Source organism: Desulfitispora alkaliphila (assembly GCF_050433185.1).
GTDB lineage: Bacteria > Bacillota > Desulfitisporia > Desulfitisporales > Desulfitisporaceae > Desulfitispora > Desulfitispora alkaliphila.
The window spans coordinates 1-57,514 of record NZ_JBNPXS010000006.1; the positions used below are offsets into that span (position 1 = coordinate 1).

Here is a 57,514-nt window from a genome sequence, read left to right on the forward strand (position 1 = left end):
CCACTGCTTAGCAACACAGTTAAAATCATTAGGGATTATATCGTCAGTCATGGTCTAGACAAAGAACAATGTTTAAATGATTGGCTATTTAAGAATCATATGAAAGAACCATTCAAACGCCAGGGTATCAACTACATCATAAAAAAATATGCTGATTTGGCCAGGAGCAAGAATCCTGATTTGATACCAGCAGATTTCAGTCCGCACAATCTTAGGCATACTGCTGCCATGGAGCTTGTTGATTCCAATGTGGATCTGATCTACATCAGAGATCTTCTAGGGCATGTAAGCATTAAGACCACTGAGGTTTATGCCCGAACTGGCTCAGCCAAAAAAAGAGAGGCAATCGAAGATGCAAGTAAAGAAATCGTCCCAAAAGAGGATGCGCAATGGGAAAACAATACCCAGTTGAAAGACTGGTTGAAAAATTTTAACCGCAGATGATTATGTAAAGAAATCTTGCCCTCGCTTCCGTTGTGTACTGAAAGAGGCAGCTTTTCTTTACATAACGGAAGTATTAACATAACCTTTGTTTGCTGGATCATAAGGCTTCGTATGAGCTAGAGTAATACCTAAAGAAGCGCATGCTAAATGCAACTGATCTGAACGATAAACCTTTCCGTTGTCAAGGTATAACAACTTAGGGATGCCTCTTCTTAAAAGAGCTTCACTAAAAACAGTGCGTATAGAGCTGAATTTTTCCCATCTTTGCGATAAGCCCTTACCCGCATTTCTAACAGTTTTATGGCCTTTTTGTATATTCCCATCAAAGACAATAGGACCAGATAAATAACGAAAGTATGATACATGTCGTGGAATATTCCTAAAAAACCGTCTGGCATAGAACTCTATTAGCTGTCGGTAAAAAGGGGATCTACCCTTTTTCTTCTGAAAAAATTACTCTAAGCACCGTAGAATTACTTCAAGGGAATACTGATAGTAGGGCAATAGAAGAGATGGTATCGGAAAACTCTGGGTAATCATTACTCTGACCATTTCGGTAATATTCTTTAACAGGACCAATTAAATTGATGATTGACAGACTATCCGAATTAAAGCCTGTGGAGAATGCGATGTAGTAAAGTCGATCTGAGAAGCAGGAAACTCTAGTAGCAATACTAGAAGCCCGTTACTTTAGTGATGGGAGGTTCACAGCATTGTCATGCTTGCTCTAGCATATGAGAAGTTTGCGTCATATTGTAATTCTCAAGTGCTTGATCATATATCAGAAAAGATACAGTAGCTCTAATAGAGGCAGGCAAAGGGGCAGGGAGTTGTCTGAAAAGTAAATCTTTGGTACAATCCTTCTGAGGTGAAGATAAATGCCAAGACGAGAGTGGGGAGAACCGCTAAAAGCTTGGTATAACGTATGTGTTTTAGAAAAAAGACGCCTATAATTAAAGTTAGCCCATGGGAAGATAAAAAAATAAGTGCATAATTAAAGGACATTCACCTTGAGGGATGCTCTTTTCAAATTGTGTTGCAAAAAAACCGTCTGTGTAGTACATTAAATTCGAATGAAAAAATAAAATAGGAGGTTCAAAATGAGCCGAGTGTCTAGAAAGATCGATATTTTAAATGCGGCATCAAAAGTTGTTAGTGAAAAAGGAATTTTTAATTTAACTTTAGAAGCGGTTGCAAAAGAAGCAGGGCTAAGCAAAGGTGGGTTACTGTATCATTATCCTTCAAAAATTGCTCTTGTGGAGGGGATGGTGGAACATCTTACCACGAGCTATGATACAAAAATTTCAGAACAAGCTAAGGCTGAAAGTGGCGATAAAGGAAGATGGCTTAGAGCATATGTAGATGTAACATTTAATAAAGCATATGAAAATAAAGATATGAATTATGGATTGATGGCCGCGAAAGCAGTGGATGAGGAGTTGTTAGATCCCATCCGCAATTTATATATAAAATGGCAAGAGCATATTGAAAATGAAGGCGTAGATCCTATTGAAGCGACAATTATTCGATTGGCAACGGACGGCATTTGGCTAGCTGAAATTTTTGATTTATATAATATAGATGATGAAACGAAGAATGAGATTTATCAGCGACTGATTGAATGGATTGAAGAAGAATAAATGATAATAAGTACACATAACAGTGAGTGTTCGTAAGGGTATCTTCCTACGGGCACTATTTTTTTGTCTAGAAAGAAACAGTACAAATAATCAAAAATATGGGAAACACTCTTGAAATTTTACCGTCCGGATGGTATAGTTTTAAATAACTTCGAAAAACATGAAAATATATGAAAACAAACATAAGCATTTTACGAAAAGAATAATCAATAAAAGGAGTGATTCAGTGCCAACGGAAACGAAAGTAATGTTGACAGCGGCAATAACAGGTGCGGGTGATACAAAACAAAAGAATCAACATGTGCCGGTTACCCCGAAAGAAATTGCTGACGCAGCTATTGAATCAGCGAAAGCAGGCGCAACGGTTGCACATATTCATGCAAGAGATCCAGAAACAGGACAAGCAAGCTTTCAACTAAAATACTATAGAGAAATCGTTGAACGAATAAGAGAGTCTGATACGGATGTGGTTATTAATATCACCTCGGGTGGTGGTGGAGATTTTATTCCAAATGCAAACAATCCTTCTTCAGGAGGAGAAGGAACTTTCATTCAGACTCCGAAGGAGCGCCATGAAGTTATTGGTGAATTATTGCCGGAAATGTGCACATTAGATTGTGGCAGTTTAAATTTTGGGAATATGATTTACATGAGCCCGACTGATTGGTTAAGAGAGCAAGCTGGACTTGTTAAAGAAAGCGGTGTGCGTCCAGAACTCGAGTGTTTTGATACGGGACACATTCATTTTGCCAATCAGTTGATTAATGAAGGACTCATTGATGGGGATCCAATGTTTCAATTATGTTTAGGGATACCCTGGGGAGCAAGCGCAGATCAAAAGACTATTGATTATATGGCAAGTCTCCTTCCTGGAAATAGTTATTGGTCCGCTTTTAGCATCGGACGAAACCAATTTGATACTTTAGAAAAAGCAGCCATAGCCGGAGGAAATGTTCGAGTGGGATTAGAAGATAACCTGTACTTAGAAAAAGGTGTACTCGCACGAAACGAGCAGCTTGTAGAAAAAGCGGTAAACATATTAGAAAAACACAATATTGGTATATTAACACCGAAAGAAGCCAGAGTAAAATACGATTTAAAGAAACGATAGGAGGAAACAATGACAAAAGATATAAAAAAAATAGCAGTAATAGGAACAGGGGTTATCGGAAATGGATGGATTTCTCGTTTCTTAGCCCATGGATATGAAGTAACGGCATTTGATCTTGACCCGAATGCTTACGAAAAAACGAAAGTAGCGGTAGATAGTGCATGGCCGTATCTCGAAAAAATGGAATTAGCACAAGGTGCGAATCCAAGAAAAATACGTTTCGAAGATTCTATTGAAAAAACTGTAAAAGAAGCAGATTATATTCAAGAAAATGTACCAGAACAAACGGAGTTAAAAAAGAAAATTTTAAGTGAAATAGATAAACATGCTAAAAAAACAGCTATCATCGGATCGAGCACCTCGGGTATTAAGCCTTCTGTTTTACAAGAAAAGTTGAAAAATCCACAGCGATTTATTGTAGCACATCCATTTAACCCTGTTTATCTTCTTCCTTTGGTTGAAATTGTCGGAGGAAGTAGCACAAGCAAAGATACAATCGATGCATCAAGCAAATTTTTTAAAGATATCTCTATGAAACCATTGATTGTAAAAAAAGAAATTGAGGGTCATATTGCAGATCGATTAATGGAAGCACTATGGCGAGAAGCCTTACATTTGGTCAACGATGGTGTAGCAACCACTGAAGAAATAGATGACGCAATTACTTATGGAGCGGGATTAAGATGGGCACAAATGGGACCGTTTCTAACCTTTCATTTAGCAGGTGGAGATCAAGGTATGAGGCACATGTTAAGACAATTTGGGCCGGCGTTAAAGCTACCTTGGACAAAACTTGAAGCCCCGGAGTTAACCGAAGAGTTAAAAGAAAAAATAATCACTGGTTGTGAAGAAAATGCAGGGGATGCTACGATTAAAGATTTAGAAAACAAACGAGATCATTTTTTAGTAAACGTACAAAATCTAATTTCTCAATATAATTAAGAAAGTGGGAAAAAAATGAAAAGTGAAGGTTTCAACAAAAAATTTAGTGTAATTGAAGATTGGATTGACTATAATGGACATATGAACGACTCTGCTTACGGTGTGGTTTTTAGCTTATTTGTAGATAACCTTATGGACAAAATTGGGCTAGACGAAAAAAACAGAGAAGTTCATCAATATACGCTTTATACGTTAGAGACGCATTTATGTTACTTAAAAGAAGCGTATCATAAAGAAGATCTGACTGTGACCTTTCGCATCCTAGATTATGACAGTAAAAGGATCCACTGTTTTTTACAAATGAAAAACAAGGAAGGTGATGTGTTGGCAACAAGTGAACAAATGTTGATGGGAATGGATCAGCAAACGGGGAAATCGGGCACATTTCCAGATCTAGTAGCTGAAAATATTGCAGAAATGTACAATGAACAAAAAGAAGAAACAATCCCTGAGCAAGTTGGAAGGGTTATCGGTATTCGAAGAAAAAATTAACTAAAGAAAAAGTCGGGAGAGAAGAATTGTGATTGTATATGAAAATGTAACGAAGCGATACGGGGATGTCACTGTCGTCGACAATTTAGACTTGACAATCGAAGAAGGAGAATTTGTCGTATTCATCGGCCCGTCGGGGTGCGGAAAAACGACGAGTTTGAAAATGATTAATCGATTGATCGAAATGAATGAAGGCAGTATTTACATCGAAGGAAATAACGTGAAAGATGTAGATGCAGTAGAATTACGTCGGAAAATCGGTTACGTTATTCAGCAAATTGGATTATTCCCGAACATGACAATCGAAGAAAACATTTCAATTGTTCCTAAGTTGCGTAAATGGAGCCAAGAAAAATGTACAAAACGAGTAAAAGAATTACTTGAAATGGTAGGTATGCCATATGAAGAGAATGCAAAAAAATATCCGAATGAGCTAAGTGGTGGTCAACAGCAACGTGTGGGAGTACTGCGAGCATTAGCAGCAGAGCCGCCAATTATTCTTATGGATGAACCTTTTGGCGCGCTAGACCCTGTAACAAGAGATAATCTTCAAGACGAATTAAAATCTCTTCAAAAGAAACTTAAGAAAACCATTGTGTTTGTTACGCATGATATGGATGAAGCAGTGAAAATGGCAGACAAAATTGTCTTTATGTATAATGGGAAAGTTCTGCAAATTGCTTCTCCGGAAGAGATGTTAAGAAACCCTGCAGATTCGGTTATTGAAAACTTTCTTGGAAGATTGTCTTATTCGTTCTCAGGTGAAGACTTAACATGTCAAGATGTAATGAGAACAAAGGTACTGAAGGTGCCGGAAACGAAAAAAACCCTTGAAAGTCTTACACTAATGAAAAATCGTCAATTAAATTCTGTTGTGGTGATCGATGAAAACGATAAATTCAAAGGAATTGTAGGAATAAAAAAAATAAGAGAAGAAGGCTACGCTGGTCAAGAAATTGGAAGCATAGCGGATGAAACCGTACCAACCGTATCAATCAATACCAGTGCTAAAGAAAGCTTTGATTTGTTAACGGAGCATAATAGAGATTTTATTGTAGTCCTAAATCGAAATAAAACAGTAGCAGGGATTGTTACGGAAAGTAGTATTGCAAACGCTTTAGCAAGCGTATACTGGGGTGAGGCTAAATGAATAATTTCTTTCAACTGGTGAGCCGGTATTCAGATCATCTGATCGACGCTGTTATAACGCACTTAAAATATGTTCTTGTATCTGTATCCATTGGATTTGTCATAGCGCTGTTTCTTGCGATTGTGTTGTCGAGAATTCCTAGAATTTCAAAATATGCTGTTCCAATTTTAGGAATTTTTCAAACCATCCCAGGGCTTGTATTTATCGGTGTGTTATTTATTTATACGGGAATGAAGCCGATCACTGTGATTATCGCACTTTCAATTTATGCAATTTTCCCAATTTTAAAAAATACCTATACCGGTATAGTGAATGTAGATTCTCAGCTCATCGAAGCAGCCAAAGGCTGTGGTATGAGTAATATGCAAATTTTGTTTAAGGTAGAGTTGCCGTTAGCAATAAATTCTATTTTTGCAGGACTTCGTATGGCAACCATCTACACGGTTAGTTGGGCAGTGTTAGCAGCAATGATCGGGTTGGGTGGCCTAGGTGAATTTGTATATCGAGGGATTGACACGAATAATCAAGATTTAATTATAATGGGTGCGATTCCATCGGCAATGTTAGCCGTATTACTTGGTTTTTTAATTGACTTTATCCAGAAGTTGACTGTACCTCGAGGAATGAAAGGGGATTAATGCAATGGATTTTAAATATGTATGGGAACATTTATACCTGGTGAGTGCAGCAATTGTGTTCACGGTGATTGTCGGATTATTCCTCGGGATTGTTGCATATATGATTAAACCACTACGAACGCCGATTTTATGGATTGCAGATTTACTTCAAACCGTACCGGTATTAGCGCTGTTGGGAATTATTATGATTTTCTTCGGAGCTTCTAGTACAACCGTTATTATAGGGATTGTTTTGTATTCTCTCTTACCGGTTGTGCGAAATACTTATGTTGGCTTAACAAATATCGACCCAGGGATTAAAGAATCAGCGAGAGGGATGGGAATGACAAGGATCCAACGACTGATTAAGGTAGAGTTCCCATTATCCTTTCCGATTATCTTCACTGGAGTTCGTATTTCACTGGTTACATCTATTGGAATTGCGGTCTTTGGAGCATTCGTCGGTGGTGGTGGATTAGGTGCAACAATCAATAGAGCCATTTTACTCCAGGATATGAACACATTAATCCAAGTCACAGTTACATTAATGGTGATGGCTGTTGGGTTTGATATATTAATGGGATATATAGAAAAAAGATTAAAGGCTCGATAAATCGGGCAAAAATAAGAAGGAAAGAGGTATTGATTATGAAAAAAATCACAGCACTTTTGGTGTTACTTCTTGCAATATTTGCAATTGCAGGTTGTGGGAGCGATGACGGAGAAGAAATTGTTTTAGCAGAAGGTCAGTTTTCCGAAGTTGATATTATGATGCACATGGCAGGGATTTTGATTGAAGAAAACACGGACTTGTCAGTAGTATATCATGATGCCATGGCAACCGTTCCAGGTTATAATGCGTTGCAAGATGGAGACATTGATATTAAACTAGGATATGATGGAACACTTTTAACGACTATTTTAGGCTATGACCCAAGTGACGTTCCTCAAGATGAAGAGCTATTCGATTTTGCAAAAAGAAAAGGCGAGGAAGATCTAGGTGTTACATTAACGGAAAAATTTGGTTTTGAAAATACGTACGCATTAGCGATTAAAGAAGATTTTGCGGAAGCAGAAGGAATTGAAACCATTAGTGACATTGTGCCTTATACTTCGGATTTGATTTTTGGTGCAGAGCATGAGTTTTTTGAAGAAGAGGGAACCATGCGTTTTAATCCGTTTAACGAATATTACGGGATCGAATGGAAAGATGCACGCTCCATTGATATCGGATTAAAATACTCAGCTATGGACAATGAAAATATTGATGTAACTATGGTATATTCAACAGATGGATTAAATCGTGTTTCAGATCTTAGAGTATTAGAAGATGATCAGAATTTCTTTCCAGAATACTTTGCATCTCATTCAATGAGAGATACGCTGTTTGAAGAGTATGCGGACTCGGCGCCAAACTTAGAAGAAGTTTTATTAATGCTAGAAGGACAAATCAGTAATGAAGACATGATTGAAATGAATTACCTAGCAGATGCTGAAGGTGAAGATCCACACGAAATTGCAATGGACTTCTTAATTGAGCGAGGTTTAATCGAGCAGTAGAACAATCAGAAATAGTTATATAATAAGTGGCGTTCTCCACGGGGAACGTTCTTATTATATCTAATTCACTTAAAGGAGAATAGAATAATGGAAAAAAACAAACTAGATTCACTTAAGCGAATGACGCCTTCCATGAGAAAAATTGTAGACTTTGAAGCGAAAGAGGCAAAACGAATTCTTGATAAATTAGGAGAAGATGCGAATGAAAAAAGGATATACGAAGAATTAAGACTTTTTTGGAATCAAGAAGCCCCAGATGTGAAAGAAGAAAAAGAAATATTTCTTTCGGGCTCAGTAGGAGAGTTTAGAGTCAAGTTGTTTTATCCTGAAAAAAAAGCACAAGGAAACTACGAATGTATTATCTTTATTCATGGTGGAGGATTTACGGTTGGGAGCATTGAAAGCCACGAGGGGATAGTAAAAAGACTAGCAAATGAAACCGGCGCAATGGTTGCTTCAGTAGATTATCACTTAGCGCCAACATATAAGTATCCTGTACAATTAAATGAATGTGTTCAAGTTCTAGAACATTTATACGAAAATGCAGAAGCTTATCAGATAGATCAAAATCAACTGTCTGTTGCGGGAGACTCTGCAGGTGCCAACCTTAGTCTTGCAGTAGCTCTAAAAATGCGGGATGAGAACCGTAAAGTACAATTAAAATCGATGTTGCTTTATTATGGCAGTTTCGGATTAAAAGATTCAAGATCAATGCACTTATATGGAGGCTATTGGGACGGATTGAAATTTGAAGATTTAGCCTATTACAAAAAAATATATGCGGAAGAAGCATTTTTAGAAGATAAGTATCGTAATTTGCTAAACTCAGATCTTACCTATGGATTGTCACCGGCTTACATTATGGCTTGTGATTTAGATCCTTTGCAAGATGACAGTATTTTGCTTAAAGAGATCTTTGACGAGCATGGAATAAAAAATACATTCGAGATGTATGAAGGTGTGATCCATGGTTTTCTTCATTACAGTAGCCAACTAGAGGAAGCATATGCATCTATAAAAAGCTCGGCCAAATTTTATAATGAATTATAGAGGCAAGGGAGACCCCGGAGGCCCCGTGCCTGACACCAACTTATCCACCCTCAAAGGCTGACTTTAACTGGACAAGCTCACCTCCTTTTGGACATGAAAAAACAGCAGCGAATCATTTCTACTGTTCACTGCTGCCTGAATCAATGTCTCAATTGCTTCTCTTCCAAAGTCGCTTTCAGATCCTTTCATCAGGGAGTGTGCTTCATCATTGTATTGCATACTCTTTACTTTTTTCATATAAAATCTCGGGATCAATATCAGCTTGATTACTCCATTCAATACTATCAAAACTTACTCTAACCGATTTAAATTTAGTCTCATCTTTTAATTCTTTAAATATACCTTTATCTAAATAAGGCTTCATATCAAAGATCCTTTTTTCGCCATTTTCAAAGGTTAAAAGTATGACCCTGTGCCTGACACCAACTTATCATGTTGTTGATAAGTCTGTGGACAAGCTGTATATACTTATGTGGACATAGTGTGGATATCTGTTAATGTAACAAAAATAACTTAGTATGTCGGATGACGAAATATCAAAGGTGACAAAACTAAATGTTTCAGTAATTAAAGATTTGAGAAATAAAAATAAATATTAATTATGCTGATATATTCCTTGCGAATAAACATAGGGGATTTTTCATAACTATCACCTCACATTAGAAATAAAATACATGGCCTTTCCTAAAATTTTAACTGCACACATATCTTCTTTACTAAAAATAAAGTCTTGATAATGGGGGTTTTCTGACCGTAATATGATTGAATCATTTAACTTATAAAACCTTTTAAATGTTGCTTCCTCTCCATTTATGATTACAGCCCCGATTTCGCCATTCTCTAAATCCAATTGTCTTCGGATGCAAACGATATCCCCATCCAATATTCGGGCCCCAATCATGCTGTCCCCCTTAATCCGCAAACAAAAATCCACATTAACATGTTCTGGTACATACTCATAGCGTTCAATGTACTCTTCAGCTAGGATAGCTTCTCCAACTGCTATAGAGCCAAGGACAGGCACTTGTTTGCAACTATAGTAAACCTCCGCTAAAGATTGGTTCTCATTAGCTCGTCGCTCAAGTTCGTCTATAGAAAGGCCTAAGCCTTTGCAAACCTTAATTACATTATCAATAGATGCTTTGCCTACCCCTCTTGTTAGCATGGATTGTAATGTAGTGGGAGGAATACCTACTTTTTCTGCAAAGGCTCTCTTGCTATAACCTGCTTTTGCAATCATTTCTGTTATTATTTCTGCCTTTTTCACTATGATCACTCCTTTTTAAACGAAGTAGATAGACCTCGTGCCTGACACCAACTTATCTAGGTGCTAAATTCATCTGGTGACATATCTATGTACTTATATATCGTGTTTCTTGAAATCCCGGTATGCCGTGCTATTTGCGAGACATTTAATCCTAAGTGCTTTAACTCCTGTATTCTTAAATACATATTCCACCTTTTCGACTTCTTCAGACTTCCCCTCTCCTTATGCTGAACTTTTTCCAGTCCAATCATATCGAAAAGGGATTCTTAGGTAAATACTGTTCATTCTTATTTGTTGAAAACTGTATTCTGTCAAGTTGTACCGTATCTTATCATGAAAATATTCAAAAGAGACTGAGTCATAAAAATTTTGAATAAAGTCTCTTAATACTTGATATTTTGACCATCTAACTGGATAATCAAAAATAAGATTTAATGGTATTATTGTACAGGAGGACTTTATCATGTATAATCACCTCAGTCCGTCAAATCATTTTATCAATTTCGGTTATATCACCATCTCCTCTGTTAAGAAGGATGGTAATCTTCTCAGAATAAAAATAACACATTGTTAACAAATGGTCAATAGGGAATGTTTTGTTCGACTACTGTTAACAATAGAGACGAAAGAATTTATAGAGGTGATAATCAAATGGAGATTTTTGGAGATAGGCTAAGACAATTACGAACTTCTAAAAAATTAACCCAAGAGAAATTTATTAACGACTTCAACAATAAATTTAACTATAATCTAACTAAGTCGGCAGTTTCCCAGTATGAAAATAAAAAAAGACTTCCTGACCTAAACATTATACTCAATATTGCCAACTATTTTGATGTTTCGACTGACTATTTGTTTGGCAGAAACGACAGCGGATTACAGGTTTTAGATAATGATGAAGTTAGAGAGAAAAAACTCAATTACCCAAATTATAATAATCAAGTATTAAATATTGACTCTTACCTGACGGAAGTACAAAGGAAAATTTGCACTACTGACGTTAAGGTTATCTCTGGTAAAACTGCCACAAAGAGACAGATTGACATAATCAATAATTGTATAGAAATAGGGTTAAAGTTGGCAAAAAAAGAAATTGGAAGAGAATAAGGGCTTAAGAAACAGGCGATGCCTGACACCAACGTATCAAAATGAGATTAGTTCTAAGATTGATATAAACTATAAGGCCTATCAGGGTCTTTTTTTTACAAATAAACATAAAACTGTTGATAAGTCTGTTGATAAGCTGTATATACTCATGTGGACAGAATATTTTTTCAACAAATTCAGAGGAATTTCCACACTTTTGTTAAATATAGTAAATAAAGATAAATATTAGAGTAAACCAATGGGGGTATAAAAATGGCTTCAGTGGTCAATAGCTTTTCCATATCGGGTATAGATGGATATATGGTTGAGGTGGAAACCGACACTATTTATGGCCAGCCCATGGTGTCAATTGTAGGGCTAGGGGATATGGCTGTGAAAGAAGCGCGTGAGCGACTGCAGGCATCTCTCAATTCTACAAGCTATGATTTCCCTGAAATGAAGATTGTCATTAATCTAGCACCTAGCGATATTAAGAAGAGCGGATCGCACTTCGATTTAGCCATGGCCATTGGGCTTTTGCTACAGACTAAGCAGTTAAAGGTTGATAATATTCACAACTATGGTTTTATCGGGGAGCTATCCTTAAACGCCAAACTGCGGCCCTGTACAGGAGTACTGCCGATGGCAATAGCCGCTAAAAAAGCAGGGGTAAAAAGGCTCATAGTTCCACAACAAAACCTAAAGGAAGCATCCCTTGTCAAGGGAATAGGGGTTTACGGTTTTAGCACACTTCAGCAGGTAGTAGCATTCTTAACTGGAGAAAAGCCTTACACACCGCTTCTTTTTGATACAGAGGCATCTGTCGAACCTGGAGACCTACTTGATTTTTCTGAAGTGCAGGGACAAGATGCCCTAATAGAGTACATTTTAATTGCAGCAGCAGGTGGCCATAATATTTTAATGATAGGAGCTCCTGGATGTGGTAAGTCCATGATTGCCAAGCGAATCCCCACTATTCTCCCCAGTATGACCGAAGAAGAAGCCCTGGAAGTAACTAAAATATACAGTGTGGCAGGAGCGCTAAAAGACAGGGGTAGTCTGATTATCAACCGCCCCTTTCGCGCACCGCATCACAATGCCTCCACAAACTCCCTCATTGGTGGAGGAAATACGGCAACCCCGGGAGAAATATCTCTAGCCCATAACGGCGTTCTGTTTTTAGATGAAATAGCTGAATTTGATAAAAAATCCTTAGATGCCCTGCGACAGCCAATGGAGGATGAGGCTGTAACTATCTCTCGGGTTAAACTGACCAATACATATCCATGCAATTTTATGTTAGTTGCAGCTATGAACCCATGTCCCTGCGGCTATTATGGTAATGATAAGTGCCGCTGTAGTGATTACGAAGTGTTAAAATATCGTCAAAAAGTATCCGGTCCAATTATAGATAGAATTGACATACAAAAATATGTGCAACCAGTGGACTTTATGGAATTATCCAGGTATGAAAAGGGAAGAAGCTCCCATGAGCTAAGGGAGCGGGTAGAAATGGCGCGAAATATTCAACAAAAAAGGTATGCCCATATAAAAAAGGTAAACTGTAATGCACAAATGACCCCACCTCTGATTAAAGAGTACTGTCTCTTAGAGCCAGAAGGAGAGCGTTTGTTGCGGTTAGCCTATGACAAATTTAAGTACAGCGCTAGAACCTTCCATAAGTTCTTAAAAGTAGCGCGCACCTTTGCCGATATGGACGGTGCTGACAGTATTCGCAAAGCAGATGTTGCTGCAGCATTGATGTCTAGGGACTTAGACAAAGAGTATATTGATCTATTAGTGATATAGGTGATTATATGGATGTGTATTGGATTTGGTTAAGTGAAATTAAAGGAATAGGCCCAGGTACTGCGAAAAGAATGTTAGATGTATTTAAGAATCCAGAGAACATATACCAGGCTAGCAAAGTCGAGCTAGAAGAAGTTCCAGGAATAGGGAGAGGCTTGTCTGAGGTAATTGCCACTAGTCGCTCGTTGGATCATGCAGAGCGCATTCTAGAGCAAACGAAAAGGTTAAACATAAAAGTATTGAAAATAACTGACCCTCTTTATCCAGAGGAGATTAAAGACATACCTGAATCCCCAACGCTCCTCTACTACCGGGGAAACCTAAGAGAATATAGTATGGGAGTAGGAATTGTGGGTTCTAGGCGCTGCAGTAACTATGGAAAAGAAGTAACCAAAGAAGCGGCTATTTTTTTAGCGAAAAACAATATTCCGGTAATTAGTGGTATGGCTAAGGGAGTTGACGGCTATGCTCATACTGCCTGCATAAAAGCTGGGGGATATACCATAACCTTTTTAGGAAATGGATTAGATATTTGTTACCCCAAGGAACATGGGGAGCTCATGGAGAAAATTATAGCTACAGGTGCAGTAATATCCCAGTATCCACCGAAAACACCTGCTAAAAGAGAGCATTTTCCCAAGAGAAACTTTTTAATAAGCCTTTGGTCAAAAAAGCTATTAGTTGCAGAAGCAGGTCAAAAAAGTGGTGCCCTTATTACAGCTAAATACTCTCAGGACCTACAGCGTCAGGTCTTTGCTGCGCCAAATAGCATTTATCAACAGGAGGGAATAGGAACAAATAGGCTAATAGCTGATGGCGCCTCTATCTACATTGACCCCTCACAATTACTAATTGAAGCGCCGTCAATCACTAATGCCTGTGCCTTACAGCAACAAGGGTCAACTTCTTATCCAACATCCCAACAAGCACCCACCTCATTAGAGCAAAAAATCCTGACTACACTGAAGCATGAAACCTGCAATATGGATCAGCTTTTTTCTATGCTACCAGAAGATAGAAAGACAATTATAGAAGCTATATCAATTATGGAGCTAGAGGGCAAAGTGAAGATTTTGCCCAGCGGAATCATTGTCCCTCTGTTTTCGGGTTAGTTTCTTTAGTTCAGAGCAATTGTGATAGTTTTGGTATATAGAAGCTAGTACACTTTCTTTATATTGAACATCATGCAATAGGTGAACATTAGCTTCTACCCCTTGTTTTGCGGATCTAGCTGCTGCTTCAGCTAGGTAAGCACTTACCCCTAAGTCTCCCAAGACTTTTATGTAACAAATGCTTACTATTTGTTCGATATGAGTCATGATAGAATTACAGTTTTCTGCAATAGATACTAGTGTATCTGTTGCATTTTTCATAGCTAGTTCAAATTCACTAGGGGAAGTATCCTTTAGTTTTTCCGATTGAATTACTTTAGCATAAGCCTTCATATCTTCTGTTGCAAGAACTAGGCAATCCTTGCGAATAGCTTTTATACTTTTCATGGATGACTTTAAGCTTTCTTTTTTTGTATCTTTCTTTAGAGTTACCTCACAGGACATTTCTAGAAGGGCAGCTGCCATAGCCCCAGTTATTGCTGCAGCACTATCAGAAGCTGGGCCAGGAAATTTGGCTTCAGCTAATTTATCAAGGAGCTCATTAACTGTTAGATTGTCAAGGGAATACAATGGAACATCTCCTTTCAAAATGAAAAATCCCTTACACACATTAACTTGCCTTATGTTATACTGAAAACGTACCCAAAATAGCAGTTTTAAGAAGGGGAGACCTGTATTGAATAAATTTTGCAACAAGTTATTTATTTTCAGTATTTCCTCGTTTATTATCCTTCACTTTGCTGCACAGATAATTCATCAAGATATTTTCCTTTACTCAATTTCTTTATTTGGAATGCTAACTTTGATGTCAGCGGTTATTTTAATAAATAAAAGAGAGCTAGCGCTTCCTATTGTTATGTGGGGTATCTCTTTAACATTATTGCTTGTTACTTCGTCTAGTCCTTTGTTGATTTGGGAAGGTTTACGCGAGATGCGATATATACTTGCGTTAACTACACTAGTTCCTCTAATATCCTGGATTGCACGGTACAAAAACTATATTCATGCTATTTTGCATATGGGAAAAAAACAGGTGCGCACTAACAATCATGCTTATTTGGTTTTATCTTTTGGTACCCATATAGTATCTTCTTTTATGCATATAGCTGGTATGGCCTTCATTTATCACTTGTTCTCCAAAGAGAAACCTTCTGTTATGAGCTTAAAAGGATGGGAGTTTACCATACATACTGCATTGGCCCGAGGATTTGCGTTAACTGTTCTTTGGAGTCCGATGCATCCAGCTTTCGCTTATGGTATTTTTGGGACCCAAGCACCTCTTTTTGCTACAATAGGAAAGGGCTTAATTTTAGCCTTTGTGGGCATGGGAGTGGGAGCCCTTGTGTATATGTGGCAATTTGGCAGGGGTGAGTCGCTTTCTAGTTGGAGTCTCCCTATCTCCTTAGCAGAGAATGGGCCTCCAGATTCTCGCTTAGTCACTGAAATTTTTGTTTGGCTGGGGATTATTTTAGCTTCTATTTTTGCTTTGTATAGTATATATGGTGAGATATTGGTAATTGTCCCTATTGTTATCCTTATAGTTACTTTTATTTATTTTTTGTGGAACCGGGATTTACAACAATATAAGAAGCTATGGGCAAGATTTATAACTGATGAACTCCCTCATAAGAAAAAGGAAACTATCTTAATTATTTCTGCTGGTGTATTAGTCAGTACTCTAAAGGGCACTGGGTTTGGCCAAGTATTTTTTGATCAGTTTCTATTAGTAACTGAGTGGTTTAAGTTAGACTTCTTGGTGGGGCTGACATTGCTAGTTATCTTTTTAGGTTTTACTGGGTTGCCCCCTATTCCCGCCATGGTTCTTTTGGCTACCATTATAAATGATGTTCCTTACGGTTATTCTCCTGAATTGGTTACTCTATCTTTGCTTCTTGGTGTAGCCATAACACTCATTATTGCTCCTGTAACTATCCCTTTATTAATGATGAGTAGTTTAAATAGGTATAGTCTTTTTGATAATGGCTTTAAAGCGAATATTATCTTTGGTATAATTTTTCTCGTAGTAGGACAGATGGTAATACAATACATTTTTTAAAACAAATATGTAGATATTTGGTAGAAATACTGGTGTAATTTTGCAAAAGAAACCCCGAAATAAAGGGATCATTTTAGATAACCCTTTTGTTGTGGGGTTTTTAAGAGTAGTTGGGATATGTGCAATTATGCACAAGTGCGTTGCTATGCTGCAACAAAACTGGTTTTTCATTTTTTTACGGAGCTGAAAAGCTCAGTAGATATGGGTTTTAAGCTCTTTTTTTGGAGATCCCCTCTCTATTAGTTGGCATGTTATTTGCAATATAAATTATGTTTACAGGTGGCTACTTTAGACGCATCAGAACAAACAAAGGAGGTCTTTATATTGCCCTTATGGACGAGAATCTTGGCAGGATATTTACTATTAATTGTACTGATAGGTGGTATTTCAGGTTATGGCTACTATAATCTAATGCAACTAGAGGAGCAATCCCAACAGATGGTGCAGGATAATATGGAACAAATGCATGTGGCCAATGAACTAAAGGAGACAATCAATGGTCAACTGACCCACTTAAGAGGCTATGTCCTCTTTAGAGATGAGGCTATGAGGGATGACTACAGAAGCTCACTTTCTAATTTGCGAATTTTAACTAGAGATCTACAAGAAAATGCCGTAGATGCACAAGAGTTTCAAGTTTTTGAAACACTAGAACATCTAACAAATGCATATGTAAACGAAAGTACTACAGTAACAGTCTTATTAGATGCTAATCAAGAGGATAGAGCTCTAGAGCACATGTAATTTCAAACTGAAGCAGCTGGTGCAAGGGTAACTGACTTTATAGACCAGCATGTGGACGATACATACATAAGAATAGCTGAAGAAACTGATGCATTTAACAGAATGAAGGAAGAAAATCGAACTATAATTTTAATTGCTTTTGTTGTGGTAGTAGCTCTAGCTCTAGCCATTGGGGTTTATCTATCTTACAGTATCACTAGACCGATTAAGAGATTATCTGAGGCTGTTAATATAATCTCCCAGGGAGACCTAACCCATAAGGTAGACATAAAGGCAATAGGTGAATTAAATGAATTAGTCAGCTCCTTTAATAAGATGGTCTCAGACCTACAAAAGCTAATAGGGGAAATTGATTCCAGTGCCAACCATATGAGTAGCTCTGCGGAACAGATGAGCCAGAGCACAGAGCAAAATGCTAAGGGAACTGAAATGTTAGCCTCTTCAAGCGAGAAATTAAGTGCGGGCGCACAAGGACAAGTGCTCAAGGTTAACGAGGTTTTAGACATTACTCATCAAATTACTGCTGCTATGGAGGAGGTCGCTGCTAGCTCAAGTCAAGCTGCCCATAACGCCAATCAGACTGACCAATTTGTAAAAAGTGGTGAAGCCAAAATAGGAGAAATGATTACTCAGATGAACAGTATCGCTAAGGCTATGGAAAACTCAGTACAAAGAGTATTAGAAATGGAAAGTAGCTCTAAAAAGATCGATAATATTATCGGTGTTATTACTGCCATTGCAGAGCAGACTAATCTACTTGCTTTGAACGCTGCAATTGAGGCAGCGCGCGCTGGCGAGCACGGAAGTGGCTTTGCAGTGGTTGCAGAAGAGGTTAGGAAGCTAGCAGAGCAATCGGGAGCTTCAGCTCAGGAGATATCAAATGTAATCCAGCAGGTTCAAAGGGAAACCCAGGCTGCAGCGGAAGTTATCAAAGAGGGAAATACTAAAGCAGTCCAAGGGTCAAAGGTAGTTCAGGAAACTGGCGAAGAATTTAAAAATATTTCTAATGCCGTTTTAGAACTTAACGACCAAATCCAAGAAATCTCAAGTGCTGGTCAGCAGGTTGCGGCAAGTGGAGATAATATTGTAAGGGCCATAGAGGAAATAGATAAGGTTGCAAAAAATGTAAGCGCCGAAGCAGAAAACATGTCCGCAATCACAGAGGAGCAAGCATCCTCCATGGAGGAGATCACAACTGCTGCAGAGCACTTAGACCAACTATCAGGTAAGCTTCAAGGAGAAATACGTAGTTTTAAAATATAACAACATTATTATATTAATAAGGATAAATCTTGACCAGCTAACAACACTGTATAACACAAGGCTTTGCGCCTTGTGTTATTTTTGCACTAGAGGTGATTTTGATGCCAAGAAGAGCCAGGTAAAAAAAGTGGTGCTCTTATTACAGCTGAGGGCACTCTATTAGAGCAAAGAATCCTGACTACACTTGACCATGAGACCTGTAATATGGACCAGTTTTTTTTAATGTTGCCTGGAGATAGAAAGAAAATTATAGAAGCGATCTCAATTATGGAGCTAGAGGGAAAAGTGAAGATTGGAAACCGTCCCTCTGTGTTTTGTGTTTTCTTGTTCTTTGCAAAGGTGTATAATTAAATGATAGAATGACTAAATTAGAAATACAAATCAAATGAAGACACTGCTGTGTAGATAGGCAATGTTGTAGGAGGTTTTACAGATGAAAAATAATGATATATTAATTAGATTAAGATATGCTCTAGATATAAAAAATAGAGATATGGTTGAGATATTTAAACTTGGGGGCATTGAAGTAACAGAACAAGAAGTGCTAAAGATACTCAAAAAATCAAAGGAAAGCGACCATAATGAAGCTGAATTTGATGGTGATATAGAACAAAACGAAGAGGATATTATTCCATGCAATAATATTATGTTAGAGTCATTTTTAAATGGACTTATTGTATTTAACAGAGGTAGAAAAGATCCAAAGCCAGGGGAACCTGAAAGACCTGTACTAACTATAAAGGATAGTGGAAGTGTTAATAATGTCCTGCTAAAGAAACTGAAAGTAGCGTTATCATTAACAAGTGAGGATATGCTCGATATATTAAAAGAAGCGGGAGTCACTATAACTAAGGGAGAGCTAAGTGCTGTTTTTAGAAAAGAAGGACATAAGAACTATAAAGAGTGTGGTGACAGATACGCGAGGAATTTCTTAAAAGGGTTAGCCATGAAATATAGGAATTAAGGAGCAGGAACAGCCTTTGTTGAGGCTGTTTTTATTTGCTTGATGTGCTAAAATAAATGGTGGGAAAAGTGAAAGTTATGTTATTACTGAGGAGAGAAGCGAATGAAACGTTTAACACCCATACTGAAATGGGCTGGAGGTAAAGAGAAAGAATTGAAATATATTCTACCCAATACTCCGCCTAAGATTAATAAATACTATGAGCCCTTTGTTGGGGGTGGGGCTGTATTTTTTGCAATGGGGGGTACTGCTAAAGAGACCTTCATAAATGATAAATCTACAGAGCTGATTAACCTATACACAATGATTAAAGAGGGTAACCAGGAATTTTATAGTAATCTGAGAAAGATAAATAAAAACTGGGTAATGCTTCAGAGGCTAGTGGAGAAGAATTCAGAGTACCTGATAAAGTTGTATGAGGAATACTCCATAGATAAATACACTGATACTGAATTCAAGGACCTGATTTATGAGTTTGTTTTGCATAGAGTTGATGAGTTTAACGGTATCTTATCAACGTCCTTTAATATCAATATAGAAAACTTTATTTTAGAGATTAAGAAAAACCTTATAAGCAAAACAAAGCGCATGAAAAAGCTAGAATTAGAAAAGTTTAAGCTCCCCACCGAGGACATTCTTCACAATATAGAGGGGGCTTTTAAAAGTGCGTTCTACATGCATTTCCGGCACCTTTACAATAATACAGATACCTATTCAATTAATATTCCCTTTGCCACAGCTATTTTCTACTTTGTGAGAGAATACTGCTATGCTTCTATGTTTAGATACAACAAGAGCGGCAAATTTAATGTGCCCTATGGAGGCATCAGCTACAACCGCAAGGATTTCTCAAGAAAAATAGATTACCTGCAATCTCAGGAGCTTCAAAGCTACTTAGAAAACACAGTGATTTCTAACATGGACTTTGCAGCATTTTTTGAGAAATACGCACCTGCTAGCGGGGACTTTATCTTCCTTGATCCTCCCTATGACAGTGACTTTAGCTCTTATGTAGGTTTAGACTTTGAGCAGGAGGATCAGCGCCGTCTAGCTGACTACCTATACAATACTAAGGCTAATTTTATGTTAGTCATAAAAAACACCGACTTTATCTTTGACCTATATGGGGACAAGGGCTTTAATATCCAAACCTTTGATAAGCAATATTTAGTTAGCTTTCAAAATAGGAATAATAAAAGTGCTAAGCACTTAATGATAACTAATTACGAGCCAAAAGGAGTGTCTTAATTGAATTCGTGGTGGTTTAGGATGAAGCCTAGAAGTATTGTGAAAACCATTCAGTGGTTTCCTCATTTTGCTGCTCTTGAAGGGGAGGACTGGAACTACACTTATCCAGATCGCCTGAGTGCTTGGGGAAATAAAAAGATATATCCTACTAGGAGAAAATATATTTACAGTGCCCACGGAGAAAGCTTAATGGAGGTTTACCCTTCCTTAGACGACTACTTATCTGGTAAGAGTGACACTAATGAAACTGAAAGTAGTGGGCGCAATGACAAGACATCCTTTGAATTTTATGGTTTTGGATTTGTAGACCAGAGTGGCAAGGTGAGGGCTACCAAAGCAGGGCATTTAATAAGAGACGGAAAAATGCAACCAGAGCTGTTACTAAAACAGCTACTGAAAATACAATTTCCCAGCCCAGCAAACCATAAAAAAAGCAGTAATGGAACCTATGTGTTCCCCATGGAGATAATTTTAGAAGTATTTAAGCACTTTGATTATCTAAATAAATTTGAACTGGGCTTCCTATTTGGCTGTACTGATATGGCGCAAGTTGATAAGACTATTGCTGCTATTAAAGAGTTTAGAAAAGCCTATTCTGAAATGGATAATAAGTTAGACACCACTTCAGTTAAAAAAATGTTTAACGAGATATTCAAACGCACTTATCCTCAGGTTACTAACAAACCAGAGACTTATTATGGTGATTACGCTGACGCCCTGATCAGGTGTTTAGAGTATACGGGCTTATTCCTGCAACGGGGCAGGGGCTTTTATGTTAAGCTATATATTCCTGAACACTCAAAGCTTAAGGTAAAGTTATTACAGGAGAAGTACAGTTTTGCCTATAATGGGGAAGAAGATTTTGAAAAGTACATGGAGTGGTTTGGCAATCCCTACAACATAAATCTCCCCTGGGAAAATAGAGAAAACCGTAAAGTAATAATTTCTGACAAGACACAAATATTAAAGACTAAGTTAAACCAAGAGAAAGCTAAAATTCCCCAGGAAGAACAGCAGCATTTGACTAGGATAATTGCTGACTTCAAAGATGTGGATCAATTAGAAACGGAAGAGGAGCTTACTGAAGCTGAGCTAGCTCTTTCTAAGCAGCTTGTATCAGTAAATGAAACCCTATTTACTACCTATTATGCTAAAACCGAAGAAGCTCGAGCAGAGATTATGGAAAAGTTTATAGATATTATCGAGGGGAACGAGGATATGGCTGCTCTGTGGTTGGAATGTAACACTTGGAAGTCATTAGTTGCCATTGATGGCGAGCATAGGGTAAAGCGAAACTTTAAGTTAGAAGAAGACTTAACCCCTAGGGCATTTGCCCCTGGGCAAGGTAATACACCAGACATGGAGCTTTACTTTGAAGATAATATAATCATACCAGAAGTTTCTCTAATGACCGGTGTGCGGCAATGGGAGCATGAGGGCTCTTCTGTTATTGACCATGTATACAAATTTATCAATAATTATCCCGAAAGAAATGTAATAGGTTTATTTATTTCCTCTAAGATAAACGTGCGCACTATGTGGCAATTTTATATTTTAAATCGGGAATCCTGGGTTGGGAAGGCTGTTCCTGTAATCCCGCTGACAATCAAGCAATATCTAGACCTAGTAGCATTTGTTTACCAACATAAGGTTGAGATCCAAGCAGTGATAAAACTGCTCCAAACACTTCGACAAGATGCATTTAACTGCACTACCTATAGCCGGTGGGAAGAGAAGATCCCTAAGTCTATCACGACATGGAAGAGAAGCACAGCATAAATAGAGGCAGAGCGAAATATTGGAAACCTATAAACTCTCAGCAAAGAATGAAAAGGTTCTTCACAAAGTCCCTCTGTGTTCTTGTGTTCTAAAATGGGAGCTTTTAGCTATGAAACAAAGGAGGTATCCAGATGGATAGTCAAAGTTTAGCACATACCAAATGGAATTGTAAATACCACATAGTATTTGCACCAAAATACCGAGGAAAAGTTCATTAATGATATTCGATAGACATGCGAATTTAAAGTACGATATGGGAACAGACAATTTTGGTGCAAAGGTTATTATGTAGATACCGTAGGTAGAAATAGAAAAACAATTGAGGAATATATAAAAAACCAACTGCAAGAAGATATAGCAAGTGACCAGTTAAGCTTAAAAGAGTTTATTGATCCATTTAGGGGCAGCTTGTAAAAGATATGCGGTTGGCGTAAAATTCAGCGTGCTTGAGGCACTGCCCAGTAATATGCCCTTATAGGGCTAGTGCAAACCACCCGTTTTACGGGTGGTCATGATTTAAATTAGTCTTTTTCTACAACTTCAACTAAATCAGCTGTGTTCCAAAAATCAGGAGCATGGTTAATTTGATATCTATCAATTACTATTGTAGCACTTCCTTCACTGCCGGGAGCACCAAATGCCTCTGCAGCTGCATAATTATCTGTAAAGCCAAACTTTAAACTCACCTGATCGATTTCTTCAATATCTTCTAATTGGGGAAGATATTTTTTTGAAGTTTCATCTACAGTAAAGATAACCTGATTTCCAGCTGTTTCGTAATCCTCATAGTGTTTGTATGTACCACTTAAAGTAGTAGCACCCTCAAATTTTATCACTGCTTGATACTCAGGCTCTTCTGAAATTACAGCTACTGTTATAATTTTCATAGCACCAACTGAGTCCCCAAGGGCAGCTGTTTTACCACTAAATTCACTACTAGCCAATTCAACAGGTTCTGTACCTGTCGCTTCAACGGCAGCATTATCTGCATTACCATTTTGATTTACATCATTAGAATTGTCATCTTGTGACCCACAGCCAGTGAATAATAAGGTAGCAATTGAGATTGATAAAATTAATACAACTAAACGCTTCATACTCTATTACACTCCTTGTTAGTTAATTATATTTATGTATTAAATTGTAACATTTCTGAAGCTTAACTGCTAAATGTAATTATTGTAATTTGCAATAAGGTGTGGGTATGTTGATAACTCTGTGGATAACCTGTTAGTAGCATGTTGAGATGATGTGGATAGAAAGAGCCACTAGAGGAGTTAGTGGCTCTGTTGCTATTCTTGAAACTCTACTGTACGCTTGACCTCAAGTTCCGGTGCTAACACTACGTAAGTATTGCCAATCATATCGTGCCAGCCCTGTTTTCTCGGGTGAAAGGCACACCAGATATATCCCAGTTGTAAGCCCAGTAATTGAGAGATGAAACGCCCTATTCCTTCCCTGAAGAACAGGGTGCCCCAGTCTAACGGTCTATTATCAGCTCGGATTACCTTTATTCCAACAATCATCTTACCCAAGGTCTGTCCCCATATCCTTGTCATTGTGGCAAAGTACAGAAAGCCAACTAGGCCTATAAAGGCCGCACTGAGGCCAAATATTGAGATTGACCCTACACTCAGATTAGCTGTAGTCGGAAGCCCGACAAAGAGTAAGCGAGATAGGGTGGAGATTGCCAGTAAATCAAACAGGAATGCCCAAAAACGCACCCAAAATCCTGCTAAGCGGTATGTTTTAGTATCTGTAGTCATAATAGTTCCTCCTTATTACCAAACCCATAAGTACATGGGTCTAGGTCTTTCCGGCTGGATAATGGTATCCATATTCAAAACACCCCGATTGCTGATATTTGGATTCAGCAACAGAGATCGGGGAGACCAAGGTGCTTGTGTATATCTGATTACGGTAGGGTTTTCAACACCACTTAGTTCTGCTGTAGCTGCAATAGCGTCATCTAGTGCTCCTATTTCATCCACAAGCCCTATTTGTTTTGCCTGTGGACCACTGTATATTCTACCGTCTGCAACTTCAATTACCTTTTCTTTAGCCATATTTCTACCTTGGGCCACAACGTCTACAAAGAATCCAAAGCTTTCGTCTACAAGAGATTGCATTATTTCTCGCTCTTCATCAGACATCTCCTTCATAGGACTCATGATGTCTTTATGTAATCCACTTTTAAAGACTTCCATGTATACACCGTGGTTCTCGGCAAGTTGGTGGTAGTTATAGTTTCCAATAATGACCCCAATAGAGCCAGTTATTGTGTTTCGATTTGCAAAAATTTTATCAGCTGGTGCTGAGATATAGTAGCCACCTGATGCGGCATATTTATCCATGTAAACTACTAGTGGCTTAGGGTGTTCTCTTTGAAGGTCTATTATGTGTTGATAAATCTCATCACTTTCATAAACTCCCCCTCCTGGAGAGTTAACTCGAAGAATAATGCCCTCAATCCTATCGCTTGTAAAGGCGTGTTCCAGTTGACTTAAAAATGTCTGGTGGTCATAGGCCGGCCTATTTCCAAAGCTAGAGGGGGTGCTATCTACAATTGCTCCATCTATGCTCAGTAATGCCAACTCTTCTGGCCCGCCTTCGGCGTAAACGTCCTCTTTCCAGTTCTGGTCAGAAGATATTTTAAAATCATCTGAAGGAAAGGGTAATAACACATTAATTATAAGTAAGACTGCAACGATACCTAGGGCTATTAAGCGCTTTTTACTCATTTATCATACTCCTTTTCATTTAATATCCTCCATTTCTGCTGTAGAAATTCATATATAGGCTTATTATAACAAATTAGTAGTTTTAAAGAAGCATTTTGTACTCAACTTTTTCTAAATATTACCGATAATATCTATAGGAAAAACTAACAAATTGGAGGTAGATACTATGGAGGTAACCAGTTTAGCACAACGAGGGTATGCACCTGCACCTAGAGCAGAAGTTCAAGGGAGGAATGCCTATGAAAAGGGTAAGGGTTCAAAAGAGGTAAAAGATCAATATATTCCCGCAAGCGCGGCAGGAAGCACAAGCGATGATTGGAGATGGGGGGCCATTTAGCCCTGAGGTAGTTAGCGATAGAATAGTGGACTTTGCCAAAGCTATGCTGGGAGGAACCCTGCCGGAGATATCATACCAAACCTATGATTTAGTCATGGAAAAGCTAGATGCTTGGAAAAGTGAAACAAAATAGAAACTGGAAATGAAGGTTTTTCAGAAGCACTGTAGAACAGTTACCATATCTGTCGAAATTTTCATGCAGAAGGGAAGTAACTATGTTTAAGACTATCAAATCAAAATTACTGCTATACTTTTTGGGTCTTTTTGTTGTTCTTATAATACTAGTAGGCTTTTTCTCTTACCAAAACCAAAAAGAAGTATTGAAAAATCACCTGGAAAAAAACTCAATCATATTTGGAGATACTATGGCAGCGGCTATAGAACAGATTATAGCAGAAACCTTAGCTAATACAAACTACATGGCTAAAAACCCCGTAATCAGAGACCCCCAATCCACATTTGATGAGTTGGAAAGAGAATTTGAGCATTTTTTAAATTCCTATAATATGTACTTTGGCGTTATACTTGTGGATCACATGGGAACAGTAATAGCTGATACTTCTGAAGGAGAGCTTATAGGAAACGACTTTAGTAATCGGCGGTGGTTTAAAGAGGCCATTCAAAACGAAATCTATATGTCAGATGTCTATTTATCTCCAGCGGTGAAGAGGCCTTTATTAGTTTTAGGTGAGATTGTAGAGGACCAACAAGGCCAGTTGATTGGAGTAGTTAGTCCTTCCTTTAACTTAAGGCACTTATGGCAGAAAATTGAGAGCTTTACTGAGCGCCAGCAGGATGTGGGTTTAAGTGGGTATGCATTTTTAATCAATGGAAATGGTGATGTGATAGCCCACCCAGACTATTCTAAGATATTAACTGAAAACTACCTAATGGATCAAAAACTAACCATTAATAAAATAAGGGAACTTAGTGAGTGTAACACTACTTATTACAATGCCAAAGACCAGACTATTAACACATTTGTCAAAATAGAGCAAATCCCAGGATTTAATAATGATTGGTATGTTGTTATAAGTGTGCCGGAAGAGGAGCTTTATAATCCTCTAAAGAGCTTACTAAAACAGTATTTACTCCTATTTGGAATTGTAATATCAGTTACAACTTTGATAATTGTGAAGTTTTCAGACTATATTGTTGCTCCTATTCAGAAATTGGTTGTAGCCACCTCTGAATATGGTGAGGGAAAGAAAATCGTTTCCTTAAAGAGAGTAATACATATAGTGAAATCCAAATTCTGAATGAAGCGTTCAATAACATGGTTGAACACAAGAACTCATTGGAAAAGGAACTAATTCGCTCTGAAAAGTTAAAAACAGCGGGCCAATTGGCAGCAGGAGTTGTCCATGAGATTAGAAATCCACTGACCACTATTAAGGGTTTTATGCAGCTTTTTCAAAATAAGGAGCACTTAGGCCAAGAAGATCAGAAATATTATCAGCTAATAATAAGTGAAATCAGTAGAATTGAGGGAATTATTACAGAACTTTTGAATACAGCTAAGCCCAATGCAAGTAAAGAGGTCAACTTTGATATTAATAACATAATAGAAGATATAGTGTTACTGCATAAATCAATAGCAGACGAGAAGTCTATTGAAATAGTTACAGATTGCTATTCGTTACCTGAAGTGAAACAAGACCCTGACCAAATAAAGAAGGTGTTTATCAATATAATCAAAAACTGTATTGAAGCTATGGATAAAAAAGGTGTATTGACTATTACCACTAATTATATAAAAGATAAAGAGGAAGTTGAGATTACATTTAAGGATACAGGGTGTGGTATGGACGAGGAAACACTAAATAAAATTGGAACACCCTTTTATACAACTAAGGAAGCTGGTACAGGCTTAGGGATGTTAACCTGTTTTCGGATAGTGGATGAAATGGGTGGTAGCCTTAATATAAAGAGCAAGTTAGGTGAAGGAACAACTTTTATAATTACAGTTCCAGTCAATTGAAAGAAGTGAACATAAGCTATTAATAAAAGAGAGGGGAATTCCCTCTCTTTTAAATTTAATCTACAAATCTATTTCACTTTGTCTGAAACGATCGCTATCTTCTTCATACTGAATTACCAAGCGGCTTATTTTATATGAATGCATGTCCTTATTGGTAATTCTACCTTGAAACTCTGCTTTTCCATTTGGTTCTAGGCCATAGACGTTGGCTACTCCAGTGTCTATTTGTACGTCATCCTCATTGTAGGCAGTAGTCCAGATAGAAAGATCTAATTTGTAGTTAGATTTATTTTCTAAAACTCCTACCAAGTGATAAGAACCATCAGTTTCCAGAAGCACTTCTTCTTCAATAAACTCAATAGCGCTTTCGTCTAGTTTTGCTTCTTCAGAACTGCAACCAACTATAAAAGTAATAATTACAGATTCTAATAATGTTAAGGTGAATTATTATCTAGGCTCTTAACTTGAGTTCTTTGCACTGGGTTTATCTTTTCCCTCGCCGATGAAAAACGATTTAATTACATTGATTGGAGGTTGCTCTGCTATATAGAGACTTCCATCGGTATCTAAAAGGGCTAATAACACATCCTGTGGTTTACTTAAATCTCTTTTGATAAGCTCATTTTCTAACCAGATATGATCTAGACCTAATGCTTTAAGGTTTTCATGAAAGACTTTACCATCCATAATTAAAGGTGTAGGTATGCCCTCGTAACTTGTAGCTAACTTGACATCAGTAGGGGTGATTGGCCTTGCTTGTGATTTTGGGATAACAGAAAGCTGACCATTTGCTTCTAAAGTGGCAAACTCAATATCGTGTATCCTCCGATACCCTTTTATTCTCAATGCAGCTTGAAGCTGGTTCAGGTTTATTTGGTTTTTTATGAGATTTGCCTTAACGATGCGTCCGTTGCGTATAAGTAAGTCTGGTTGTCCCCCGATGATAGTCTTAAGATAATTGTTAAGTGTACTAAGACTTAAAATGCTGTGCATTAAACCTAATACGGCTAAAGCTGCTAGGGCATTTAGAAGGGGAACATCTCGATTTACTATTAGTGCTGCTGATGCTGACCCTATTAGCATCATTACTACGAAATCATAAGGCTTTTGCTGAAATGTTAAACCCTTGCCTAGCAGACGAAGGATTAAAATTGACCATAGATAAACGATAATTGCTCGGGTTACTACTTCCATAACGATCTCCTTCTTTTTGGTTTAATTATTACCACTTATGGTAAATAATACTTAGTGCTTATTGTGTGCTCTTTGTAAAGAATTAATACTGAAGCATTAAAACAATTGACCCTTGAGCATTTACATAGCCAGTAAGATAGTATAAAATAGAGTAATTAAAGAGCTAAATCAATAATTAAGGAGTGAGCAAGTTGACTAAAAAAAATGTAATAATTATCGGGGCAGCTGGGCGAGATTTTCACAATTTCAATACATATTATCGGGATAACAAAGACTTCAAAGTAGTAGCCTTTACAGCAGCTCAAATACCGGATATAGATGGTCGGAAGTATCCACCTGAACTAGCTGGGGAGCTTTATCCAGAAGGGATTCCTATTTATGCTCAGGAACAGTTGCCGGAACTGATAAAAGAGCTAAAAGCAGATGAATGCGTATTTGCATACAGTGATATAAACTATAACGATGTAATGAATGTAAGTGCTATTGTAAACGCTGCAGGTGCTGATTTTGTATTGATTGGGCCAAAAAATACTATGCTGAAAAGCAATAAGCCTGTTATTTCTGTGTGTGCTGTTAGGACAGGCTGTGGGAAGAGTCAAACATCTCGAAAAATTATTGAATTGTTGATGGCTCATAATCTTAAAGTGGTTGCCGTAAGACACCCAATGCCTTACGGTGACTTAAATGAACAACGAGTGCAACGATTTGCTACGGTAGATGACTTAAAGAAACACAATTGTACAGTTGAGGAAATGGAAGAGTATGAACCTCATGTTACTCGTGGAAACATTATCTATGCAGGGGTGGACTACGAAGATATTTTACGAGCAGCAGAGGATGATCCCGATGGCTGCGATGTAATCCTATGGGATGGCGGGAATAATGACTTTTCCTTTTATGAAACTGATTTAGCAGTGACCGTATTAGACCCGCATCGACCTGGACACGAGCTAAGCTATTATCCAGGTGAAGTTAGCTTGAGAATTGCTGATGTGGCAATTATCAATAAAATTGACAGTGCCACTCCTGATGCAGTGGCTCAAGTAGAGGAAAATATCAAGAGAGTGGTTGATGCAGATACTGCTATTGTTAAAGCAGAATCTAAGATTAGCGTAGATGATCCTGATGTTATCAAAGATAAGCGAGTACTAGTAGTAGAAGATGGACCTACTTTGACTCATGGTGAAATGAAAATTGGAGCTGGGACAATTGCCGCTCAGCGCTTTGGTGCGAAAGAAGTGGTAGACCCTCGTCCATATACAGTAGGGAAACTAAGTGAAACCTTTGAAATCTATCCTCACATTGGCGTATTATTGCCTGCTATGGGTTACGGCGAGCAGCAATTAAAAGACCTGGAAGAGACGATTAATAACACTGGTTGCGAAGCTGTTATTATAGGAACTCCTATTGACTTGACTAGAGTTATCGATATTAAAAAGCCTTGCACCCGTGTCCATTATGAATTAGATGAAGTGGGGAGCCCAAATTTAGACGAAATATTAAAGGACTTTATCAAAAAGCATAACCTTGAAAGATAAAGCAAGCTCTCAAAGCTATTGAGGGACCGGTTCTACTGACAACATTGTTAGTAGAACGGTCTCTTTTTTTTTACCCTTTTGGAGGCATTATTTCTTAGGGTTCTTTTTAAAGGAGGAAAATATTACTCACTGTAGAATGTTATTATAGATATCTAAATATTCTAATTAGTTGTAAATATTAGCACAAAATTCGATGGGAGTTGAAAACTAAATGAGCAATTGTAGCTGTCAAACTGACAAATTTGAGCAGTTGTCGCAATTTATTGCTATCCACAAGGAGAAGCCAGGAGCCCTTATCCCGGTAATGCATGAAGCTCAGGATTTATTTGGTCACTTGCCTTTAGAGGTACAGAAGTTCATAGCCCATGAACTAGATGTCCCCTTGTCGGATGTCTACGGAGTGGCTACCTTCTACTCAAAGTTTACTTTAAAGGCCAAAGGCAAGTATCAAATAAATGTTTGTATGGGTACTGCCTGTTATGTAAAGGGAGCCCAGGCAATAGTAGAAAAGATCGCAGATACCCTGAACTTACAAATAGGCGAGACTACACCGGATGGAAACTTCTCTTTGGAAGCTACACGCTGTATAGGTGCATGTGGGCTAGCTCCAGTAATGACCATTAACGACGAAGTATACGGGGAACTTGATACAGATCAGGTGGAGAAAATTATGAAACAGTACTTAGAAAAGGTCTGGGGGGATGAAAATGATGAACCAAGAAATGCTTGAGGAAATAAAAGAGCAGACCCTAGCTGCTGCAAATATGTCTCCAGAAAGCAAAGGCCTTCGGGTAGTAGTGGGAATGGCAACTTGCGGCATGGCTGCTGGTGCCGGCTCAGTCTACGAAACTTTCACCCAGGAAATTACAAGAAGAGGTTTAGCTAGAGTAACCCTAGCGCAAACGGGATGCCTAGGAGTTTGCAGGCTAGAACCTATGGTAGAGGTTTATACACCAGGTCAACCTAAGACTACGTACATAAAAGTAACACCGGAAAAAGCCAAGCGTATAATTGCAGAACATTTAGTTAATGGACATGTGGTAGAGGATTATGCTCAAGAGGTGGAATTAGCAAACCAACAGCGAATTGCTCTGAAAAATTGTGGAATTATCAACCCAGAGGTAATTGATGAATATATTGCAAAAGACGGATATAAGGCACTAGCCAAAGCAGTCACAGAGATGACTAGAGAGCAGGTAATCGAACAAACAAAGGGCTCTGGGCTAAGAGGTCGTGGAGGTGGCGGCTTCCCCACGGGTCTAAAATGGGAGTTTACACACAAAGCTGAGGGAGACCAAAAATTTGTATGCTGCAATGCTGACGAAGGGGATCCGGGAGCCTTCATGGATCGAAGTGTCTTAGAGGGGGATCCTCATGCACTACTAGAAGCCATGGCAATTGCAGGCTATGCAGTTGGTGCTAATAAGGGGTACATTTACGTTCGGGCTGAATACCCTGTGGCAGTAAAGCGACTGGAAATAGCAATAGACCAGGCTAAAGAAGCAGGGGTAATGGGCGATAATATCTTCGGCTCTGAATTTGACTTCGATTTAGAGCTGCGACTAGGTGCAGGAGCCTTTGTCTGTGGTGAAGAAACAGCACTGTTAGTTTCCATCGAAGGTAAACGGGGAGAACCAAAACCAAGACCCCCATTCCCAGCAGTAAAAGGTCTTTGGGATAAGCCCACCCTTTTAAGTAATGTAGAGACCTTTGCAAACGTACCACAAATAATCCTAAAGGGTGCAGAATGGTATAGCGGAATAGGTACGGAAAAAAGCAAAGGAACAAAAGTATTTGCCTTAGGGGGTAAAATCAACAACACTGGACTAATTGAAATTCCCATGGGAACAACCCTAAAAGACGTAATATATGACATTGGGGGAGGAATACCTGGAGGCAAAGAATTTAAAGCTGCTCAGACTGGAGGCCCCTCAGGGGGATGTATCCCAGCAGAACACATAGATACTCCTATTGAATACGATACACTCATTGCCTTAGGTTCCATGATGGGATCTGGTGGGCTAATAGTAATGGACCAGGATACCTGTATGGTGGACGTGGCCCGCTTCTTCCTAGAATTCACAGTAGAAGAATCTTGTGGTAAATGTCCTCCGTGTAGAATCGGAACCAAGCGAATGCTAGAAATACTAGAGCGGATAACCAACAATGAAGGAGAACCAGGGGACATAGAAAAGCTAGAAGACCTGGCGGGCACCATCAAAACAGCTTCTCTGTGCGGACTAGGTCAAACTGCTCCTAACCCAGTTCTAAGCACCTTGCGCTACTTTAGAAAAGAGTATGAAGCCCACATAGAAGAGCGGATCTGTCCTGCGGGAGTATGTACAGCGTTCCTCAAATATGTAATAGAGGAAGAAAAGTGTCGCAAATGTGGACTATGTGCTCGTACCTGTCCAGTACAGGCTATTAGCGGCAAACCAAAGCAGCTCTATAGTATAGACAATGAAGCCTGTATCAAATGTGGACTATGTATCAGCAAATGTCCAACAAAAGCCATCGAAAAAAGGCATCAACAGTAAAGGGGGAGTTATAAATGAAAAAAATAAACTTGACCATCGATGGCCACAGTGTAACGGTACCTGCTGATTTCACCGTACTGCAGGCCGCTAGAGAACTAAAAATAAACATCCCGACTCTTTGCTTCCTAAAGGAAATCAATGAGATAGGTGCCTGTCGCATGTGCCTAGTGGAAGTAAAAGGAGCTCGGTCATTGCAGGCATCCTGTATGCTACCCGTAAGCGAAGGAATGGAAGTGAAAACCAACACAGCTCACTTAAGAAAAACACGACGAACCCTATTAGAGCTAATCTTATCTAACCATAATCGGGAATGCACCACCTGTCACAGAAACAGTAACTGTGAATTACAAGTTCTAGCAGAAGAGTTGGGAATTAGAGAAATACGCTACCCAGGAGAGTCACCCCAATTTGAAACAGATGAACTATCTCCCTCTATCGTAAGAGACCCAAGTAAGTGTATCCTCTGTCGGCGCTGTGTAGCAGTATGTCATAAAGTACAGCAAGTGGGAGTTATCCAAGCCACCGAAAGGGGCTTTGACACTAAAGTAGAGCCGGCTTTTAACTTGAGCTTAGACCAAGTTCCCTGCATTAACTGTGGGCAATGTATCCAAGCTTGTCCGGTGGCAGCCCTAAGAGAAAAAGACGACACAGATAAAGTATGGGAAGCGCTAGATAACCCAGATCTCCATGTAGTAGTGCAAACAGCACCAGCGGTGCGGGTAGCCCTAGGAGAAGAATTTGGCCTACCATCGGGAACTATAGTTACAGGTAAAATGGTAACAGCCCTTAAAAACCTAGGATTTGCCAAAGTATTTGACACAGACTTTGCCGCAGACTTAACAATAATGGAAGAAGGTCACGAACTGCTAGGACGACTAGAAGCAGGGGGAAACCTTCCCTTAATAACATCATGTAGTCCAGGCTGGGTCAAATTCCTAGAGCATTACTACCCTGACTTTATAGACAACCTATCCACCTGTAAATCTCCTCAGCAAATGATGGGAGCTATCTTAAAAAGCTACTACGCAAAACAGGCTGGAGTTGACCCAGAAAAAGTCTATGTAGTATCTGTAATGCCCTGTATTGCCAAAAAGTTTGAAGCTAATCGTCCGGAGTTAAATCACGATGGACTAAAAGACGTAGATGCAGTTATAAGTACCAGAGAACTAGCTCAAATGATAAAACAAGCAGGCCTTAAATTTAACAGACTTCCTGATAGTGAGTACGACAACCCCTTAGGGGAATCCACAGGAGCCGCAGTTATTTTCGGTACTACTGGTGGCGTAATGGAAGCAGCGCTGCGAACAGTAGTGGAAGTAGTGACAGGAAAAAAGCAGGAAGAGATTGAGTACGAAGCTGTTAGAGGTCTAGAAGGAGTAAAAGAAGTAGCTTTACCAGTAGGGGACATCACAGTAAAGGCAGCAATCGTCCACGGCACAGGTAACGCCCGAAAACTACTAGAAAAGATAAAAGCAGGAGAAGCTCAATATCACTTTGTAGAAGTAATGGCCTGCCCAGGTGGCTGTGTAAATGGTGGAGGCCAACCTATTCGCACTGCTGTGGAAAAGGACGCAACTGACTTCCGTGCAGTACGGGCAGAAGGAATTTACAAAGACGATAAACAAAGTAAGCTACGTAAATCTCACCAAAACCCAGCAGTCCAAAAGCTATATAAGGAATACCTTGATAAACCAAACAGTGAGTTAGCTCACAAGCTACTTCACACGCACTATACTAAACGAGAGCAGTAAAATAATATCGGAGCAAGCAAAAACCTAGAAGCGAACCCATAGGGGTTTTAACTTCTAGGTTTTATTATGCTTTTGTGAAAATCTATTTAGCCGAATTCATACTAGATTGTATTTCCGGTTCAGTAGTTCCAGTGAAAAAGGCAAACAAAGCAAAAATAAGTGCTGGGAGCATCCATTCAAGGCCTTGGCCTGCTAAAGGCAATAAAGCCATGGTATCACCTATCCAATTAACATTGAACCAGGTCCCTATTAAATTAATACCAGTCAATGCGGTAGTTACAGAAATTGAGGCCACATAAACAGATTTCTTTCCCTGAAAAAGCCCATGAAATAGGGATAATAATATTAAGACTATAATAATTGGATAGATAGTAATCAGTAGTGGAACTGAAAACTCAAGAATTTTTGCTAAACCCAGGTTAGCTAGGCTGGCACTGACTAATACTGTAAGCAAGCAAACCTGGTTGTAACTGACTCGGTTATTGGTTAAACGACTGAAATAAGCACCGCAGCTAGCTACTAAGCCAATAGATGTAGTCAAGCACGCCAAGGTCATGGCCACGGCAATTACCATTTGACCTGTTGAGCCTAGCAGTGTTGCTGTTACAAAAGACAGCATCTGACCGTGATTATCCCCTGTATAAAGAGTGCCTGTGGTAGCGCCGATGTAGCCAATTCCAATGTAAATTGCGGACAATCCAATTGCTGCTATTACACCGGCCCCAATAGTTATTTTGGCAACTAAATCCCTATCAGTTATGCCCTTAGCCTTGATTGAATTGACAATAACTAGGCCGAAAATAACAGATGCTAGGGCATCCATAGTGTTATAACCTTCTAAAAAACCCTGAGAAAATGGTGTAGCAAACTGTCCCGGTCCCATCTGCCCAGCAGGGCTCAAAACTCCCTTTACAATAATTATTCCTAAAAAGAGGACTAGAAAAGGAGTTAAAATTTTGGCTATGTTGTCCAACAACCTAGTAGGACGCAGAACGAAAAACAGAGTAATTAAAAAGAATAGCACAGTAGTGCTCAAAAGCCCAATTTGTGTATAGCCGTTCCAAAAAGGGTTAACTGCTACCTCGAAGGTAGTTGCAGCAGTCCTAGGTATGGCTAATAGAGGGCCGATTAATAAAATAACTGCTACAGTAATAATCTTGCTGAAAAGGGGATGAACTCTGTTGGCAAGGTGCTCTAAATCTCCATCAGCTTTTGCCACTGCAGCTACTCCCATTAGAGGAAGTCCTACCCCGGTGAGAATAAATCCTAAAATAGTTGGCCAAAGATCATCTCCCGCTTGTAATCCCAGCATAGGAGGAAAAATAAGGTTGCCAGCTCCCAAAAACATGGCAAGTAGTGCTAATCCTGTTACAAATACTTGTTTGTTTAAATCTCGCATTAGTGTTCAAGCTCCTTGTTTTAAATATTGTGTTATCAAACACAATGAAAATTATATCACTGTTACTATACTGAAATCAATGGTTTTTACTTACTTCTTAAAACTAAATAGGCTTTAGTGCCCTTATCATTGTAAAACAAGTAGTCGCACATAATCTGAGTCATAATTATACCGCGCCCTCTTTCTTGACCATGGAAGATATCTTCAGCTTCATTTTTCTTTTTTATCCAATCAAATCCATCTCCTTGATCTTCCACTGTTACTAAAACATAACCATCAGTAACAATTAAATCAATAAACACCTTTTTTTGTAAGTTTAATTTATTTCCGTGCTCCATCCCGTTGGATACTATCTCTTGGAGACAATGCAACGAGATTTCGTCCTCTAGGTGGATAGCAACCTGAGGGAAAACTTCAGAATACAAGCGCTCCAACTCTTCAAAAGTGCTTTTTAGCTCCCAGTGATATGTAATTTTTTCAGCTGCATCAAGCTGTAGTACTAAGCAAGTGATATCGTCATCTCCTTGAAGTGAGTTTTCGTTAAATTTATAAAAGTCTTCCTTCACCGCCTGCATAATCACATCTGAAGATAAGTGGCAATGGTCAAAGAAAACTTGCTCCAGCCTTTGATCATACATTGAATTATCTACTAGTTGCTCCGTTAGTCCGTCAGTGTTGAAAAAAATAGTCGTGCCGGGCATCAAATAAATATCTTTTTCTGTAAATTCATATAGGTTTCTCTGTAAAGCTCCGGAAATGGGTAAGCACTTACTAAATAAGTGTAGTTGCTCCCCGTTTCCAAGCTGAACTAGAGGTCGGTCGTGAAACCCAGCGCAGGAGTATGTTAGCTTATTTGTGTTTAAGTCCAGCACAGCTATATAGATGCTGATAAAGTAATCACCAGGATACTGCTGATCTATAAACTGATCTAGCAGGAACTGGAGAATTTCTTTAGGAGTGATCTTCTCAATGGGAAATGCAGAGATAAAGCTACTTATTGTGTTGTGCACAAAAGAACTCAGCAGAGCACCGTCTAAACCGTGACCAGTTACATCGGATAAATAGATAAGTAGCTTGTCATCTATTCTTTTTACATTGTAGAAATCGCCGCCTAGTTTGTAAGCTGGCTTGAAATAAGTGGCTACAGAAACACCGGGGATTTGCGGGAGCTTTTTTGGGAGTACTCTTTCATGAATTAACCTGGCTTTGTCAAGCTCTTGATTTAGTCTGCTATAAAGCTGAGCGAGTTCAATTTCTGCCAATTTACGTTCTGTGATATCTCTGTAGATTCCATAGCCACCTACAGCTTTATTATTAATGTAAACAGGGACACCCTTTAAAAAGACTTGAATAGGTGTTCCGTTTTTGTGATATCGAACAGTTTCAGTTTCTACAGTTTCCCCTTTAAGTATATTACAGCAGTAGTAATCACTGTTTTTCTGCATAGGGTCTACTACATCGTAGACGTTTTTACCTATTATTTCAGGTAGTAAAACACCAAATAATTTACAGAATTGCCTATTGGCATTGGATACATTAAACTTTTTGTCAAAATAAACAATAGCATCATTAGTCTGTGTAAACAGAGACTTAAAATTAGATTTCTCTACTAAAAGAGCTTCTTGTGTCTTTTTAAAATCAGTAATATCTACAGCTAGCCCTGCATGGCGAATTACTACACCGTTTTGATCTTTAATGGGAAATGATCGATCCCATATCCAGCGTATTTCTCCACCAGGCCTGACGATTCTATATTCTATATTTAAATAGTAAGTTTTCTTAAACTGCTCCATTCCTGCAACTACATCATCCAGATCCTCTTTGTGAACCGCATCCAAAAAGGAAACGGGATTATTATAGAGACTTTCACAGGACTTTCCCCAAATTTTTTCATAGGCGGGACTTATATAAAGGAGGTGCTTATCGTCGTAAGAGCGCAACCAAAATACCTGGTCAATACTCTCGACCAGTTGACGAAACCTATCCTCACTTTCTCTGAGTTTTTCTATGCAGTTAGTACTATCCATAAGCGGTCCTCCAACAACACTTTTTTTACATATATTTGTCACATTCCTAAAAAATCCTTCTTATAACAATAAATAGTTTGATAGTACAGAAGATAAAGCTCCCTCTACACCCTTACGTGAATTTATAAAAAACACTTTGTTATTACTAATGGCAAAGGCATAGGTCTCTTCGAAACTAACTAGATTATCACTATTACCTTGAGTGTCAACCTTGCAGATGGTGCGATAACTGTGCTTTGAAGCTATTACGTCTTCGATAAAGTATATATACCCATTGCTCGGGTATAAATAACTGTGGTTTTTATTTTTACTTAAAATGATTGGGTTATTCCCTGTAAGGTCTGTCTTAACTAAATCCTTGTTTCTAGTAAAATATAAGTATTCACTATAGATTATAAGGTTATTTAAGTTTTTATTGTTGCTTATGTAAACTACTTCTTGAGTGCTTCCCTCTGTTGCAATTCGACAGATTTTCTCTCCGAAGTTGTCTATGTAATAGATCCAGTGGTCAATTATGTTCAAGCACTGAGGAGAGTCTTCGGTTGTTGTTATTATCCTAAAATTGTCCTCAGGGATATTTATACTGCAAATATTCTTGCCAGAACAAAAAAACAGTGTATCACCATAATGGTTTAAAGAGGAGATAGCTTTTTCATCAAAAAGAACATTGTCGCTAGCATCAACTAAGTTGACTTTGCGCAATTCACCTTTAATATGGTGCAATGGTCTACTCAAATCAACCGAATTTGCCTTAATATAGTAGATAGAATCTCCGATTAGGTTTAAACATCCACTGGGGACATTGTTTATCTTTGTCTTTTCGCTTCCATCTTTTTTACATTTATAGATAGAGTGATTGTCTGCTTTATTAATATAATAAACCCATTCACCTGATACCTCTATAAAAGATTTTGGGCACTGTTCGCTTGGTTCTACTTCTGCACTCGCCACTCGGGGGCTGATAGGTTCTAAAGGAGTATTTTTGTTGTTAGCTACAATATTAAGGTTAACTAGTAGCTCAACGGCAAAATCAAATACTTGTATTTCCTTAGTTGTGGTAGTAAAAGCTTGATTTTTCAGGTATTGACTAACCAATGATGCCTTTATTTGCGTTGGTTGCACTACTAGGTTAGCTACTTCTAGCTGCTGGCCAACTGTGTCTACTAGGTATTTTTCTTCACCATCAAGCTGTAGCAGTTTATCAACACCTTTTAAAACTGGAACATGAAATATCTCTGCATTAATAATATTATCAATCTGGATATCTTCAAATAGTCTGTTAATCAACTCAGGTTTTTCGCTTAAGTACAAAAAGAAATCATTATAAGAAACAGTTTTTTTTACATCAATACCTACTTCCGCTAATGTGGCTTTGAAAAAAACCATTAATTCATCAGTTGACCAGTTTCCTTTAGAAATAGTGTAGAAGTCATTGACGACGCAGATAATCTTTTCTAGTTCAGGCAACTCACAATAATCAATGCCATTATAAGAATGATAGCCAATTGTTGATTTCCAGTGAAGAAGTTGTACATCTCGCTCTAGTTTGTCCAGCCTTGTTTCTAGCTTCAATATTTTAGAGCAGACTTTCTTGAAATAAACCTTTAATGTATCGTAGATTTCATTAATTTCTCTATCTGTTTCCAAGGACAGTGTGTTTAACTTGTTGTTAATGGCCACTATCATATCAAAGGAGAGTTTGTTTTCTTCAGCTAGCTTTTGGATTAACTGCTGGGAAGCAAACTGTGATTTAGCAAGGTTCACCTTGATTTCAGCATCAAGAACGCGGTTTTTTCCAGTTAGGCGACCCCAGAATCTATCCAGGAAACCCTGTTCAGCAAGTTCCTTAGCTTTAGCTTCACTGGTAGTAAGGCAGACCACACTGTCCATTACTAGTTTAGTTACCTCAGAAGTGCTTTGTGTTTGCATAATAGCTGTAGCGTTGATTAGCTGTTGAATTTCAGTTTTGTCGGATTGATTTAATCCTGTTGGATAATCCAGTTGAAGATTGCTCATGCTGTCTATTCCTCCAAGTCAGTTAGCATTTTATGTAAATCTCTTTTTGTGTCTTGTCGGTTCTTTAATAAGAATGTTCTTTTATTCAGATACTCAGCCTCTTGGCGGCTACCCTGTTCTAAAACAGCTTTCTTATCTAGTTGGAGCTTTCCGCTTTCATAAATTGCTTTTATTACTCTAACTCCGTCTGTATAGCCCTGTTGCATCCTCAACATAGCGCTTTCAGCTGAGAAGTCCAGTGTTCCAGAAATTAAGCCACCTTGGTCCTCTTGGGGCAATATTTCTATAATATTTGCCTGGGGAAAGTCTTTCTTGTTGATAATGCTATCCCTGCTTAAATGTATGGCTAAGATGTGTCTATAGCCCTTATCATAAAGGGGTTGTATTGGCAAATTATCTCTGACCCCTCCGTCTATATAGTGTTTATTATCGATCTCTTCTTCGTCATAGACAAAGGGAATGGCGGAGGTGGCAAGTAGGATAGACATGATTTTATCCACCTCAGTTCCATCTAGGTTAAAGTATTCAGATTTAAATGTCTTTAAGGAAAAGCAAGTAGCATAACAGGGTATAGGGGAATTTTTAACTAAATTTAAATCTAAGTAGTTATTTATAATTTCTAAAAGCCCTGTTCTTGTAAATACTCCATGCTTTGATGCGTTGGTAGCAAAGGAGATAATAGATGTGATTGGAAAAAAGCGCGTAAGCCCTAAGGATACCAAACGCTTAATTAGTTTATCTTTGTCTAAAGATAAAATCTTATCTTGGGAAATTGATAACCACACCTTTTCCGCCAGTTGATAATCTCCGTGTACAAATAGTGCTGCATTTAATGCTCCCACAGAGGTTCCGGATACTGCTGTAATGTTTTTATCTACACCGTATTCCCGTAGGGCTTTCCAGACTCCTATTTGATAAGCCCCTTTACCTCCGCCACCAGCTAATACTAGTCCAACTCCTGTATTTATTTTGCTCACCGCCTATTTTAGAATATTTTTAATAACTTATTTCGACATAGGGGAATATTTACCTTTAAATCTGCATTTTGTTTGATGCCTAATAATTAATGGGATATAATGAGGAGAAAGATTAGAAGTATGGAGTGGTGAAAGTGAAAGTTATAGTAATAAGTGAGGATAAAGGGCTTATAAGTAGAATTAAGGCTGTCTTGGAAAGAGAATATGGTCAAGTGAAAGTGGCTGCAGTTAAAACTGTTGAGGAAGTCCTTGCTGAGCCTGTAACTCCTCACATTGCAGTTGTGGACTTACACACCCAAGAAAGCTATGAAGTGAAAAAGTTGCGGGAAAGCTTAAGAGGAGTAAGTATTTTGGGTCTTTTTAAACAAGGGGAATCAGATAAAATCAATCACTTCATAGACCTGGGTGGAGATGATTATCTATTGATGCCCTTTGAGGATGACCAGTTTAGGTACAGAATTCGGGTTACTGCAAAAAATCAGGATCTTTTTCAGCGGTTGGGAATGGAGTTAGAGAAGGCCCGTTTAATTCACGAGAGCTCTTTAACTAAACAGATGTTTCAGGTCACGGGCTGGATAGCGCAATGTTAAATAATTTTATTATCGAAACGGTGAAAGGATACTTTGCGCTGAAGCACCAACCGGGACAAATAGTATCTCCTAAAAAGATTATTGACTACATAGTGGAGAAATATCATCAGGAGAACTTCCCGGGAGATTACTTTGTTTGTATTTTCTTAGCCGTTATAGATATTAAGACGGAAGAAATTACATACAGTAGTGTGGGTTTTCAACTCCCCCCTCTTTTTCTTCTAAAGAACGGGAAGGTGATGGAGCTTGGAACTGGAGGATTACCTGTCTCAAGTGCATCGAGCGGGAGATGATGAGCTATGAGGATCAGTATATAAAGCTAGATGCAGATGCGGTACTGCTATTGACTACGGATGGCCTCTTAGAGCAGACCAGGGATGGAAGTCAATATGGGGATAGAATTCAAGCGCTTTTGAAGCAGAACGTAGAATCAACTTCTGGGGAAATTGTAAAGGCCATAGAGGAGGACTTTGGGAAATTTTTGGGGGAGCAAAAAAATGAGGATGATATTACTTTATTAGTGCTAAAATATTCTTATGAACAATGCGCCGTTAAGTATGATGTTTCTAAGTTAGAGGAGTTTTTAGAGGAGATAAAAGAGGCAATTGAGGATGATAGGGGAGCTCAGAGAAAGTACTCCAGTCTAGCTCAAAAGAGCCATGCCCCAGCAGTAAAAGCATTTTTTCAGCAACTGGTAATGGATGAGGCAGAACACGAAAAGCTACTAAAGTCAAGGTATCAGGCCCTAAAAAAAATAAACCATAGCTAACCCTTAAGGGGAAAGCTATGGTTTTTGTTAACAAGAAGTTAAACTATTGAGATATTATGTGCCAATTTGCAGAATAGCTTCATATTCTTTTTTAATCTTTACGATTTCCTGCGCGTCTTCTAAGGTAGTAGCCATGGGCTTTTCCATTAGTATGTGTTTTCCTGACTTAACAGCTACCTTAAGGACTTCTAAATGAGAGTAGTTAGGGGTGCAGATTATTAGTCCTCGTAGACCTTCAATTGATTTCCCGCAAACTTTTCTTCAAACATACCCACAGCTTGTTTCACACTGCTAGGGTTAGGGTCGTAAATGCCGTGAATATAGAATAAGTTTTCATGGAAAATAACTATGGGAACAAAGAGAGGAAAATGAAGTATTATATAGAAATAAAAGAAAAAAAGAAAAAATATGATGGGGGGCTGACATAAATGTTTATCTATACGCTGCTACTTGTAGCTGTTATGTACCTAGCGATGGCTTGTATAGTTACAAGATTCAAAAGTGTGGAAGGATCAATTAGTTTTGCAGCTCTTATGTTAGCCGCTAGTATTTATTCAGTAGGGTATTTTTTTGAGCTTAGAAGCAATGATTTAGAGACAGCATTTGTGTGGCTTCGCATTCAGTATTTTGGACTGGCCTTTATACCGGCATTATGGATAACTTTTGTAGTGCGTTACTGTGGTTATTCTAGATGGTTAAAGCCCCCTTTAGTTGTAATGATTTGGGCTATTCCTATTATTACATTGGCAATGATAAACACAAGCCATATGCACTCTTATTTTTACAGTAATATATCTATTGAGCAAATTAATGGACTTACAATCTCTTTTTTTGGTAAAGGAAGCATGTACTGGCTGCACATAGGATTTATAAGCTTTTCCTTCATGTTCAGCAGTCTTATGCTAATCTATACATACTACAATTCAGTTGAAAAAAATAAGAACAGATTTTTGTTATTATTTGTTGGGTCGCTAGTTCCCGGAATAACTTTTCTGTTATATCTTTTTAATAAAACACCTATAAATATAGATCTTAGCCCCTTTGCGTTATCATTCACAGGAATCATCTATATTTACAATTTTTTTAGCTTTAAGATGTTTAACTTTTTATCCGAAGCACACTCAAATGTGTTTGCCTCTATTCAAGATGCAATTCTAGTTGTAGATTCCAATGGGAAAATAGTAGACATTAATCTAGCAGCAGAAGCCTATTTTGGAAATAAAAGTGAGCTTACTGGTTTAGCTATAGACAAAATTTTTGATAAGTTTGTTGAGCAACCAGTCTCTTTAGAATGTGGGGAGAGAATCACAGAAAAAGTATATAAAATGAAACATGATGAGCGCTGGATTGCTACCAACGTATCTTGTTTGATAGATAGTGAGGGAATACCTCAGGGTAAGATAATTATAATTAGGGATATTACTGAACGAAAGCTTTCTGAGATAGCACTGCAAAAAAGTGAGGAAAAGTTCCGATCTATATTTGAACATTCACCTCTTGGAATTTATAATTTTGACAATGATGGAGTTCTTATAGATTGCAATGATAATTTTGTTAGAATAATAGGGTCAAAACGCCAAGATATTATTGGGCTAAGGACACTGGAACTACCTGATAAAAAAATTGTTATGGCTATAAAAAAGACTCTTGATGGCGAGCTGACACAATACGAAGACAATTATACATCAGTTACAGGAAATAAAAAAACACCTATCCGAGCCTTGTTTGCACCACTATTTTGCCAAGATAAAAAACTTATAGGTGGCGTTGGTATTATAGAGGATAACACTGAGAGGGTTATGCGTGAAAAGCAACTGGAGTATTTAAGTTTGCGTGATAAGATGACGGGAATTTATAATAGAGCGTTTTTTGAAGTAGAAATTAAGAGATTGCAAAAAAGCAGGGAGTACCCTATATCTATTATATCCTGTGATGTAGATGGGTTGAAAATTATCAATGACACTATGGGACACGAACGAGGAGATAGAATTTTAAAAAATTGTGCAAAAATATTAAAACAATCCTTGCGCGAAAGTGATATATTAGCGCGAGTGGGGGGGGATGAGTTTGCCATTATCCTCTTGAAAACAGACCATGAAGTGGGAGAGCAAATAATACGAAGAATAAAGCATAAAGTTGAGCAGTACAATCAAGAAGCTAAAGAATTGCCATTGAGCATCTCTCTAGGAGTGGGAACAGCTGTTGATAACAATATACCCTTAGAGGAAGCCATGAAGGAAGCGGATCAAAAAATGTATCATGAAAAACTGATCCAAAAGAAAAGTAGTCGCAGTAGCATTATAGATTCCTTGGTGGCTACTTTAGCTGAAAGGGACTATGCAGTTGAAGGTCATCACCTGAGACTTGCTGAATACTCAACAAGGATAGGGTATAGGCTCAATTTACCCGTTAATAAGATTACTAATCTCAAGCTTCTATCCCATGTGCATGATTTAGGTATAATAGGAATACCGGACACCATTCTCATGAAGGGGGGAGAGCTTACAGAAGAGGAATGGCAAGTTGTAATGCAGCACCCAGAAAAAGGATATAGAATAGCGATAAACTCACCTGACTTAGCTGGCATAGCTGATTTGATTTTAAAGCATCACGAAAGATGGGATGGGAAAGGCTATCCTTTAGGGATTAAGGGTGAAGAGATTCCGATTGAATGCAGGATTTTGGCAATAGTAGATGCATTTGATGTTATGACCCACAGTAGACCTTACAATAAGGCAAAGAGTACTGAAGAGGCAACTGAAGAACTTAAGAGATGTTCGGGAACCCAATTTGACCCCAAGTTAATTGAAGTTGCAGTGGAAGTACTTACTGGAGCAGGGGAGAAGGAAAAATAATCTTAAAAAGGAGTGGTAAAAGGTGACAGAAGAGAATAAAATGTGGCAGTGTCAAATGGTGAACTGTGGTTATATTTATAACCCTAAAAAGGGCGATAAGAAGGGAAAAATACCTAAGGATACTTCTTTTGAAGACTTATCAGAAGACTGGAAATGCCCCCTATGTGGAGCAGGTAAGAAGGCGTTCAAGCCGGTTTAGAGTGTAAATAGGGGATGTTTCAACTAATTAATATCAGTTGAAACATCCCTTTTTATTAATGATCTTCATTACTGTGGTCTAACGAAGAGAATAGGAGTAGAGCTACACTTAGAAACCATTTCAGCAACACAGCCTTGAATTGCCTTTCTGATACCTGTAATTCCTCGTGTAGGCATAATTACCATGTCGTATCCCGTGCTAGAAGAACAAATGATTTTGCCAGGGTCGCCAACTTTCGCTTCCGTAGTTACTTCAACGCCATTTTCGTTAAAGAATTTCTCGGCTTCTGCGGCAACTCGAGTTGCCTTTTCTTTTGCCCCTTGCTCCAAAATTTCCGGCAGATTATCATCTCGCCAAGCTTTAGGTAGATTTGGTGTGGTGCTAATAGCGACTATGGAAATTTTGGCATTTTCCTTTTTGGCAACCTCTAAACCCTTTTGAATAGCAAGTCGATCAACTGGAGTTCCATGCAAAGCAAGTAAGTACCTTTTCATAACAAACCATCTCCTTTTAAAATTTTTCTGTGGGTTAGTTTGCGAAAAAAATAACTACTTTTCGCTAACAGCTTAAAGCTGATCCGCTCCCGTTAACCCTTTTGTTACTTATAGTTTATCGCGTTTTTATAAAAATGGAACCCCTTTTCATGCTTGTTAAAAAAAGTTTTAGCCACAGTATTTGTGAAAAACATTGCATTCTCAAACTATATCTTTATGGGAACATCCTTATGCTTACTCCGTCTATTTTAGTAAATCTAATTTTATTTAAGGGGGATTTAAGTTGCAAAAAAAATTAATGCTTAGTTTATTGGGAGTTTTAATTATTTTCTCTGCGGGATGGGGTTTGCTATCCCAAGGTAATTCTGAAGCAATAGCCGCTTCAACTAATCAAGATAGGCTTATCAGGGTAACTGGTGAGGCGGAGGTTAGTGTTGAGCCAGATAGGGCGCAAGTAGTTTTAGGAGTAGAAACTAGTAATGAAACAGCTGAAACTGCTACTAAAGAGAACGCTCAGCTTACTGAAGAGCTAGTTAATGCACTAAAAGAATTTGGCTTAGAGGGTGATCAAATTAAAACTAGTGGATATAGGGTACATAGCTATAGAGAGCCAATAGGCGGAGGAAGGGAAAACCCAGAATACAAGAATGTGTATAAAGCTATAAATGAGTTGCAGATGACAGTGGACAAGTTAGATGAAGTTGGTAAAGTTATAGACGTAGCTATTAAAAATGGGGCAAATCAAGTTAACTCAGTTCAATTTATAGTAAATGATACAGAGGCGGTAAAGATGCAGGCGCTACAAAAAGCTACTCTTCAGGCAAAGGCTAAGGCAGAAGCCATAGCAGGTGCAGCTGATATTAATATCAAAGGCATCAAAACAATAACAGAAGAGGGTGGTAGCTACAGTCCTTATCGAGCGGATTACATGAGAGAGATGGCAGCCGAGGCCAAAGCTGTTTCTACTCCAATTATTCCTGGTGATGTGGAAGTTAGAGCTAGAGTTTTAGTGGAATATTATTTCTAATAGAATTTTTAAGGGGGGTTCTCCTGACAATGTTGTCAGAAGACCCCCCTTGACAAGACTTGACACTAACCAAACATACCCTCTAAGTAGGCTTGAGTATCGGAGTGTTTGGGATTGGAAAAGAAGTCCTTACTGTTACTGTACTCTACTAATTTACCGTCACAGATAAATGCTGTGTCGTGAGCAATTCTTCGGGCCTGTGCTAGATTGTGAGTGACAATAACAATAGTAACTCGTGACGCTAGGGTTGCCAAGGCCTCTTCGATTTGGATAGTGGCCTTGGGGTCTAAGGAAGAACAGGGCTCGTCTAATAACAAAACATCGGGCTCAAGAGTTAAGGCCCGAGCAATACACAATCGCTGCTGTTGACCTCCAGATAGCTTGGTAGCACTAAGATGCATTCTATCTTTAACTTCATGATATAAGCCTGCTAGCCTTAACTTTTCCTCAATTATCTCGCTCGCCTTCCTAGAGCCACTTAATCCATGATAGTCAAGGGCATACCGCATATTTTTTTCCACAGAAAAAGGAAAAGGAGTAGGTGTTTGAAAAACCAAACCTATCTTTTGACGAATATACTCTCGGGGTACCTTCGATATGTCGGTTCCCTGAAAGCAAATTGAACCGTTTACTGTTGCACCGGGTTCCTCTTCTAGCATTCGGTTGAATGTTTTTAGCAGGGTGCTCTTACCACACCCGGAAGGCCCAATGATTGCAGTTATTCTGTTTTTCCTTATGTTCATAGTGACCTGATTTAATACTTGGGTCTTCCCGTAGGAAACATCAACTTGCTTCATGGATAGTATTGGTTCCATTAGGTTTCACTCCTTGTGCGCAAAAATAGTGCAAATGCAATTCCGTGTATAAAAAGTAACAAACCCACTAGAACTAAAGCAGTACCATAAGCATATTCTAAGGAAAGGTGCTCTGAAGCGAGAATATACAAATGATAGGGGAGAGCCATAACCGGATTAAAAAGAGATGATGGCACTCCTGCATGAAGTACTGAAGCAGTGAGCATGATTGGAGCGGTAGCTCCCATGGCATAAGCAGTAGCTAAAATAATTCCAGACAAAATATCACTTTTACATTGAGGTAAAATTAAATTAAAAAATGTGTAGGCGCGAGATGCTCCTAAGGAATAAGAGGCTAACACCTGTTCTCTTTCAGCTTCTGCAATAGCCTTCTCGGTGGTAACTGCCACTACGGGAAAAATCATAATAGCTAAAGTGAGTCCACCTGCCATAAGGGACATTCCCATTTGCAAGGAAACTACAAAAAAGGTGTAGCCGAAAAGTCCGAGCACAATTGAAGGGATACCGGCTATGCACTGAATCACTATGCGAAATCCAGACTCAATTCTAGCTGATTGACAATAGAGGCGCAGGTAAATAGCTGTAGCCACTCCTAAGAGGGAGGCTACTAAGCCACAAATCATGCCTAAACCCAATGTTCCCATTAACGCGGGGAAAATACCACCTGCGGTTCCCAATGGCATTCCTGTTGGGGAAGAGAATAAAAACTCCATGCTAATGACCCCTACTCCTCTATAGAAAATATGGAGGATAATAAATCCCACTGATAATAGCACTAAGGCGGCAGACCCATAAACCCAAGCCTTAATTAGTATGGTATTTAAGTTTTTTTTCAACATAGATTACACCTCAAGTCGCTGGCGTATGAGATAAAAAATTAGATTAATTGTCACCAGTAGTAGCATCAATACTAATCCAGCTGCAAATAAAGCATGGTAATGCAAGCTACCCAAGGGAGCTGACCCCATTTCTAATGCAATTAGCGCTGGAATAGGCTTAATTCTCTCGAAAATAGATGTGGGCATTAGGGCAGCATTTCCCACTACCATCATAACTGCCATGGTTTCTCCCATAGCGCGGGCAGTTCCCAAAATTGCTCCAGAAATAATTCCAATTTTAGAAGCAGGTAATAATAGGTGCCTAAACATGTACCAACGTGAAACCCCAAGAGACTTAGATGCAGGGAGATACTTAGCAGCAGCCTTGCTCATGGTCTCATCACAGGTGGAAATAATAAAGGGCAAAATCATAATGGCCAAAAGAATGCTACCACATAAGAGGGATTCTCCAGAACTAACATCAAAGTATTTTTCTACCAAAGGTATTAATAACATCACTCCTAAAAATCCATAAACCACTGAAGGTATCCCTGCCATAATGTCTAAAAAAGGACGAATTATGCGACGCCATTGGGGAGGACATACTTGTGACAAAAAAAGGCCGCAACCTAATCCCACGGGCAAAGCAATAAACAGTGCCCCTAGGGATACAGCTATGGTTGCAGCTAGCATGGGTAAAATGGAAAGCCGGGGCGGATCAGACAACGGACGCCAATCCTGCCCCAACAAAAATGTACTCAAATCAACTTGTTTAAAAACCGGATAACTCTCTTTGGCAATAAAGAATACTATAAACACAAGTAGTAGTACTGCAACTAAGGCAAGTCCCCGAACTAGCCCTTCAAAAAGCCGGTCGTATATCTTAGGTGACATTAGATTCACCTTTTAAAGTGCTGGAAGAAAGCCCATTTCAGATATTATCTCGTGGCCTTTTTCCGACTGAATATATTCTAAGAAGCTCTGTTCTGCTAGAGACATATCACCACTGCGAACCAAGTATAGTGAACGGGCGATAGGATAAGTTCCCTCCAGAATATTCTCTTCTGTGGGAGCGATGTCTTCCACATTGAAAGCTACTAATTCAGCTTCATGACGGTTTACCATTCCAAAAGAGGCATAACCAATAGCATCTGTATTTTCTGCAAGTCTTCCCACCAGTGAACTCATGGATGGAGCTTCAATAGCACTAGAAGAAACTTCTTCATCTCCCATAACAGAGCTTTGGAATACACGGTTAGCACCGCCACCTAAATCTCTAACTAAAAGTACAATGTCTCGATCGGGTAGTGTAGAGTCAAAATCATTCCAGGTAACAGCATTTCCTGAGAAAATTTCTCTTATTTCTTCCTTTGTTAAGTTTTCTCTTGTCTCAGCTATAGGGTTTTCAGGGTGCACTGCTAGCAAGAGAGCGTCTATACCAACTTTAAATTCTTGAAAATCTTCAATTAATTCTTTTTCTTCTTCACGAGCATCTCGGGCTAGCATGCCAAAATTAGCTGTTCCGTCGATAACAGCCTTGGCTCCAACACCAGACCCGCCAGTTGAAATATCAATTTGGATTTCTTTATTAGGCAAAGTAGCATCCACCTGGTCCCAAGTCCCGAATTCCCCAGCAAAAGCATCGGCAATTTGAGCAATAGTTGGAGCAAGAGTTGAAGAGCCTGTTAGCATAAGGCGGCCTTGAAAATCTCCTTCGCTTTCTACTTCTCCATTGTCACCGCAACCGCTTACTAGAGTTGTAGCAGCCAATAGGGTAATAATTGATAAAACTAATAAAAACTTTCTCATAAAAACCCCTCCTAATTTTATTTTGCAAAAAAAATGGAGGAAAACGGTGGGAATCGAACCCACTCCAGCTGGCATTTGCCATACCGGCCACCGGTTTTGCAGACCGGGGGGAGACCTCCTCCTCGCTTTCCAAATCCTAGCATCAATTATAGTAAATGTGAAAATACAAAGAAATACAAATTGTAGATAGAAACAATTGATTATTATTGATAAAAGCGATAGTATGAACATAGGGGTGATAGTAATGCAGTTTCAACAATTACAATGCTTTGTAAAGGTTGCAGAATTAAAAAGTTTTTCTAGAGCGGCAGAAATGCTGTTTTTAAGTCAATCCACTGTAAGCACTCACATAAGTGGACTAGAGAAAAGTCTAGGACAGAAGTTGTTTGACCGCCTAGGTCGGCAAATAGTGTTAACTGCCTTTGGTGAGAAAGCGTATTGTTGGGCCAAAGAAATGTTGAAATTAAAAGAAGCTGCTCTTTGGGATTTGCAGGAGTCGGGACAAAAGGTTGGGATGTTATCTATTGCTGCTAGCAATGTCCCTGCTGAGTATCTGCTTCCCAATATGTTAGCGGAGTTTACTAAAGACTTCCCCAGGGTTAGATTTACGGTTTCCCAGAATGATTCTGAAGCGGTGGTAGCAGCACTAGCAAAGGGAGAAGTAGATATTGGCCTAGTTGGAGATAGATTTGAAGCAGATAAAATTGAGTATATTCCCATCGCTCAAGAGAGGATACTATTAATTACTCCCCCTGATGTGGAGTTAGAAGCACCAGTCTCAGTTGAGCAATTAAAGAAATATCCCTTTTTATTTCGAAAAAGTGGTTCGGGAACTCAAGCAGTAGTTGAGCGGTTTTTGTCTAGTGCTGGAGTTGCTCTGGGAACTTTGAAAATAGCGGGATTCTTTGACAGTATCCAGGCAATAAAGCAAGGCGTGAGATCTGGACTAGGCTTCTCTTTGGCTTCTGCCATTGCAATTGAAGACTACTATCAAAACAAATGGATTAATGCTTATGAAGTTGAAGAATTTAGTCAAGATAGGGTTTTTTACATTTCATATAACAGGGAACGCACCATATCCCCAGTGGCAACAGAGTTTATTGAGCGGAATAGTTGTCCAGGAGACGGTTCTTCTGACAACCTAAGGAGTGTATAATGTGTTTACTTTTGTTGAGGTGACGTTACTTTTAACGGGAGTACTATCTGGTTTTTTTGGTGGCTTACTGGGAATTGGCGGTGCAACCATACTAATCCCTATTCTTATGTATTTGCTGCCAGTTCTGGGTGTAGAATTTACTTTTCACCAAATTACAGGGCTTTCCATGGCGCAAGTCTTCTTTGCTGCACTAATAGGGGCAATTACCCATTATCAGGGTAAAAATCTCAGAAAAAATCTGATTATCATAGTGGGTGGCCCATTGCTTGTGGGGAGCTTTCTTGGCGCCGCTACTTCTAAATTTATATCTGAACAGGCTTTAGTAGCTATATTTGCTTTTGTCTTATTTTTATCCATAGTGATGATGTTTAAGAAAAAAGATGAAGATGCAAGCTGTGATATAGACACAGAGAATTACCTTTCCGGCAATAAAGAAAAGGCAATAGGTGCATCAATAGGTGGTTTTGCAGGAATATTAGCTGGCCTAGTTGGAGTAGGTGGAGCTGCATTTTTAATACCTGCGTTAACGTATTTTTTAAATATACCTATTAAAATATGCATAGGTACCTCTTTGGGGATTATCTTAGCTGGTGGGGCCTCGGGTTTCCTAGGAAAAGCGGTTACTGGTCAAGTTCCCTTTGTTCCAGCATTTTTTATAGTAATGGGTGCTATGGTTGGTTCTAGAATCGGAAGCAAGGTTAGCATTAAATTAAAAGGACATAATTTAAAAAAAATACTTTTAATCTTTTTAATTGTTATCTTAATACGCGTAGTATTATCACTATTCAATGTATAACTAAATAAAGCAAACTTTATCTCCTGGATAGGTTAAATATATACCTACCCAGGAGTTGTTGTATTATTTTGCTCTTTTCGCTAAAAAACAAAAGGAAATCTAATCAAACAGTCGAATAATTAAATTAATCCTACTAAACGTCTGGAGGTTATGCCAATGAAGCAATTGTTATTTCAATATGGAGAGGCAAAATTCTACGTTGTGAGAAAAGATCCAATGAACAATGAATATATTTACGCCTTTAATACGGGTAACAAGACAGTTGAATTTGATATTAGAGTTTTACCTGTTCCCGATTGGCTTGATAAAAAAGATCACGAGTTGATTATTATCAACGGAATCTGCTCCGGTTGTTTTAGAGATATTAACCCCATTTGCTATATATGGCCATATGATTATATGAAGCTTCCAAAATTTTGGCTTAGCTTATTGATTAGAATGTATGACTACTATATTCAGAAAGCTAATGAGGAGAGCAAGTACCTGGAAGGATGGGTCCCAGAATCTTTTGAAGACTTTTACTTAAAGAAGTTTCAAGATTATATCAATCGCAGGCTATACCAGCAGGATAGCATAATATAAATATTAGTATGAATTATTTCATATATAGAAGCTATTCAAAGCTTAAGGTGGATGATAATAGTGAACAGAAACCAATTAGAAGTTTTTTTGAATGTGGCGCGAACTAAAAAAATATCTTCAGCAGCAAAGCTTCTCCATTTGACCCAACCAGCGGTTAGCACCCAAATCAAGGCGCTAGAGAATTACTTTCAAACCCCTTTGTTTATACGAAGCAAAAAGGGAGTTGAGCTCACCGAAGCGGGACAAGTAGTCCAGAATTACGCAAAAAAAATTCTACAAAACTTTGATTCAATGGAGCAAGAAGTAGACTACATTTTAGGTGTAGAAAACCAAAAGCTTACAATCGGTGCTACTGAGACTGTGGGTAATTACGCTATTCCCTGTAGTATTTGGACCTTTAGGGATAAGTATCCCAATGCTCAGATTTCGCTAAAAGTAGGATCTCTTTCGGAAATTGTACGGGATTTAGAAGAGGGAAAAATTGACCTGGCTGTAATGGAAACAGTAACAGGGGTTGACACTAAGGAATTTAACTTAAAAGATGCATCCAGTGATGAGATTATTGTAATTAGACCCAAGGACGATAAATATAAACACTTGGAGAATATATTTTTTGAACAGTTAAAAGAATACCCCTTTATATTACCTGCATATGGCTTTGGGATTAGAGAGTCACTTGAGTTTGCCCTAGAGCAAGGTGGGTTAAAAGAGATTGACCTCAATGTGATTTCTGAGTTGGGAAGCTTAGAAGCTATAAAGTCTTCTGTTAAGGCTGGGTATGCTCTTTCCATCTGCAGTAAAATGGCCGTGCAAAAGGAACTTCATGATGGAGATTTGGTTGAAGTGCGTTTGGTTGACTTGGTTATGCCAATTACGTTTAAAGTAGTGTATCCAGAGAGCAACTTTTTGTCTACTATAGCGCATAGGTTCTTGCGTTTTATAGCTACACCAGATGAGTTAACCTTATGTGAATAGAACGAGCGCAGGGGCTTCCTGTGCTCTCAGTTTTTAGTGATCTCTATCTCCCAGCTGCCATTCTTACCTTCTGAGATAGAGACCCGGAAATTATTTTTCTCAGCCCAATCGGCAATATTTCTTACAGAACGGGTAAAATCTGATTTTATAATTAGTTGATCGCCAGACTTTAGGTTTTCGGCCATCTTTTTTGTCTTCATGAGAGGTACTGGGCAAACTTGCCCATAAAGTTCTAATTCAAAGGGACGAGTCATCTAAAATCCTCCTCAATCATATTTTTGCAGATATCGATATAAAAAAGCCAGAGCGCCACATTGTAAGAGTAGGGCAAAGGGCCAGTTAAAGAGATCGGGGAAATAAAAGCTTGGCAATGCAAGTATCTCCTGGTGCCACCAGCTGAAATGATATGCTCCTAAAAGACTTCCAATGGCAACACCTACAAGAACCAAGGCAAACAGGGTAAAACCTTCGCCTAGACGCAGAAAAACACTGAAGGTACAACCTCCTGCTATGACCATTCCTATCCCAAATAAGGTGCCTCCGAAAAGTGTAGCTATATTTAGAGGATAGATATTACCTGGGGTGCTAAGTCCCCAATGGCCATAGATGATTTGAACTGCGGCAAAACCTATACTGGAAAGGAGTAGGGTGAGAACAAGTGCTTTAAACAGTCCGTTATCTTTGAACATGATGAAATCCCTAAAGGCACCGGCAAAGCAAAACCTAGAGCGGTGTAAGGAAAACCCTATTCCGATACCTAGTAACAAGTTGACAAAAGTTGTAAGCTCCACAGAACTACCTCCTATTGCCAAAGGCTCATAATCAATTTGGTTCCCAAAAATGTACCGAAGAACACGCTAGCGGCAAAAAGCCAGCCGTGTAGCGAGAAGGAAGAGATGCTACCTAGGAATGCTCCGATATTGCAGCCCATTGCTAAACGAGCACCATATCCCATCATAATACCGCCTAGGAGCGCAAAAAGAACTTGTTTTTTACTTCTAATTGGCTTAATGCGAAACTCTTTAGCTAGTAAGCTGGATATTAGTATACCCATAAATAATCCCAAGTTTATGATGACTCCTGGTGAGGTTAATAGATTAGACCAGAGCAACTGATCTAATCTATTGTCAGCGTAGTAAGACCAGTACTGTGGTTCTAAGCCTATTGCTTGAACAGCTTTAGCACTGAAATTAGTTATAGTGCTCATAATTCCCCAGGGGTTGCCGTTGAATAGTAAAATTAAAGTATTTAAAATGGCTAGGGTAATTGCCCCTGTGGTATAGGACCAATCCGATGTAAACATTTGTTTACTTACCATACTCACCTCTCCAAACCTTCATTTTCTATATGAAGCTTTATAATAGTGTGAAGGTGGGTTACAACAACTTTACTGACAGCATATGTGGGTACTGCTAAAATCATCCCTAAAAATCCTGCTAGACTACCTCCGGTCAACAAAACAAATATAATAGTAACAGGGTGTATTTTCAACTTTCTTCCTAGGACTTGAGGTGCAACAAGCTGACTCTCTAACTGCTGAATGATAAACACTAAAACCAGTACTTGAACTGCTGTCCATGGGGAGTCGATAAATCCCACAATCATGCCAGGTATAGTACCTATGATAGGGCCGAAATAGGGGACGAAATTAGTCACTGTGGCAATAAGAGTCAGTATTAATGAATACTCTAGTCCAATTATTGTAAAGGCAATGAACACCATGGAACCTACAAAGAGACTGACTATTAATTGTCCTTTTATATAGGTGCTAATTGTACTGCCCATTTGATTTAAAACTTCAATTGTCTCTTCTTTATATCTTATTGGAAAAAAGCGAGCAATTGCTTCGGGCAATTTGTGCCCGTCCTTGAGCATATAAAAGGTTATGAAGGGAATAGTTATAGAAATTAGCACCACACTGGCGAACAAGTTTAACAAATATGCTGTATTACTTACCAGTGTATCTATTATATTATCCACAGCTTCTACGTAATCAGCTGTCTCCCACTTTTGTAAAAGTCCTGTTTCTTGAAATCGGGTAAAAATAATGTTTTCTTGTAACTCGATCATTTGTTTGTGAACATTAGAGATTAAATGGGGAGCGTTTTCCAATAGGGATAAAGCTTGCATTTGGATTAGTGGTCCTAGGTACATCATAACCATCACAAAAAACACTGCAATTACTAGGTACATAAGTAAAATTGCAATGGATCGAGGTACCCGCTTGCTAGAGATTAAATTTACCAAAGGATTTGTCAGGTAGTATAAAATGCCAGATATCAAAACCGGGAAAAAAAGTGTGGAAATAAATATCATAACTGGAGTAAAGACAAAGGATATTTTGCTCCCCACATAAATTGTCAAGAAAATCAGGAAAACCCATACAGTGACTTGAAATAGTTTTGTGTTATACAATGTATTTTCACCTACTATATACAGATTTAACAGTATTATAATAACATTATTAAAATAAATATACAATGCTTAAGCTTAGTGAGAGGCTGGAGGGCGCAATGAAGATTGGAGCTAGAATAATAAAAACAGGATTAGTTATAACGATATCATTGGCTATTTGTAAAGCTATAAACTTAGGGCCTGCTATCTTTGCGGCAATTACTGCCATGGTTAATTTACAACCGTCAATATATCAGTCTTATAAAAATGCAAAAGAACAAATTGGGGTTACTGGATTAGGCATTTTTGTGGGAACAGCTCTACTTTTAACCTTAGGTAACTCTCCTGTAGTTGTGGGTTTGGCCAGTATGATTATTATTATATTGGCATTGCAATTAAAGTGGAAAAGCGTTGTGCAAGTGGGGATTGTGACTACAATTTTTGTCATGGATGGGCCTGGTGTTGATTTAAGTCAGCACATTGTAGACAGGGTAATGCTTATTGGAATTGGATTAAGTGTAGCGCTAACGGTAAACTTGACCTTAGCACCTCCAAACCAGAGGAAAAAAGTCTTAGCAGAGATTGAAAAATTTCACTATCAAGTGATGGAGTTATTTAATAGGGAAGTTGAAAATTATATAAAAACCAGACCCATTACATCAGAAGAATTAGAGCGTCAACTAGAGTTGGTTCGGGAGTCTGTTCGGCTTGAAAAGAGCATTAAGATTTGGGAAATAAGTGCTTATGGTAAGGGTGCTGAGGAAGAAGTATACTTAACAAAGAAATTATTTGATCTAAATGTGCACGTGTTGGATAAGATAGCTTTGTTCCAGGATGTAGTGCCCAATAGAAATGAGAGAAGGTCTGAACGGGGTAATCAACCATACAGCAGTCAGTTTCAAGAAATAGTCAATGGACTGAATAGTGCTAGAAACACTATAGATAAAAATGGGAGGTTGCTAGTAGATGCTATAATTCGTGATAGGGAGGTCAAAGCACTTTACCCTACAGATGAATTTGGATCAGATTTGGATGACAAACTTGAAATGTGGCATTCCAGTCATTTAGGAGATAACTATTACTTGCACGCACTAATGGAAGTTAGCATATTAATTTATGAAATGCGTTGGATCGATCAGAAGCAGAGAAAGCTGTTCTTAAAGCAGAAAGAAGGCCTGAGGTCCCAAGTCGACCAGGAAGTTTCTACTATAAAATGCAGGAATTAATAAATGTAGCTTCTAAGTACATACGAGTAGATCACTCTCGAGTCAAAGTGAGTGTAAAGTCGGAGAAAAATAAGGTACTAGTTATAGCAAAAATTTAAGATAAAAACCTCCCACCTAAGTGAGAGGTTTTTCCTGTGTTTAGATGGAATATAAAAAAGATGGTATGACTGCGCGGTA

The 57,514-nt window shown here is 38.5% G+C and carries 62 protein-coding genes, 1 tRNA gene and 2 pseudogenes; 39 read left to right on the forward strand and 26 right to left on the reverse strand.

Translation table 11 applies throughout. The features are described from left to right. On the forward strand, positions 1-444 hold a 444-nt coding region (locus GGQ84_RS03425), incomplete at its 5' end, for a tyrosine-type recombinase/integrase (protein ID WP_429159191.1). Positions 445-519: 75 nt separating this feature from the next. Here GGQ84_RS03425 and GGQ84_RS03430 read toward each other — a convergent pair. Then, positions 520-702 (reverse strand): annotated as a pseudogene (locus GGQ84_RS03430) (IS481 family transposase); the annotation flags it as partial. Between the two features lie 842 nt (positions 703-1,544). On the opposite strand from GGQ84_RS03430, the gene GGQ84_RS03435 reads away from it, so the two are divergent. From GGQ84_RS03435 to GGQ84_RS03475, 9 genes are all read left to right on the forward strand, one after another. After that, positions 1,545-2,084, forward strand: a complete 540-nt coding sequence (locus GGQ84_RS03435; RefSeq protein WP_429159193.1) for a TetR/AcrR family transcriptional regulator — start codon at positions 1,545-1,547, stop codon at positions 2,082-2,084. 247 nt (positions 2,085-2,331) lie between these two features. Next, positions 2,332-3,195 (forward strand): beta-keto acid cleavage family enzyme, encoded by an 864-nt coding sequence (locus GGQ84_RS03440; protein WP_429159450.1) that lies wholly within the window; start codon positions 2,332-2,334, stop codon positions 3,193-3,195. Positions 3,196-3,204: 9 nt separating this feature from the next. Next, positions 3,205-4,137: a 3-hydroxyacyl-CoA dehydrogenase NAD-binding domain-containing protein gene (locus tag GGQ84_RS03445; RefSeq protein ID WP_429159196.1), complete on the forward strand. Its 933-nt coding sequence runs from the start codon at positions 3,205-3,207 to the stop codon at positions 4,135-4,137. 15 nt (positions 4,138-4,152) lie between these two features. Continuing rightward, entirely contained in the window at positions 4,153-4,629 is a 477-nt protein-coding gene (locus GGQ84_RS03450) for a thioesterase family protein (protein ID WP_429159199.1), read from the forward strand. 28 nt (positions 4,630-4,657) lie between these two features. Further along, positions 4,658-5,779 (forward strand): betaine/proline/choline family ABC transporter ATP-binding protein, encoded by a 1,122-nt coding sequence (locus GGQ84_RS03455; RefSeq protein WP_429159201.1) that lies wholly within the window; start codon positions 4,658-4,660, stop codon positions 5,777-5,779. Then, on the forward strand, positions 5,776-6,417 hold the full coding sequence (locus tag GGQ84_RS03460; protein WP_429159204.1) for an ABC transporter permease: 642 nt from the start codon (positions 5,776-5,778) through the stop codon (positions 6,415-6,417). Before GGQ84_RS03455 ends, GGQ84_RS03460 begins: the two co-directional genes overlap by 4 nt. Positions 6,418-6,421: 4 nt before the next feature. After that, positions 6,422-7,009: an ABC transporter permease gene (locus GGQ84_RS03465; protein ID WP_429159206.1), complete on the forward strand. Its 588-nt coding sequence runs from the start codon at positions 6,422-6,424 to the stop codon at positions 7,007-7,009. A 35-nt stretch (positions 7,010-7,044) separates the two neighbouring features. Continuing rightward, positions 7,045-7,956, forward strand: coding sequence for a glycine betaine ABC transporter substrate-binding protein (locus GGQ84_RS03470; RefSeq protein ID WP_429159208.1), 912 nt, complete (start codon positions 7,045-7,047; stop codon positions 7,954-7,956). Positions 7,957-8,043: 87 nt separating this feature from the next. After that, positions 8,044-9,006, forward strand: a complete 963-nt coding sequence (locus GGQ84_RS03475; protein WP_429159211.1) for an alpha/beta hydrolase fold domain-containing protein — start codon at positions 8,044-8,046, stop codon at positions 9,004-9,006. A gap of 63 nt (positions 9,007-9,069) precedes the next feature. Here GGQ84_RS03475 and GGQ84_RS03480 read toward each other — a convergent pair whose 3' ends face one another. The 4 genes from GGQ84_RS03480 to GGQ84_RS03495 all read right to left on the reverse strand — a co-directional run bounded on the left by GGQ84_RS03480 (position 9,070) and on the right by GGQ84_RS03495 (position 10,524). Next, on the reverse strand, positions 9,070-9,243 hold the full coding sequence (locus tag GGQ84_RS03480) for a hypothetical protein (protein ID WP_429159214.1): 174 nt from the start codon (positions 9,241-9,243) through the stop codon (positions 9,070-9,072). Next, positions 9,212-9,412, reverse strand: a complete 201-nt coding sequence (locus GGQ84_RS03485) for a DUF2442 domain-containing protein (protein WP_429159453.1) — start codon at positions 9,410-9,412, stop codon at positions 9,212-9,214. Before GGQ84_RS03485 ends, GGQ84_RS03480 begins: the two co-directional genes overlap by 32 nt. A 243-nt stretch (positions 9,413-9,655) precedes the next feature. Then, positions 9,656-10,273 (reverse strand): LexA family protein, encoded by a 618-nt coding sequence (locus GGQ84_RS03490; RefSeq protein WP_429159216.1) that lies wholly within the window; start codon positions 10,271-10,273, stop codon positions 9,656-9,658. Positions 10,274-10,329: 56 nt separating this feature from the next. After that, positions 10,330-10,524 carry a helix-turn-helix domain-containing protein gene (locus tag GGQ84_RS03495; RefSeq protein ID WP_429159219.1) on the reverse strand — a complete coding sequence of 65 codons (195 nt, stop codon included), beginning with the start codon at positions 10,522-10,524 and terminating at the stop codon, positions 10,330-10,332. A 340-nt stretch (positions 10,525-10,864) separates the two neighbouring features. Here GGQ84_RS03495 and GGQ84_RS03500 point away from each other — a divergent pair, with 340 nt between their 5' ends. The 3 genes from GGQ84_RS03500 (at position 10,865) to dprA (ending at position 14,280) form a co-directional block, all read left to right on the forward strand. Next, the gene (locus GGQ84_RS03500; RefSeq protein WP_429159222.1) at positions 10,865-11,380 is read left to right on the forward strand and encodes a helix-turn-helix domain-containing protein; all 516 of its coding nucleotides are present in this window, start codon (positions 10,865-10,867) and stop codon (positions 11,378-11,380) included. Positions 11,381-11,632: 252 nt separating this feature from the next. Next, a complete protein-coding gene (locus GGQ84_RS03505) occupies positions 11,633-13,168 on the forward strand; it encodes a YifB family Mg chelatase-like AAA ATPase (protein WP_429159224.1) in 1,536 nt (511 codons plus the stop codon). A gap of 8 nt (positions 13,169-13,176) precedes the next feature. Then, entirely contained in the window at positions 13,177-14,280 is a 1,104-nt protein-coding gene (dprA, locus tag GGQ84_RS03510; RefSeq protein WP_429159226.1) for a DNA-processing protein DprA, read from the forward strand. Here the strand turns inward: dprA and GGQ84_RS03515 are convergent. Further along, complete coding sequence (locus GGQ84_RS03515; protein WP_429159229.1) at positions 14,221-14,850, reverse strand: cyclodeaminase/cyclohydrolase family protein; 630 nt, start codon at positions 14,848-14,850, stop codon at positions 14,221-14,223. The two genes, dprA and GGQ84_RS03515, sit on opposite strands and share 60 nt — an antisense overlap. Before the next feature lie 361 nt (positions 14,851-15,211). On the opposite strand from GGQ84_RS03515, the gene GGQ84_RS03520 reads away from it, so the two are divergent. The 7 genes and pseudogenes from GGQ84_RS03520 to GGQ84_RS03550 all read left to right on the forward strand — a co-directional run bounded on the left by GGQ84_RS03520 (position 15,212) and on the right by GGQ84_RS03550 (position 22,748). After that, on the forward strand, positions 15,212-16,336 hold the full coding sequence (locus tag GGQ84_RS03520) for a hypothetical protein (protein ID WP_429159230.1): 1,125 nt from the start codon (positions 15,212-15,214) through the stop codon (positions 16,334-16,336). Positions 16,337-16,660: 324 nt separating this feature from the next. Beyond that, positions 16,661-17,080, forward strand: a complete 420-nt coding sequence (locus GGQ84_RS03525) for a CHASE3 domain-containing protein (RefSeq protein WP_429159232.1) — start codon at positions 16,661-16,663, stop codon at positions 17,078-17,080. Positions 17,081-17,131: 51 nt separating this feature from the next. Continuing rightward, complete coding sequence (locus tag GGQ84_RS03530; protein ID WP_429159235.1) at positions 17,132-18,343, forward strand: methyl-accepting chemotaxis protein; 1,212 nt, start codon at positions 17,132-17,134, stop codon at positions 18,341-18,343. A 433-nt stretch (positions 18,344-18,776) separates the two neighbouring features. Continuing rightward, complete coding sequence (locus GGQ84_RS03535; RefSeq protein ID WP_429159238.1) at positions 18,777-19,307, forward strand: YehS family protein; 531 nt, start codon at positions 18,777-18,779, stop codon at positions 19,305-19,307. A 102-nt stretch (positions 19,308-19,409) separates the two neighbouring features. After that, positions 19,410-20,555 carry a DNA adenine methylase gene (locus tag GGQ84_RS03540; RefSeq protein WP_429159241.1) on the forward strand — a complete coding sequence of 382 codons (1,146 nt, stop codon included), beginning with the start codon at positions 19,410-19,412 and terminating at the stop codon, positions 20,553-20,555. Then, positions 20,556-22,334 carry an AlwI family type II restriction endonuclease gene (locus GGQ84_RS03545; protein WP_429159244.1) on the forward strand — a complete coding sequence of 593 codons (1,779 nt, stop codon included), beginning with the start codon at positions 20,556-20,558 and terminating at the stop codon, positions 22,332-22,334. It begins immediately after the preceding gene. Positions 22,335-22,465: 131 nt separating this feature from the next. Continuing rightward, positions 22,466-22,748 (forward strand): annotated as a pseudogene (locus GGQ84_RS03550) (transposase). A 107-nt stretch (positions 22,749-22,855) separates the two neighbouring features. On the opposite strand, the gene GGQ84_RS03555 reads toward GGQ84_RS03550, so the two are convergent. From GGQ84_RS03555 to sppA, 3 genes are all read right to left on the reverse strand, one after another. Continuing rightward, complete coding sequence (locus GGQ84_RS03555) at positions 22,856-23,431, reverse strand: hypothetical protein (RefSeq protein WP_429159246.1); 576 nt, start codon at positions 23,429-23,431, stop codon at positions 22,856-22,858. Positions 23,432-23,626: 195 nt separating this feature from the next. After that, positions 23,627-24,100 carry an RDD family protein gene (locus tag GGQ84_RS03560; protein WP_429159249.1) on the reverse strand — a complete coding sequence of 158 codons (474 nt, stop codon included), beginning with the start codon at positions 24,098-24,100 and terminating at the stop codon, positions 23,627-23,629. Between the two features lie 15 nt (positions 24,101-24,115). Further along, complete coding sequence (gene sppA / locus GGQ84_RS03565) at positions 24,116-25,075, reverse strand: signal peptide peptidase SppA (protein WP_429159251.1); 960 nt, start codon at positions 25,073-25,075, stop codon at positions 24,116-24,118. Positions 25,076-25,241: 166 nt separating this feature from the next. Between sppA and GGQ84_RS03570 the strand changes: the two genes are divergently transcribed. The 4 genes from GGQ84_RS03570 (at position 25,242) to GGQ84_RS03585 (ending at position 27,393) form a co-directional block, all read left to right on the forward strand. Next, positions 25,242-25,412, forward strand: a complete 171-nt coding sequence (locus tag GGQ84_RS03570; protein WP_429159253.1) for a hypothetical protein — start codon at positions 25,242-25,244, stop codon at positions 25,410-25,412. Then, on the forward strand, positions 25,387-25,545 hold the full coding sequence (locus tag GGQ84_RS03575; RefSeq protein ID WP_429159255.1) for a hypothetical protein: 159 nt from the start codon (positions 25,387-25,389) through the stop codon (positions 25,543-25,545). The genes GGQ84_RS03570 and GGQ84_RS03575 overlap by 26 nt, the downstream gene beginning before the upstream one ends. Positions 25,546-25,627: 82 nt before the next feature. Next, the gene (locus tag GGQ84_RS03580; protein ID WP_429159257.1) at positions 25,628-26,671 is read left to right on the forward strand and encodes a cache domain-containing protein; all 1,044 of its coding nucleotides are present in this window, start codon (positions 25,628-25,630) and stop codon (positions 26,669-26,671) included. A 17-nt stretch (positions 26,672-26,688) separates the two neighbouring features. Continuing rightward, positions 26,689-27,393 (forward strand): ATP-binding protein, encoded by a 705-nt coding sequence (locus GGQ84_RS03585; RefSeq protein ID WP_429159259.1) that lies wholly within the window; start codon positions 26,689-26,691, stop codon positions 27,391-27,393. A 60-nt stretch (positions 27,394-27,453) separates the two neighbouring features. Here the strand turns inward: GGQ84_RS03585 and GGQ84_RS03590 are convergent, their stop codons facing one another. Both GGQ84_RS03590 and GGQ84_RS03595 read right to left on the reverse strand, forming a co-directional pair. Further along, on the reverse strand, positions 27,454-27,732 hold the full coding sequence (locus tag GGQ84_RS03590; RefSeq protein WP_429159261.1) for an FxLYD domain-containing protein: 279 nt from the start codon (positions 27,730-27,732) through the stop codon (positions 27,454-27,456). A 120-nt stretch (positions 27,733-27,852) separates the two neighbouring features. Further along, a complete protein-coding gene (locus tag GGQ84_RS03595) occupies positions 27,853-28,587 on the reverse strand; it encodes a DUF421 domain-containing protein (protein ID WP_429159263.1) in 735 nt (244 codons plus the stop codon). A gap of 191 nt (positions 28,588-28,778) precedes the next feature. Between GGQ84_RS03595 and GGQ84_RS03600 the strand changes: the two genes are divergently transcribed. From GGQ84_RS03600 to GGQ84_RS03615, 4 genes are all read left to right on the forward strand, one after another. Then, positions 28,779-30,125 (forward strand): cyclic 2,3-diphosphoglycerate synthase, encoded by a 1,347-nt coding sequence (locus tag GGQ84_RS03600; protein ID WP_429159265.1) that lies wholly within the window; start codon positions 28,779-28,781, stop codon positions 30,123-30,125. Positions 30,126-30,336: 211 nt separating this feature from the next. Continuing rightward, positions 30,337-30,855, forward strand: coding sequence for an NADH-quinone oxidoreductase subunit NuoE family protein (locus GGQ84_RS03605; RefSeq protein ID WP_429159267.1), 519 nt, complete (start codon positions 30,337-30,339; stop codon positions 30,853-30,855). Positions 30,856-30,928: 73 nt separating this feature from the next. Beyond that, the gene (nuoF, locus tag GGQ84_RS03610; RefSeq protein WP_429159455.1) at positions 30,929-32,662 is read left to right on the forward strand and encodes an NADH-quinone oxidoreductase subunit NuoF; all 1,734 of its coding nucleotides are present in this window, start codon (positions 30,929-30,931) and stop codon (positions 32,660-32,662) included. 14 nt (positions 32,663-32,676) lie between these two features. Next, entirely contained in the window at positions 32,677-34,413 is a 1,737-nt protein-coding gene (locus tag GGQ84_RS03615; protein WP_429159269.1) for an NADH-dependent [FeFe] hydrogenase, group A6, read from the forward strand. A gap of 82 nt (positions 34,414-34,495) precedes the next feature. Here the strand turns inward: GGQ84_RS03615 and brnQ are convergent, their stop codons facing one another. The 4 genes from brnQ to GGQ84_RS03635 form a co-directional block, all read right to left on the reverse strand. After that, a complete protein-coding gene (gene brnQ / locus GGQ84_RS03620) occupies positions 34,496-35,812 on the reverse strand; it encodes a branched-chain amino acid transport system II carrier protein (protein ID WP_429159271.1) in 1,317 nt (438 codons plus the stop codon). An 86-nt stretch (positions 35,813-35,898) separates the two neighbouring features. Then, positions 35,899-37,839, reverse strand: a complete 1,941-nt coding sequence (locus GGQ84_RS03625; protein ID WP_429159273.1) for a SpoIIE family protein phosphatase — start codon at positions 37,837-37,839, stop codon at positions 35,899-35,901. Positions 37,840-37,899: 60 nt separating this feature from the next. After that, a complete protein-coding gene (locus GGQ84_RS03630; RefSeq protein ID WP_429159276.1) occupies positions 37,900-39,855 on the reverse strand; it encodes a DUF5050 domain-containing protein in 1,956 nt (651 codons plus the stop codon). Positions 39,856-39,860: 5 nt separating this feature from the next. Next, positions 39,861-40,832, reverse strand: coding sequence for a patatin-like phospholipase family protein (locus GGQ84_RS03635; RefSeq protein WP_429159279.1), 972 nt, complete (start codon positions 40,830-40,832; stop codon positions 39,861-39,863). Positions 40,833-40,966: 134 nt separating this feature from the next. On the opposite strand from GGQ84_RS03635, the gene GGQ84_RS03640 reads away from it, so the two are divergent. The 3 genes from GGQ84_RS03640 to GGQ84_RS03650 are packed head-to-tail and all read left to right on the forward strand — an operon-like array spanning position 40,967 to position 42,191. After that, positions 40,967-41,422 (forward strand): response regulator, encoded by a 456-nt coding sequence (locus GGQ84_RS03640; RefSeq protein ID WP_429159281.1) that lies wholly within the window; start codon positions 40,967-40,969, stop codon positions 41,420-41,422. Then, positions 41,416-41,715 carry a SpoIIE family protein phosphatase gene (locus GGQ84_RS03645; protein ID WP_429159283.1) on the forward strand — a complete coding sequence of 100 codons (300 nt, stop codon included), beginning with the start codon at positions 41,416-41,418 and terminating at the stop codon, positions 41,713-41,715. Before GGQ84_RS03640 ends, GGQ84_RS03645 begins: the two co-directional genes overlap by 7 nt. After that, positions 41,712-42,191 carry a SpoIIE family protein phosphatase gene (locus GGQ84_RS03650; protein ID WP_429159285.1) on the forward strand — a complete coding sequence of 160 codons (480 nt, stop codon included), beginning with the start codon at positions 41,712-41,714 and terminating at the stop codon, positions 42,189-42,191. The genes GGQ84_RS03645 and GGQ84_RS03650 overlap by 4 nt, the downstream gene beginning before the upstream one ends. Before the next feature lie 54 nt (positions 42,192-42,245). Here GGQ84_RS03650 and GGQ84_RS03655 read toward each other — a convergent pair whose 3' ends face one another. Next, the gene (locus tag GGQ84_RS03655; RefSeq protein WP_429159458.1) at positions 42,246-42,431 is read right to left on the reverse strand and encodes a Gfo/Idh/MocA family oxidoreductase; all 186 of its coding nucleotides are present in this window, start codon (positions 42,429-42,431) and stop codon (positions 42,246-42,248) included. Positions 42,432-42,619: 188 nt separating this feature from the next. On the opposite strand from GGQ84_RS03655, the gene GGQ84_RS03660 reads away from it, so the two are divergent. Beyond that, positions 42,620-45,046: a histidine kinase N-terminal 7TM domain-containing protein gene (locus GGQ84_RS03660; RefSeq protein WP_429159287.1), complete on the forward strand. Its 2,427-nt coding sequence runs from the start codon at positions 42,620-42,622 to the stop codon at positions 45,044-45,046. A 22-nt stretch (positions 45,047-45,068) separates the two neighbouring features. Then, on the forward strand, positions 45,069-45,245 hold the full coding sequence (locus GGQ84_RS03665) for a rubredoxin (RefSeq protein ID WP_429159289.1): 177 nt from the start codon (positions 45,069-45,071) through the stop codon (positions 45,243-45,245). Between the two features lie 68 nt (positions 45,246-45,313). Here the strand turns inward: GGQ84_RS03665 and GGQ84_RS03670 are convergent, their stop codons facing one another. Continuing rightward, complete coding sequence (locus GGQ84_RS03670) at positions 45,314-45,739, reverse strand: universal stress protein (RefSeq protein WP_429159291.1); 426 nt, start codon at positions 45,737-45,739, stop codon at positions 45,314-45,316. Between the two features lie 283 nt (positions 45,740-46,022). On the opposite strand from GGQ84_RS03670, the gene GGQ84_RS03675 reads away from it, so the two are divergent. Beyond that, positions 46,023-46,766 carry an SIMPL domain-containing protein gene (locus tag GGQ84_RS03675; RefSeq protein WP_429159294.1) on the forward strand — a complete coding sequence of 248 codons (744 nt, stop codon included), beginning with the start codon at positions 46,023-46,025 and terminating at the stop codon, positions 46,764-46,766. 65 nt (positions 46,767-46,831) lie between these two features. Here GGQ84_RS03675 and GGQ84_RS03680 read toward each other — a convergent pair whose 3' ends face one another. From GGQ84_RS03680 to GGQ84_RS03700, 5 genes are all read right to left on the reverse strand, one after another. Next, positions 46,832-47,581, reverse strand: a complete 750-nt coding sequence (locus tag GGQ84_RS03680) for a phosphate ABC transporter ATP-binding protein (protein ID WP_429159297.1) — start codon at positions 47,579-47,581, stop codon at positions 46,832-46,834. Then, positions 47,581-48,294 (reverse strand): PstA family ABC transporter permease, encoded by a 714-nt coding sequence (locus tag GGQ84_RS03685; RefSeq protein WP_429159300.1) that lies wholly within the window; start codon positions 48,292-48,294, stop codon positions 47,581-47,583. Before GGQ84_RS03685 ends, GGQ84_RS03680 begins: the two co-directional genes overlap by 1 nt. Positions 48,295-48,423: 129 nt before the next feature. Then, a complete protein-coding gene (gene pstC, locus GGQ84_RS03690) occupies positions 48,424-49,293 on the reverse strand; it encodes a phosphate ABC transporter permease subunit PstC (RefSeq protein WP_429159302.1) in 870 nt (289 codons plus the stop codon). A gap of 12 nt (positions 49,294-49,305) precedes the next feature. Next, a complete protein-coding gene (locus GGQ84_RS03695) occupies positions 49,306-50,208 on the reverse strand; it encodes a phosphate ABC transporter substrate-binding protein (RefSeq protein ID WP_429159305.1) in 903 nt (300 codons plus the stop codon). Between the two features lie 34 nt (positions 50,209-50,242). Next, positions 50,243-50,339: transfer RNA gene (locus GGQ84_RS03700), tRNA-Cys, on the reverse strand. A 113-nt stretch (positions 50,340-50,452) separates the two neighbouring features. Between GGQ84_RS03700 and GGQ84_RS03705 the strand changes: the two genes are divergently transcribed. The 4 genes from GGQ84_RS03705 (at position 50,453) to GGQ84_RS03720 (ending at position 53,717) form a co-directional block, all read left to right on the forward strand. Beyond that, positions 50,453-51,364, forward strand: a complete 912-nt coding sequence (locus GGQ84_RS03705; protein ID WP_429159308.1) for a selenium metabolism-associated LysR family transcriptional regulator — start codon at positions 50,453-50,455, stop codon at positions 51,362-51,364. A 1-nt stretch (position 51,365) separates the two neighbouring features. After that, the gene (locus tag GGQ84_RS03710; RefSeq protein ID WP_429159311.1) at positions 51,366-52,160 is read left to right on the forward strand and encodes a sulfite exporter TauE/SafE family protein; all 795 of its coding nucleotides are present in this window, start codon (positions 51,366-51,368) and stop codon (positions 52,158-52,160) included. Between the two features lie 156 nt (positions 52,161-52,316). Then, positions 52,317-52,742 carry a hypothetical protein gene (locus GGQ84_RS03715; protein ID WP_429159314.1) on the forward strand — a complete coding sequence of 142 codons (426 nt, stop codon included), beginning with the start codon at positions 52,317-52,319 and terminating at the stop codon, positions 52,740-52,742. A gap of 60 nt (positions 52,743-52,802) precedes the next feature. Continuing rightward, positions 52,803-53,717 (forward strand): LysR substrate-binding domain-containing protein, encoded by a 915-nt coding sequence (locus GGQ84_RS03720; RefSeq protein ID WP_429159317.1) that lies wholly within the window; start codon positions 52,803-52,805, stop codon positions 53,715-53,717. A gap of 26 nt (positions 53,718-53,743) precedes the next feature. Here GGQ84_RS03720 and GGQ84_RS03725 read toward each other — a convergent pair whose 3' ends face one another. From GGQ84_RS03725 to GGQ84_RS03740, 4 genes are read right to left on the reverse strand one after another with little or no spacing between them, the layout of a single operon-like run. Beyond that, positions 53,744-53,971 (reverse strand): sulfurtransferase TusA family protein, encoded by a 228-nt coding sequence (locus GGQ84_RS03725; protein WP_429159320.1) that lies wholly within the window; start codon positions 53,969-53,971, stop codon positions 53,744-53,746. 12 nt (positions 53,972-53,983) lie between these two features. Continuing rightward, complete coding sequence (locus tag GGQ84_RS03730) at positions 53,984-54,508, reverse strand: YeeE/YedE thiosulfate transporter family protein (protein WP_429159323.1); 525 nt, start codon at positions 54,506-54,508, stop codon at positions 53,984-53,986. An 11-nt stretch (positions 54,509-54,519) separates the two neighbouring features. Further along, a complete protein-coding gene (locus tag GGQ84_RS03735; RefSeq protein ID WP_429159326.1) occupies positions 54,520-55,035 on the reverse strand; it encodes a YeeE/YedE thiosulfate transporter family protein in 516 nt (171 codons plus the stop codon). 2 nt (positions 55,036-55,037) lie between these two features. Then, positions 55,038-56,069, reverse strand: coding sequence for an AI-2E family transporter (locus tag GGQ84_RS03740; RefSeq protein ID WP_488168087.1), 1,032 nt, complete (start codon positions 56,067-56,069; stop codon positions 55,038-55,040). 161 nt (positions 56,070-56,230) lie between these two features. Between GGQ84_RS03740 and GGQ84_RS03745 the strand changes: the two genes are divergently transcribed. Next, complete coding sequence (locus tag GGQ84_RS03745; protein WP_429159329.1) at positions 56,231-57,337, forward strand: FUSC family protein; 1,107 nt, start codon at positions 56,231-56,233, stop codon at positions 57,335-57,337. Positions 57,338-57,514: the final 177 nt, after the last annotated feature.

Bases quoted from the DNA above. Each gene is read 5' to 3' on its own strand.
- GGQ84_RS03580 (WP_429159257.1), top strand. From the start codon at position 25,628: ATGTTTAAGACTATCAAATCAAAATTACTGCTATACTTTTTGGGTCTT.
- GGQ84_RS03460 (WP_429159204.1), top strand. From the start codon at position 5,776: ATGAATAATTTCTTTCAACTGGTGAGCCGGTATTCAGATCATCTGATC.
- GGQ84_RS03650 (WP_429159285.1), top strand. From the start codon at position 41,712: ATGATGAGCTATGAGGATCAGTATATAAAGCTAGATGCAGATGCGGTA.
- dprA (WP_429159226.1), top strand. From the start codon at position 13,177: ATGGATGTGTATTGGATTTGGTTAAGTGAAATTAAAGGAATAGGCCCA.
- GGQ84_RS03445 (WP_429159196.1), top strand. From the start codon at position 3,205: ATGACAAAAGATATAAAAAAAATAGCAGTAATAGGAACAGGGGTTATC.
- nuoF (WP_429159455.1), top strand. From the start codon at position 30,929: ATGGCAACTTGCGGCATGGCTGCTGGTGCCGGCTCAGTCTACGAAACT.
- GGQ84_RS03615 (WP_429159269.1), top strand. From the start codon at position 32,677: ATGAAAAAAATAAACTTGACCATCGATGGCCACAGTGTAACGGTACCT.
- GGQ84_RS03685 (WP_429159300.1), bottom strand. From the start codon at position 48,294: ATGGAGTTTTTATTCTCTTCCCCAACAGGAATGCCATTGGGAACCGCA.
- GGQ84_RS03465 (WP_429159206.1), top strand. From the start codon at position 6,422: ATGGATTTTAAATATGTATGGGAACATTTATACCTGGTGAGTGCAGCA.
- GGQ84_RS03560 (WP_429159249.1), bottom strand. From the start codon at position 24,100: ATGACTACAGATACTAAAACATACCGCTTAGCAGGATTTTGGGTGCGT.
- GGQ84_RS03705 (WP_429159308.1), top strand. From the start codon at position 50,453: ATGCAGTTTCAACAATTACAATGCTTTGTAAAGGTTGCAGAATTAAAA.
- GGQ84_RS03725 (WP_429159320.1), bottom strand. From the start codon at position 53,971: ATGACTCGTCCCTTTGAATTAGAACTTTATGGGCAAGTTTGCCCAGTA.
- GGQ84_RS03535 (WP_429159238.1), top strand. From the start codon at position 18,777: ATGAAAAATAATGATATATTAATTAGATTAAGATATGCTCTAGATATA.
- GGQ84_RS03540 (WP_429159241.1), top strand. From the start codon at position 19,410: ATGAAACGTTTAACACCCATACTGAAATGGGCTGGAGGTAAAGAGAAA.
- GGQ84_RS03450 (WP_429159199.1), top strand. From the start codon at position 4,153: ATGAAAAGTGAAGGTTTCAACAAAAAATTTAGTGTAATTGAAGATTGG.
- GGQ84_RS03680 (WP_429159297.1), bottom strand. From the start codon at position 47,581: ATGGAACCAATACTATCCATGAAGCAAGTTGATGTTTCCTACGGGAAG.
- GGQ84_RS03470 (WP_429159208.1), top strand. From the start codon at position 7,045: ATGAAAAAAATCACAGCACTTTTGGTGTTACTTCTTGCAATATTTGCA.
- GGQ84_RS03585 (WP_429159259.1), top strand. From the start codon at position 26,689: ATGGTTGAACACAAGAACTCATTGGAAAAGGAACTAATTCGCTCTGAA.
- GGQ84_RS03630 (WP_429159276.1), bottom strand. From the start codon at position 39,855: ATGAGCAATCTTCAACTGGATTATCCAACAGGATTAAATCAATCCGAC.
- brnQ (WP_429159271.1), bottom strand. From the start codon at position 35,812: ATGCGAGATTTAAACAAACAAGTATTTGTAACAGGATTAGCACTACTT.
- GGQ84_RS03625 (WP_429159273.1), bottom strand. From the start codon at position 37,839: ATGGATAGTACTAACTGCATAGAAAAACTCAGAGAAAGTGAGGATAGG.
- GGQ84_RS03555 (WP_429159246.1), bottom strand. From the start codon at position 23,431: ATGAAGCGTTTAGTTGTATTAATTTTATCAATCTCAATTGCTACCTTA.
- pstC (WP_429159302.1), bottom strand. From the start codon at position 49,293: ATGTCACCTAAGATATACGACCGGCTTTTTGAAGGGCTAGTTCGGGGA.
- GGQ84_RS03745 (WP_429159329.1), top strand. From the start codon at position 56,231: ATGAAGATTGGAGCTAGAATAATAAAAACAGGATTAGTTATAACGATA.
- GGQ84_RS03660 (WP_429159287.1), top strand. From the start codon at position 42,620: ATGTTTATCTATACGCTGCTACTTGTAGCTGTTATGTACCTAGCGATG.
- GGQ84_RS03480 (WP_429159214.1), bottom strand. From the start codon at position 9,243: ATGAAAAAAGTAAAGAGTATGCAATACAATGATGAAGCACACTCCCTG.
- GGQ84_RS03575 (WP_429159255.1), top strand. From the start codon at position 25,387: ATGATTGGAGATGGGGGGCCATTTAGCCCTGAGGTAGTTAGCGATAGA.
- GGQ84_RS03500 (WP_429159222.1), top strand. From the start codon at position 10,865: ATGTTTTGTTCGACTACTGTTAACAATAGAGACGAAAGAATTTATAGA.
- GGQ84_RS03435 (WP_429159193.1), top strand. From the start codon at position 1,545: ATGAGCCGAGTGTCTAGAAAGATCGATATTTTAAATGCGGCATCAAAA.
- GGQ84_RS03505 (WP_429159224.1), top strand. From the start codon at position 11,633: ATGGCTTCAGTGGTCAATAGCTTTTCCATATCGGGTATAGATGGATAT.
- GGQ84_RS03645 (WP_429159283.1), top strand. From the start codon at position 41,416: ATGTTAAATAATTTTATTATCGAAACGGTGAAAGGATACTTTGCGCTG.
- GGQ84_RS03670 (WP_429159291.1), bottom strand. From the start codon at position 45,739: ATGAAAAGGTACTTACTTGCTTTGCATGGAACTCCAGTTGATCGACTT.
- GGQ84_RS03570 (WP_429159253.1), top strand. From the start codon at position 25,242: ATGGAGGTAACCAGTTTAGCACAACGAGGGTATGCACCTGCACCTAGA.
- GGQ84_RS03440 (WP_429159450.1), top strand. From the start codon at position 2,332: ATGTTGACAGCGGCAATAACAGGTGCGGGTGATACAAAACAAAAGAAT.
- GGQ84_RS03695 (WP_429159305.1), bottom strand. From the start codon at position 50,208: ATGAGAAAGTTTTTATTAGTTTTATCAATTATTACCCTATTGGCTGCT.
- GGQ84_RS03605 (WP_429159267.1), top strand. From the start codon at position 30,337: ATGAGCAATTGTAGCTGTCAAACTGACAAATTTGAGCAGTTGTCGCAA.
- GGQ84_RS03475 (WP_429159211.1), top strand. From the start codon at position 8,044: ATGGAAAAAAACAAACTAGATTCACTTAAGCGAATGACGCCTTCCATG.
- GGQ84_RS03715 (WP_429159314.1), top strand. From the start codon at position 52,317: ATGAAGCAATTGTTATTTCAATATGGAGAGGCAAAATTCTACGTTGTG.
- GGQ84_RS03735 (WP_429159326.1), bottom strand. From the start codon at position 55,035: ATGGTAAGTAAACAAATGTTTACATCGGATTGGTCCTATACCACAGGG.
- GGQ84_RS03520 (WP_429159230.1), top strand. From the start codon at position 15,212: ATGCGATATATACTTGCGTTAACTACACTAGTTCCTCTAATATCCTGG.
- sppA (WP_429159251.1), bottom strand. From the start codon at position 25,075: ATGAGTAAAAAGCGCTTAATAGCCCTAGGTATCGTTGCAGTCTTACTT.
- GGQ84_RS03595 (WP_429159263.1), bottom strand. From the start codon at position 28,587: ATGGAAGTAGTAACCCGAGCAATTATCGTTTATCTATGGTCAATTTTA.
- GGQ84_RS03495 (WP_429159219.1), bottom strand. From the start codon at position 10,524: ATGATTGGACTGGAAAAAGTTCAGCATAAGGAGAGGGGAAGTCTGAAG.